This window comes from Phytohabitans sp. LJ34 (assembly GCF_052068095.1).
In the GTDB taxonomy this organism is placed as follows: Bacteria; Actinomycetota; Actinomycetes; order Mycobacteriales; family Micromonosporaceae; genus Phytohabitans.
The window spans coordinates 1-57,533 of record NZ_JBQHDG010000038.1; the positions used below are offsets into that span (position 1 = coordinate 1).

Here is a 57,533-nt window from a genome sequence, read left to right on the forward strand (position 1 = left end):
TGGCCCAACGCGGAGCTCGCGGTCATGGGCGCCTCGGCGGCCGTCAACATCCTCCACCGCAAGAAGCTCGCCGCCGCTCCCATCGAGGAACGCGAGGCGTTGCGCATGCAGCTCGTCGAGGAGCAGACCCGCGTCGCCGGCGGCGTCGGTCGCGCCCTGGAGATCGGCGTGGTCGACGACGTCATCAAGCCGGGCGAGACCCGGCGCCGCGTCGCCGAGGCCCTCGCCGCCGCGCCCGCGGCCCGCGGCGCCCACGGCAACATCCCGCTCTGACCCGCACTCACCCACTACTGGGGCCTGTCTCTCGAGACAGGCCCCAGCGCCTTTTGAAGGATTGAGCTACCGCGACGTCCGTTGTGGTCCGGACCGTTGCTCCCGCGGCCTCACCCGTCCGCTGTTGCTTGCGGTTACTGCTGCGCCTCAGGCGAGGCCTCGTGCTCCGGCCGGGCCGTCCCCGGCTTGTTCCGGACCGCAACGGACATCGCCTAGGGCCTGCCCCGATCTTGGCGGCAGGCCCTAGGTCGCGAGTGTTCAGCGGCGGTTGTAGAGGCGCATCGTCAGGAAGCCGAAGACCACCGTGAAGAGCGCGCCGGAGACGAGCACCCAGGTCATGTCGGTGGTGTCCCAGCCGCCGTCCATCAGCGCCCGCACCGCGCCGACCAGGTGGGAGATCGGGTTGACGTCGACGAACGCCTGGAGCCAGCCTGGCATCGTGCTCGGGTCCACGAAGACGTTGCTCAGGAACGTCAGCGGAAACAGCACCATCATGCTGATGCCCATCACCGACTTCTCGCTGCGCAGCAGCAGGCCGAACATCGTCCAGATCCAGGAGAACGCGAACGAGAACGCGACCAGCACACCGATGCCCGCCGCGACGCCCACCACGCCGCCGTCTGGGCGGAAGCCGAGCACCAGGCCGATGCCGAGGATCACCAGCGAGGCCACCGTGTACCGGAACGCGTCGCCGAGCAGGTAACCGACCATAGTGGACGGTCGCCAGATCGGCAGCGTGCGGAACCTGTCGAAGACGCCCTTGGTGATGTCGGTGTTGACCGCGATGCCGGTGTACATCGTGATCATCACGACGCTCATCACCATGATGCCGGGGAGCAGAAACTGTAGGTACTCGGTGGTCGAGCCGGCCAGCGCACCGCCGAAGAGGTACGTGAACATCAGCGTCATCATGATCGGGAAGGCGGTCACGTCGAAGAGCTGCTCCGGCACGTGCTTGATCTTCAGCATCGCCCGCCAGCCGAACGTGATCGACGCGGAGAGCCAGCTCGGCCGGCGCGGTGCCTCGTCGGGCGCCAGCACAGCCTGGAGCGTCTCCGGTGAAAACGTGTAGACGGCCTCGTGGGTCTCGGTTGTCGTGGCCGTGCTCATGCCTTTGCCTCCCCGTTGGTCAGTGCCATGAAAACCTCGTCCAGGCTGGGCTGGCCGAGGGAGAAGTCGTCCACGGTGATGCCCGCCTCGGCGAGCGCGGTGAGCGCGGCGGCCGCCCGCTCGGCGGTACGGCGGTCGCTGTCGCCGTTGCCGTTGCCCGACACGCGCGCGGTCAGCGCGACCGGGTCGGCCTCCAGCACCACCTGCCCGCCGAGGCAGCGGGACAGCACCCACTCCGCCTCGGTGCGCTGGCCCGGGTCGCGCAGCCGTACGTGCACCGCGCCCGCGCCCACCGACGACTTCAGCTCGCCCGGCGTGCCCTCGGCGATCACCTTGCCGTGGTCGATCACCGCGATCCGGCTGGCGAGGCGGTCGGCCTCGTCCAGGTACTGCGTGGTCAGCAGCACCGTCGTGCCGTGCGAGACGACGGCGCGCACGATGTCCCACACCTGGTTGCGGCTGCGCGGGTCGAGCCCGGTGGTGGGCTCGTCGAGGAAGAGCAGCTTCGGCGTGTTGAGGATGCTGGCCGCGATGTCGAGTCGCCGCCGCATGCCGCCGGAGTAGTTCTTCACCTGCTTGCCGGCCGCCTCGGTCAGCCCGAACGCGTCCAGCAGCTGCCCTCCCCTGCGCCGCGCGGCCCGCTTGTCGTACCCCAGGAGGCGGGCCAGCAGCACGAGGTTCTCCGCCCCGGTCAGGTCCTCGTCGACCGACGCGTACTGGCCGGTCAGGCTCACCCTTCGGCGCACCTCGTCCGGCTCGCGCAGCACGTCGTGGCCGAAGACCCGCGCATCACCCCCGTCCGGCCGCAGCAGCGTGGCGAGCATGCGCACGGCGGTGGTCTTGCCGGCGCCGTTCGGGCCGAGCACGCCGTACACGGTGCCGGCGGGCACCGACAGGTCGATGCCGTCCACCGCGCGGGTCTTGCCGAACACCTTGACCAGTCCCGTGGTCTCGATAGCGAGCGCGTTCACGGTTGTTCCTCCATCTATTCAGGACACGTACGGACGCGCGGCGCGCGCCTCCCGTAAGGCCAGCCCCCACCAGGTGAGCTGGTCGAGCATTGCCACGACCGCGTGGTCGTCCTCGTCGAGCCGGTCGTGCATCAGGTCCAGCCGCACCCCGTCGCGCATGGTGACGGCGTGCAGCTCGGTGAAGACCGGGCGGAGCTGCTCCACGGCGCAGATGCCGTCGGACCGGTGCCCGTACGACACGAAGCCGACCGGCTTGGCCCGCCACTCGTCGTAGGCGTAGTCGATCGCCTGCTTGAGCGAGGCCGGAAAGCTGCGGTTGTACTCGGGCGTCACCACCACGAACGCCTCGGCCAGCCCGACCGCGGCGGCGAACTCGGTCACCTCGGCCGTGGGCGTCTTGGGATACCGCGCCGGCAGGTCGTACTCGACCAGATCGAGCACCCGCAGCACGATGCCGTCGCGCCGCTCCGCCCGCGACACGAACCACCGCCCGATCCGGTCGCCGACCCGGCCCTCCCGGGTGCTCCCGATGATCACAGCGACTCGCAGCGGCTCCACGCCCGGTAGGCGCGAGGCCGCCCGCTAGATCCGATCTAGCGGGCAGGGTCGGTCACGCGCCTAGGCGTCGAGGCGGATGGCGTCGATCGCCACCTCGTGGCCGGTGCTCTCCGGGTTGGCGCCGGTCACCGCGCAGCCGATCGTCGCCGCGCCGGTGTGATCGAAGGTCACCGTGCCGGCGAGCAGCGTCTTGAACCCGCTGGTCGCGGCGTAAGAGTCGATGGGCGCACCGACCGCCACCCCGTCGACGGTGACCTGGCACCGGCCGCGGTTGGGAAAGGCCTTCACCACCAGGCTGAGCCGGTAGGTGCCGGCGCGCGGCACGTGGATCCCCATCCGGATCCAGTCTCCGGGTGCGTCAGGACCGAGCTTGACCAGCCCACCCCCGCTCGCTCCGGCGTCGGTCAGGTAGTAGACGTGATCTCCGGCGGAGATCCTCGGGGTGGTCGTCTCCGCCTCGACCACGAAACCGGGCAGCCGTTGCAGGGTGATCTGGTCCACGCCGAGCGTCCAGCCGCCGCCCGACGTCCCGGTGACCGTGAAGGTGAACTGACTGGCGCCCGCCGTACCGAAGGTGACCAGCCCGAACTCGACATCGCGGAAGCTGTATCCGGTCGAGTACCCGTCGACGGGGTCGCCCTGGTCGACGCCGTCGATCGCGAGCTGCGCTCGCGCCCGGTCCGGGCTGTCCTTCATCCGGGCGCTCACCCGGTACAGGCCGGCCTGCGGCACCGTGACCGTGTAGCGGATGTGGTCACCGGGGCCGTCCGCGGTGAGCTTGCTCAGCCGGCCGCCGCTGGCGACCGTGTCGCTGATGCTCTGTGCCAGGTCGCCGGTCGACGCGACGGTCGGCAGGTCCTCCGCCTCCATCTGCCGCACCAGCGGCGTGAGCACCACCAGCGTCGTCGCGTTGGGCGTGAGCGTGAACGACCCGCTGGCCGAGCCGCCGGCCGGCAGCACGCGCTGCTCGATCCGTTGCAACGCGGCACCGGACGGAGTCGTCGCGTCGACGAGGTAGCGCTCGAGTCGGATCTTCTCACCGGCGAACTCGGCCGGCAGGTTGAGCACGCCGAGCGTGACGTCGTGCGATGCCACACCGGTGGTCCACTGGTAGTTGGTGGCGAGCACCGCGATGCCGGAGGAGTCCCGGGTGGCCAGCGCGTTGACCCCGATCCCGTTGGCGTCGAGCCCGCTGGAGGTGGCCCGGATCCGCCGTTCCTTGAGCATCCGCTGCATCCGCACGACGTTGTAGTACGGCCGCACGCTCCCCGGCGCCCCGTCCACGAACATCGACTTTCGCTCGTTGTTCCCGTGGTTGTAGACCCAGTGCATCGGCATGTCGGTGCCGCCGTCGACGTAGAAGATGCCGAGCGTCGCCATCGCCGCCGACTGCGTGAGCATGTCCTCCGCCTCGGTGCCCGGCCCGTGCCCGCTGGAATCGGTCGCCTTGCCAGGAAAGACGCCGTACTCGCTGACCACGACCGGCGTCTCCGGATCGAGGCCGCGGCTGCCCAGCCAGCCCGCCAGTGTCGCCTTCGCCGTACGCACGTCCGCGGGGTTCGCCCGGCGGCCGTACTCGTGGTAGGAGAGGAAGTCCAGCGCCTTGGCCTCGTCGGTGTCGGCCGCGAACCGGGTGAGGAAGGCGCGCAGGTAGGCGCCGTTGAACTGGTAGGTCACCGGTCCGCCGACAAGGATCGGCAGATCCGGACGCAGCTCCGCGTTGACCTCGTTCACCACGGCATAAGCGATCTTGTACCACTCGTAGTAGTCGTCGACCGCGAGCGGCGGCGCCTCGTGGTCCTGCGGGGTCCAGGTCTTGTCCGGCTCGTTGAAGACCTCGACGTAGCGCAGCATCGGGTATCGCTGCTTGTAGTGCCGGATGCCCGCCTTGAGCACCTCTCGACATGTCTGCGGCGCGGCCAGGTCCATCAGCGCGGCGTCGCACTGGTCGAAGTTGGCGTAGAGCTGGTCGGCGTGCCCGGCGGCGCTGTCGAAGTAGTCGTGGTGCGCCGAGAAGTCGTATGTCCCGTGGACTTCGTCGTAGTACTCGGCCGGCTTCGCCCAGACCCGCACCACCCGGGCCGGCCCGATGTCGTCGATCTGGGCCAGGTCACCGGCGGGCAGCGGGGTGGGGTTCTGATTGTGATACCAGGCCGGGTTGTCGAGCGGGCCGAGGTCACTCGCCGCGTCCACGACGACCGACGCCGCGGCGGCGTGGGCGGCGGGCGCGGTCACCGTGACAAGACCACCGGAAACGAGCAGTGCGACGATCCCCGTCGCGAGGGTCCCCCGTGTCCACCGCATGGTTCGCCATTGTCAGGACGACGACGGTTGATGTCTACACAATCCACTGTGGAATATCTCAGAGGCGCCAGGTCACGCTCGGCTGGGGGTCGTAGCGACAGGTCGCGCCGGTCGAGACGGTGGTGCGCAGATGGGCGGCCAGCTCGGGGTGGCTCTCGTCCAGACGGCGGAGGGTGTCGCGGATGCGGGCGGTGACGGTCTTGCGGGCGCGTTCGGCCTCGTCGCCCAGTCTGCGGGTGCGGCCGCCCAGGCCGGCGGCGGCGCGGAGCTCGTCGATCAGGGCCTTGCGCTCACGGTCTAGCTCGGCCACCCGGGACGGGGAGGCGGCTTTGTCGATCTCGTCGTCGAGCCACACGAGCCGTTGCTTGTAGCGGGACTTGGCCTCCTCGTCGAGCACCGGATCGCCGCCCATGCGGCGGGCCGCGACCACGAGCGCGCCGCCCTCGGGGCTGAGCAGCTCGACGGCCGGTATGTCACGGCCGGGCGCGCCGAGCAGCAGGTGGAGGTCGCGCAGGCCTTTCGCGTCGGGCACGTGCACCTGGTGGCCGGCGAAGCAGAGCACCCACACGGCACCGTCGAGGCGAAACTCGTTGCCCGACGGGGGCGCGCCGGCCAGGCGCATGCCGATCGCCGCGGCCTCGGCGTCGACGCGCCGGCGCAGGGCCGAGGCGGCCTCGGCGTCGGTGGCGGCTAGCGCGTCCGCGAGGCGGCGGCGGGCCTCGATCGCCCACGGGCGGGAGCGGAGGCGGTCGGCCGACTCGGCGGCGGCGGTGAGGTGGCGGACCGCGGCGTCCCAGTGGCCCTCGGCCGCGTCGAGCGCGCCCAGCCAGAGGTCGACCGGGCCGCTGACGTCGCAGCCGTAGAGCGAGACGAGCCACTGGCCGGTGTACGGCAGCAGGTCGGCACGGGCCCGCTCGCGCAACCCCGCGTCGCCCGCGGCGGCGGCCACCTGGGCCTGGGCGCGCAGCCTCAGCGCCTCGTACATACGCGGCGCGCCGGCGGGCAGCACGCGCACCGCTGTCTCCGGGTCGCCGGTGGCCGCGGCCGTGATCGCGGCGAGCAGTGTGCGGTGCGGGCGGCGCTCGTCGAGCAGCTCGTGCGGCGCGGGCAGCTCCTCGTAGCGCCCCTGCGTCTGGTAGAGCGACCAGCGCAGGTGCCCCACCATGTCCGTGAAGTGGTCGTGCTCCTGGTGGTGCTCGCTGTAGGCGGCGACCGCCCGCTCCAGCAGCGTCTCCGCGTCGTCGAAGCGGCCGTTGACCGTGGCGATGATCGTCTGGTCGATGGCCGAGGAGAACGCCGAGCGCGGCTTGCCCTCGCTGCTCGCGATCGCCACAAACTCCTCGTACTGGTCGAGGTAGGCGGGATCGCCGCGCTCCAGCAGGGCCACCCAGCGAAACGACGCCGCGAAGTACGCCCGGCCCTTGTTGTCTTCGCGGCGGGCCAGCCGCATCAGCTCGGCGGTGATGCCGACCCGCTCGTCCGCGGTGCCCGGCCCCCAGATCGCGTCGTGGCGGGCCCAGAGCGCGATCTGGAGGGCCTCGTCATCACCCCGCGCGCGGGCCAGGTCGACCGTGCGGCTGGCGAGGTCGCGGGTGAGCCCCTCGTCGCCGCCTTCCCACTCCTTGCCGGCCAGCATCGGGTATGCCTCGCGGAGCAACGCGGCCCGGCCGGACTCCTCGTGCCAATCGGTGGTGAGCGCCGCGCGGGCCAGCAGCTCCGGGTCGCCGAGCTGGCGGGCGAGCGCGACCACCTCGTCGTAGATCCGGGACGCCTCCTCGCCTTCGCCACCGTGGCGCAGGTCGCTGACCAGATCGAGGCCGACCACGACACGGCGGCGCGGCAGGCTCGCACTCCGCTCGTACGCCCGGCGGAGGTGCCCGACACACTCCTCCATCGCGAAGCGGCTGCCGGCGTCGCGGGCGGCCCGCACGAGCACGTCGACCACCCGCTCGGGCTCCAGCTCGCCGCCGGCCAGCCACGCGTGGCGGGCCAGGTCGCCGGGGACAAGCAGGTCGCGGTCGAGCACCTGGACGACCGTGGCGTGCAGCCGCCGCCGCTCGGCGTCGTCGAGCGCGTCGTAGAGCGTCTCGCGGACGAGATCGTGGGCGAACGCGAACCGCCCCTCGCCGAGCGCCACCACCAGCCGCGCCACCATGGCCTGGTCGATCAGCCGATCGACCTCGGGCACCGGGGCGGACAGGGTGGCGGCGAGCACCTGCCGGTGAAACTCGCGGCCGAGCACCGCCGCGGCGGTGAGCATGCCGGCAACCGCCTCCGGCAGCTGGGACAGGCGGCGGCGCACGGCATCACGCACGCCCGGCGCGATCGCGCTTACCGCTCCGCCGCGCCAGAGGCGGGCGGTCTGCTCCACGAAGAACGGGTTGCCACCCGTGCGCAGGTGCACCTCGGTGACCAGGTCGGCCTCCGGCTCCTGCCCCACCGTGCGGGCGATGAGCGCGCCCACCTCGTCGCGCTCGAGCCCGGTCAGCGTGACGGTGGTGGCCTTGGCCACGAGCGGCGCCATCAGCGGCCGCAGCGGGTGGTCGGTGGCCTCGACCTCCACGTCACGGTAGGTGCCGACGATCAACAGCCGCTCGAACCAGGTGTGCCGCGCGACGAACTCCAGCAGCCGCAGCGACGCCGTGTCTGCCCAGTGCAGGTCGTCGAGGACCACCACGACCGGCCGGTGGTGCGAGACGGCGACGAGCGCGGTGGTGAGCGCGTCGTACAGCTCGAAGCCCTCCAGCGGGTCGCCGCCGGACCGCTCGCCGAGCAGCGCCGCCAGGCCCGCGCCGCCGGCCTCCTCGGCGGCCGCCCACTCCGCCGCGGCGGCCGCCCGGCGCAGCGCCCGCACCGCCTGCACCCACGGCCAGTAGCCGGGGGCACTCTCCGAATCCCAGCAGGCGCCACCGAGCACCAGCGCGCCGCGGGCACGGGCCTCGTCGGCGGCACCGGTCACGAGCGTCGTCTTGCCGATGCCGGCCTCGCCGGTGACCAGCACCAGCCCGCCGTGGCTCTCGGCCGCACGCGCGACCTCCGCGCGCAGCACCCCCGCGGGATGGTCCCGCCCGATGATCTCCCGCCCTCGACCCATGACGCCCTAGACGCTATCCACTGCTACCGACATTCATCGAGTGGACAGCGCATATACCGCCATACGCGCGTTTTCGTACCGCAGCTGGGCGAGCGCGGCAAGCTCCGGTGACTCCGGCGCGACCTCGCGGTCGACGACCAGCCAGCGGACGCCCCGCGCGCGCAGGGTCGCCAGCCCGGCTGCGGTCGGTGCGGAGAACGCGGCGTCGTTGACCGCGAGCAGCGCCGGATCCCAGAACGGCGCCCACGGCCCCAGCGGATCACCCAGCATGCGCGGCGCGAACGTCCAGCCCTCGACGAGCACCTGCCGCTCGGTGTACGCGCTCAGCCAGAACGACCGCGCGTCACACGAGCCGTCCGCCGTCACGCCCTGGCAGTGCACGTTGGTGGCGACCACGTCGTCGGGGTCGCTGTGGTCGTGCACCCAGCGGGCGGCCGCGATCCGGGAGGCGGGCAGCGGGGTCAGCGCGTAGGCGCCGCCGTTGGGGTACCGGTACGCGGCCGCCGCGTCCATCACCAGGCCGGGCGCCCCCGCGACCAGGACGCCCGTCAACAGGACGGCCGGATATCGCCGCCGCGACACAAGACCCAGGATCGCGAACACCAGCGCCAGCGCCAACGCCCAGGAGAGCAGCGGCAGCAGCGGTTCGTACGGCGGGTCCCAGTCGACGCTGACCGCGCCGGTGACAAGCTGGACCGCGCACAGCAGCACCCCGAACCCGACCGCGAACGCCACCCGAGGGCCGACCACCGCCCAGCCCCACGCCGACAGGATCACGCCGAACGCGAAGCCGGCCCGCATGAAGTACTGGTTGCTGCTGCCCGGGTGCGCGGTGACCAGGTAGAGCGCCGGCCCCACGACCGCCCCGCCGAGCAGAAACACCTGCTCCGGCAGCAGCCGCATCCGCTGCCGCCACACCAGCGCGACGATGCCGGCCAGCCGGAGCTGCATGTTGAGCAGGAAGGCCACGAACACGAAACCCCACGACAGGGCGCCGGAGGTGTACGGCTCGAGGCCCGAGGCCGCCGCCACGGACACGCCGTGGTTTTCGAACGCGAACAGGATCGCGGTCGCGAACAGCTGCGCCGCCACCGCGAGCCCGAGCGCGCCGAGCACCGCCCACGGCAGCCGCCGCCGGGTCACGAAGAGCACGAGCGCGGTGATGCCGAGCGCGCCCGCGGCCACCGGGACGGAGCTCGCCTTCGCACCGGTCGAGCCGGCGAGGAAGAGCCCCGCGAGCACGCACGCCCCGCGGGAGGAGTCGCCGCGGACGATCGACGCGAGCACGCCGATCAACGGGATCAGCAGCACCCAGCTGTACGTCATCGACGGGCTGCCCCACACGATGAACGTCGCCTGCGTGCCGAAGAGCTGCCGCACGCCGTTTTCGTAGCCGAACTCGCCGATCGTGAACATCAGCACCGCGGCGCCCACGCCCACGTACGGCCGCTGGCTGACCCGCCACCCCACCACCGCGACGAGCACGACGGCGAGCGCGCACAGCGCCGGCACCGCGAGCCGCAGGAAGACGGTCGGCAGGTCGACGCCGCTGACCAGCGACGCCGCGCCCATGTGCGCGAAGCCGAACCAGTGGTAGTGCAGCGGCTCGCCGGCCACCTGCGGCACGTCGAGCGGCGCCTGGTGCGTGGCCGCGCCGGCGAGCGACATCTGGAACGACAGGTCGATGTACTGCGCCTGCTCCTCCGAGGTGGGCAGGATCGGGTTGCGGCTCAGGAACGACTGCCACAGGTAGGCCGTGAAGCCGGCGATCACACCGGTCACCGCCCACGCCCACCCGGCCGGGACCGGCGTGTAGCCGCGCACCACCCAGTGCCGCCGCAGCGCCGGCACCGCGAGGAACGGCCCGATCACGGCCGCCGGCCACACCCACAGCCACCGCTCGGCGCCCACCGACACGAACACGAACCAGGCCGCGAGCTCCAGCACCAGCCCGACCACCGCACCCACCGCGAGGTCTTCGACAAGCGTGTGCGGCGTGCGGCGCAGCGCCCGGTAGACGAGCGTGCCGGGCAGCACCACGGCCAACGCCGCGTAGGCGGTGTATCGCAACACATCCAGGACCGGCGTCCCAGTCACCAGCAACGCGCCGGCCACCACCGCGAAGGCCACCACCGCCGGGGTCCATCGCCGCACATTCTCTGGTACGAAAGGAGTCCGTTTCGCCTCGCCGGCGCTCTCCGCCGAGCGGCTCTCGGTAGCGGTCACCTCAGACTATCCACGATGGACTCTGCTTCGTCGGTGTCGGCCACGACCGAGTAGGCCGGCCGGCCCTGCACGGCGGTGTAGATGCGGGCCACGTACTCGCCGAGCAGGCCCAGGCACAGCAGCTGCACTGCGCCGAGGAAGAGGACCGCCACGTAGAGGGAGGGCCAGCCGCTGACGGTGGCGCCGTTGAAGTACGCGATCAGCGCGATGACCACCAGGATCCCGCAGAGCACCACGCCGGCCAGCCCCAGCCAGGTGGCCACCCGCAGCGGTGCGGCGGAGAAGCTCGTGACGCTGTCGGCGGCGAGCGCGATCATGCGGGACAGCGGGTACTTGGTGCGCCCGGCGGCCCGCTCCGCCCGCTCGAACGGCACCTCGCCGCTCGGGAAGCCGAGCCAGGGCACCACGAGCCGCAGCACCGGCGCCCGCTCCGGCAGCTCGCGCAGCGCCTCCACCGCGGCCCGGCTGAGCAGCCGGAAGTCGCCGGCGTGGGCGGGCACGTCGTTGCCGACGATGCGGCGCATCAGGCGGTAGTAGACGCCCGCGGTCCACCGTTTGAAGGTGGTGTCCGCCTGGCGGTTGGCGCGTATCCCGTACACGATGTCGAGGTTTTGACCCCGCGCGAGCCGTAGCATCTCGACGATGGTCTCGGGCGGGTCCTGGAGGTCGGCGTCGATGGTCGCGACGTAGCCGCCGCGGGCCCGCATGAGGCCGGCGAGCAGCGCCGGCTGGTGGCCGCTGTTGCGCCGCAGGCGCAGCACGCGCAGCTGGGGCCACTGCCGCCGGGCTGCGAGCAGGGCCACGGGGGTGCGGTCGGTGCTCCCGTCGTCGACGGCCACCACCTCGTAGGGCTCGCCGAGCGCGTCGAGCACCCCGCGCAACCGGGCCACGAGCAGCGGCAGTACGGACTCTTCGTTGTACATCGGGATGACCACGGAGAGTGCCGGCTCGGACGCGACCACGCCCGCACGGTATCAGGACGAACTGGATGCCGCGGGTAGCCACCGACGGGTCAGGCCGCCCGAAAGGACGAGGGGCACGCCCACCATTGCGAGCAGCACCGGCACGGAGAGGACGGCCGACCCGAGCGCGAATCCGGCGTACACGGCGAGCGCCACGATCTCCTGCCCGAACCCCGCCACCGAAAGCACTGTCGCCCGCGCCGGGCCGGCGATCGCGTCCTGGATCCGCGCCTCGGTGAGGATGTCGAAGAGCTCGAGGGCGGCGAAGCCGAGCGCGACCGCGACCATGCCGGCCGGGTGTCCCGCGGTGGCGCCGGCCGCGAGCAGCACCCCGCCGACCGCCACGATCGCCGCCAACCGGGCCGCCGAGAGGTGCGCCCACCGCTCGGCCAGCGCGCTCGCGACCGCCATCGCGGCGACGGGCAGCACGAAGAGCAGCGGTACGAACGCGGTGGCCGCGCCCATCTCGCGGGCGAGGATCGGCAGGTACTCGTCGATCGCGCCCATGCCGGTGACCACCGCGTAGAGCAGGACCGCCCGGCTCACGGTCCGGTTGGCGCGCACCTCGGCGAGACCTGCTCGCAGCGTCTTGGCGTAGCTGCCGCCGGTTTCCTCCACCCGCGACGCCTCGGGGAAGGACAGCGCGACCGGCACGACGGCCAGGCTGACGAGGATGCTGGCCAGGCCGACCAGCGGGTACCCGCCGAGCAGGAACGCCGGCGTGGCGAGCACCATCGCGGCCAGCTCCGCCACGAGAGCGGTGGTTTGCGCCAGCCCGGCCGTGCGCACGTAGCGGTCGGTGGCGTCCGCGGCGGCGAGCTCGTCGTAGACGAGCGCCTCCACGCTGCCGGAGGTCATCGCGGTCGACGCGCCCCACAGCACGAACCCGGCGGCGAAGGCGGCGTACGAGGGGAAGAACGTCCACAGTGCGAAGCCGATGGCCCGGAGGACGGCGGCGATCGCGACAAGCCGGCGGCGCGAGTACGCGTCCGCCAACGCTCCGGACGGTATCTCCAGCGTGAAGCCGACGACCGACCAGATCACGAACAGCGAGGAGATCTGCCCCGTGCCGAGCCCGGCGTCGGCGAAGAGCAGCGCGTAGACCGGGTAGAGGAGCACGCCCTCGGTGCAGGCGCGCAGGGCGCAGAGGCGCCAGGCGGTGCTACGTCATGCGGGATGGCGCGTGGGCTCGACCATGGGGCAACCGTGTCACCCCCTGGTCGAGCCCGTCAACGCACTTACTCGACGACCGATAGATGCACGTGGTTGGTGTGCAGCTCGCTGGGGCCGCAACAGCCGCTGTACGACTTCCAACCACTGCTGGGCAGCCAGATCTGTTTGAACCAGATCACGTAGAGCACGCCCAGCCGGCTCGCGTTCTTGATGAAGAAGTTGGACAGGTTGTTGCCGTACGTCTTCGCCGAACCGGACGCCGTGCCGCCGAAGACGTCGCCCGAGTCGACGCCCCAGTCGCAGGCCCGACCCTTCGGGTGCTCACCCGACCCGCCGCTGCGGTAGCAGGAGACGAAGATCTTGAAGCCGGCTCCCTTGGCCTGCTGCACCGCGTGCCACAGGCGGGGCGTGATGCACCCGTTGCCGGAGGTCGGGTCGGGGCTGATCGAGCAGCCGGACCCACCGGAGAACCCGGACGCGTTGGCGGCGCTGCCACTCCCGCTGGGACCGCTGGCGTTCTCGCCGCCGCCGGCGTTCTTCAACGCGGTCTCCGCCTGCTTCTTGCGGGCGGCCATGATCTGCACCTGCTTCTGCTGCTCGCGGATCTCGTTGTCGATCGCGAGCTTGGCGCGGGTCACCTCGTCTTTGGTGTCGAGCAGGTCGCGGAGCTTCTTGTCTTCGGTGGCGGCCACCGTGTCGAGCGCCGCGGCCCGGTCGACGAAGCCCTCCGGCGAGGTGCTGTTGAGCATCGCGGAGATCGGGCCGAGCCGGCCCCGGCGGTAGGCCGCGTTGGCCACCTCGCCGATCACGGCCGTTTTGGTGACCAGGTCACGCTCCAATTGGGCCAGTTGGGTGGTCAGCTCCCGCTGGCGCTTCTTGGACGTGTCCAGAGTCTTCTGCGCGGCGACGAAGCCCTTGCTCGCCGCGTCGAGCTGCTCGCGCAGGGTAGCGGTGCCGCCCTCGTCGTCGTTGGGTGCGGCGGTCGCCGGCCCCGCTGGTAAGCCGATCAGCGCGAACGCCGCGGTGACAAGCACCGCGACGAGGCCGACCCGGCTGCGGGCATGACCCATCAACCATCCTTCCAGTCAGCCGCCTACCGAGTTAGCTGACGGGTTCGGGACGGAAGTCTCCCTACCGCTGTCGCGGATTCACCCCAGTGGATCGGTGGTTCCCCGGCTCGCCCGAGGGCGACTCGGCGGCGGCCAACACCGGCGCCGGGGGGCGCCGCCGGGCGTTGACCGGAGCCGAGAATAGCGGCTTTCCATTGATGTGCCCACTGTTGTACCGATGGTGACGAATCAAGTACGCCCTGCTCAGGGGCGCTTTCACCACGTCGTGGGGTGGCAGTCGCCGGGTCGCGGCTCGACCTGGAGGGTGGCGTGCCCGATCTCGAAGTCGTCGTGCAGCGCCTCCCGTGCCGCGACCAACACCGGCCCCACCTGCGCGGACTCCTCCAGCGTGAGGTGCGCGGAAGCGACGTCCATGCCCGACGTCAGCGTCCACACATGCAGGTCGTGCACGTCGCACACACCGGGCACGGCGGCGAGGCGCCGCTGCACCGCGGTCACGTCGAGGTGTTCCGGCGCGGCCTGCACCAGGATGCGTACGGCCGCCCGGGCCAGCCGCCACGTGCGCGGGAGGATGAACAGGCCGACGGCCACCGCGATGATCGGGTCGGCGTACGCCCAGCCGGTCAGCCCGATCACGGCCGCGGCGACGATCACACCCACCGAGCCGAGCAGGTCGCCGAGCACCTCCAGGTAGGCGCCGCGCACGTTGATGCTCTCCCGCGCGCCCGAACGCAGCAGCCCGAACGCCACAAGGTTGGCGACGAGGCCGGCGACCGCCACGACGAGCATCGGGCCGGCGGGCACGTCGGGCGGGTCGCCGAAGCGGCGCACGGCCTCGACCAGCACGTAGATCGCCACGCCGAAGAGCAGGACGGCGTTGGCGAGAGCGGCGAGGACCTCCAGGCGATACAGCCCGAATGTGCGCTGTGGGTCGCCGGCCGCCTTGGACGCCCCTCTGCCGGCCCGCGCCGCGTCCGTGGCGCCGTCGCGGGTGGGCGCCGCGGCGGCGGACGCAGCCCAGATCGCCGCGAGCGCCATGCCGATGCCGAGCACGTCGGTGAACATGTGGCCGGCGTCGGAGAGCAGGGCCAGCGAGCCGGTGAGCAGGGCGGCCACCGCCTCGATCACCATGAAGACCGCGAGCAGGGCGAACGCGGCCCAGAGCCGCCCGCGGTGGCGCTCCCCCGCGCGTGCGACGTCCGCTCCGTGATCGTGTCCGGCTCCCATGGGCCAAGAATATATGCTGACATTGCTATGTATGCAAAAATGGCACTGGCAATCAGTGTCATCGGGCGTTCTCATAATTGAGCGTTCAACGTCGAACCGATGGGTAAAGACGTACGTGAATTCTGATGTGGACCGATCACAGGGAGTACCCATCGTGCTGACCAGACGAGCCCTGATCACCTCATCCGCCGCCGCGGCCCTCACCGCGGCCACAGTCACCGTCCCGGGCGCGGCCAGCGCCCACGGCTCCGGCCACCGGCTCTTCCCTGACTCCTTCCCGCTGCCGAACGCGTTCCAGCCCGAGGGCATCGCGATCGGGCGGGCGCCGTTCGCGTACTTCGGCTCGCTCGCCAACGGCGACATCTACCGCGCCAACCTGGCCACCGGCCGCGGGAAGATCATCTCCGCCGGCCCCGGCACCCCGTCGGTAGGCCTCAAGATCGACGACCGTGGGCGGCTCTTCGTCGCCGGCGGTGCGGCTGGCAACGGCCGCGTGGTCGACACGCACAGCGGCCGCATCCTGGCGTCGTGGACGTTCGCGACCGCACCCACCTTCGTCAACGACGTGGTGCTCACCCCCAAGGGCGCGTTCTTCACCGACTCCAACCAGCCGTTCCTCTACAAGGTGCCGCTGAGCCTGCGCGGCGAGCCGGTCAAGCTCCCGCTCACCGGTGACCTCGTCTACCAGACCGGCTTCAACGTCAACGGCATCGCCCGCACGCCCGACGGGCGCGGCCTGCTGGTCGTGCAGTCCAACACCGCCACGCTCTTCCGGGTCGACCCGGACACCGGCGTGACCAGGGCCGTCGACCTCGGCGGCTACGCGCTGACCAACGGCGACGGCCTGCTGACCATCGGCCGCACGCTCTACGTGGTGCAAAACCGCCTCAACCAGGTCGCCGTATTCGCGCTCGACAAGCGTGGCCTCAGCGGCCGGCTCACCGGCACGCGCACCAACCCCAACTTCGACGTGCCCACCACCGTGGCGGCCTTCGGCGACCGGCTCTACCTGCCGAACGCCCGCTTCGGCGTGACCGTGACCCCCGACACCACCTACAGCGCCAACGTCGTCAAGCGCTGAGTGGCTCGGGAGAGGGCGACATAGAGCGTCCGTGCGCCGGCGTCGGTCCTTATCTCTTCGGGTGAGATGAGGACCACGCCGTCGTACTCCATGCCCTTGGCCTGAAGGCTCGTGACCACCTGGAGGCGGTCGGTGGGCAGGCCGGCCAGCCAGCCGGCGACCTCGTCGCGGCGGGGCACCGGCGTGATCACGCCGACCGTCCCCTCCACGTCCGCGAGCAGCCGCTCCGCGGCCTCGCGGGTCGCGCCCGGCAGGGCCGCCGCGGACACCGTCAGCTCCTCCGGTGGTACCCCCGTCGAGCGCACCGCCCGCGGCAGCGCGATGTCCGGCGAGACCTCGCGGATCACCTTGGCCGCCACCGCGAAGATCTCCGCCGAGTTGCGGTAGTTGGTGGTGAGGGTGAACTCGTGCCGGCGCCGCCCGCCCAGCGCCTTGTCGCGGGACCGGGACAGCTCGCCCGGGTCACCGGTCCAGGCGGTCTGCGCGGGATCGCCGACCACGGTCCAGGACGCGAGCCGCCCGCGCCGCCCCAGCATCCGCCACTGCATCGGCGAGACGTCCTGCGACTCGTCGACCACCACGTGCGCGTACTCGCGGTAGTCGTCCGGCCGGCGCACCGCGGCCGCGCGGGCGGCGCGCTGCCGGTCGGCGTACGTGCTCACCTCGCGCACCCCGTCGACCACGTGGAACGGGTCGCGCTGGCGCTTGGCCGGCTGCGGCGGGCGGCCGAGCATCTCGTCGAGCTCGTCGAGCAGCGCCACGTCCGCGACCGTGGGGTCACCCGGGGTGAAGGCGCCGCGGAGCAGCCCCCCCTCCGCGGTGGTGAGGATCCCTCCCGTGTACGCGCGGAGCCGCGCCGGGTCGGCCAGCCAGGCGAGCACGTGCCGGGGCGCCAGCCGGGGCCACCACGCCTTGATGAAGTCGCGGAAGTCGGTGCGCTCGGCCAGCTCGTCTTCGAAGTCGACCTGCGCGGGCAGGCCGCCGATCTTATGGCGCTGGGCCTGCGCCCACAGCGCGTCGAACAGCCCGTCGATGCCGGCCCGGCGCACCTCGTTGCGGCGGGCGCCGCGGGGCAGCGCGCGGGAGCGGATGGCGTCCAGCTCAGGGCGGTTGAGGCGGAGCAGGTCGCCCCGGTACAGCAGGCGCAGCTCGGTCGGCCCGCCCGGCACCGCGTCGCGGACCGCGCGCTCCAGCACCCGGCGCATGCGCAGCGAGCCCTTCACCGAGGCGACCGCGGTCGGGTCGGTACGCGTGGCGGTCACGCCCTCGACGATCGAGCCGAGCGAGTGCAGGGTGGCGGCGTCCTCGCCGAGCGACGGGAGCACCGAGGCGATGTACTCGACGAACACCGACGACGGCCCGACCACGAGGATGCCGCCGCCGGCGAACCGGGAGCGGTCGGAGTAGAGCAGGTAGGCCGCGCGGTGCAGCGCCACGGCGGTCTTGCCGGTGCCGGGGCCGCCCGACACGATCGTCACGCCCGAGGCGGGCGAGCGGATCGCCTGGTCCTGCTCGCGCTGGATGGTGGCGACGATGTCGCGCATGCCTCGGCCGGTGGCGCGGGCGAGCGTGGCCAGCAGCGCGCCGTCGCCGACGACCCGCATGCCCTCCGGGGCGGCCTCCGGGTCGAGCAGGTCGTCTTCGATGTTGGTGACCTTCTCGCCGCTCGACTGGATCATGCGGCGGCGCACCACACCTCGCGGGTCGGCGGCCGTGGCCTGGTAGAACGCCGCCGCGGCCGGCGCCCGCCAGTCGACGACGAGCGGCTCGGCGTCTTCCGCGCGCACCCCCAGGCGCCCCACGTGCAACACCTGACCCTCGCGCATGTCGAGCCGGCCGAAGACGAGACCCTCGTGCTCGGCGTCCAGCGCGTGCCGTCGCCGGGCGGCGTGGAAGACCATCGCGTCCCGCTCCACCAGCGCGCCGAAGTTACCCACCCGGGCGAGGCGGTAGCCCTCCTTCTCGGCCCGGGCCGCGGCCTGCCGCAGCTCCGCCAGCCGGGCGTACACCCGGTCGACGTGGCGCTGCTCGGCGGCGATCTCCTGCTGAAGGGTGGTGGCGGCGTCGGTCAAGTTTTCGGGGCTCCCAGGAGAAGTGCGGCGCCTGGTGTGTCACGAGGCCAGACAACAGTACGCGTCCGGCGCTCGTCACGCCTTCCTGCCGTGATCAATTGCGGCGTGGACGACATCGAGCAGCGCGGCGTTGACCATGTCCGGGCGCTCCAGCATCAGCATGTGGCCGGCGTCCGGGCAGACGGTGAGCGCCGCGCCGGGCAGGGCTTTGGCGATCGACAGCGCGCACACCGGCGGGGTGAGCCGGTCGCGCTCCCCCACCATCACGGCGGTCGGCACGGTCGGCAGCGCGGCGAGCGTCTCCAGGCGGGCCTGCGCGCCCACCGAGGGGCGGAAGCCGCCGATCGAGCTGAGCGAGGCGCGCGCGACGGCCTTGGTCGTGAGCCGCACGTCCGCCGGGTCGCACGGGTGCCCGAAGAGCAGCCAGCGCAGGCTCGGCCGGAGCGCCAGTGTGAACGCCCGGTGCGGCCGCCAGTCACCCAGCCGGGCGAGCACCTGCGCGCTGGTCATCTCCGCCATCCGGACGAGGTGCGCGACCCGCGACGGCAGCCCGTACACCGTGTGGGTGTGTCCCTCGGCGGTGGTGCTCAGGAGGAAGAGGCCGGCGACCCGCGCGGCGAAGTCCTCCGGATGCCGGTGGGCGTACTCCATGATCGTCATGCCGCCGAGCGAGTGGCCGCCGAGGACGACCGGGCCGGTGGGAGCGACCGTACGCAGCACCTCGGCGAGGTCATCGCCGAGCCGGTCGAGCGTGGCGGCGCTGCGGTCGACGCCGCCGGAGCGCCCATGGCCCCGCGCGTCGTACGTCACGACCCGGGCCACCTTGGCGAGCTGCCGCACCTGGCGATGCCATGTCCGGCCGTCGAGCGCCCAGCCGTGCAGCAGCACGACGGTGACCGGGGCGCCGGGCGGGCCGGCGGTGCGCACGTGCAGTCGGGGGCCGTCCGCCAGGCGGATCTCAGCCTGCTCGACCGTTGTCATGGGCTCCTCCGTTAGTACCCACGGGTAACAATCATGCCCCGAAAACACCCGCGTTACACAACAAGAGGCCCCGCCGTAGCGGGACCTCTTGTCAGATCTTGTACTTGGAGGGCGCTGCTCTTGTACTTGGAGGGCGCTCAGGCCTCGAACACGCCGGCGTCGACCAGGCGCTTTTCGGTCTCGTCCCAGCCGTCGCCCGGGGCGGCGGCCGCGAGGGCGGCGAGCTCCGCACGGATCTTGGGGCCGTGGCCGGCGCCGGCCAGCACCCGGATCTCCTCCACGAACGCGTCCGAGTCGGTGCGCAGGTGCAGGGTCTTGCCGTTGGTCAGGTTGCGCACGTAGGCGTGCTTGCCCTTGTTGAGCGGGATCAGGTACTTGTACTCGCCGAGCACGCTCAGGGCGCCACCCGCGCCCTGGCCGGCGCGGACGGATGCGCGCGCGGTCTTGGAGGTGTTGCTCGCCACGGAGACGCTCCTTGTTGCAGGCAGGCTGAAGTCAGACCCGTGAACTTTACCCGATGGCCAGGCCCCACCGCTCGTGCGGTGACCGGCGCTCTGCGTCACAAGCGTGCGGAAATGTCGTGTCGTTTTTCCGATTCTCTAGCGCATCATCCGTCACACCAGTCATCATGTTGGTCAACCGCCCGTTGATCGAGGTCGTAGGGGAAGACGCACCTCGCTTCTCCGGGAGGTCACCGTGCCAACGCGTGGCGTCGTATACGTCCACTCGACCCCGCTCGCCGTGTGTGCACACGTCGAGTGGGCGATCGCGCGCGTCCTCACCGCGCCGGTCAACCTGCACTGGACCGCCCAGCCGGTCGAATCCGGCGCCCGTCGGGCCGAGTGCAGCTGGACCGGACGCCCGGGGACCGGCGCGGAGCTGGCTGCTGCCCTCCGGCAGTGGCCCATGATCCGTTTCGAGATCACCGAGGATCCCAGTCCGGGCATCGACGGTGAACGCTTCATGTACGTGCCCGGCCGCGGCCTCTTCCGCGCCACCATGGGCGCGGCCGGCGACATCCAGCTCGGCGAAGACCGGCTGCGCAGCATCATGGAGGCCGCACGCGCCCCGGAGGCCCTCGCGCACGCGCTCGACCGGGCGCTCGGCACCGCGTGGGACGCCGAGCTCGAGCCCTACCGCTACGCCGGCGACGGCGCCCCGGTCACGCTGCTCACCCGGGTGGGCTGACCATCGTCCATTTGCTCCGCTCGCGCCGGGCTGTTCTGATAGCGGGCGTGCGTCTGCGTACCCGCGCGCTCTTCCTGACCGTGCTCCTCCTCGCGGCCGGCTGCCAGTCCTCCCCTCCGGCGCCGGCTCCGACGCCCGCACCCACGACCGCCAGACCCGCCCCACCGGCCGACGCGAGCCCGGCGCAGCGGGCCGCCGCCCTCGCCGCCACCCTCTCCGACGAGGATCTGGTGGGACAGGTGCTTATGCCGTACGCGTACGGCTCCTCGGCCACCGAGGTCACGCCCGGCAACGCGGCGGGCAACCGGCAGCTGGCCGGCGTCGACACCCCCGCCGAGATGGTCGCGCGCTACCGCCTCGGCGGCCTGATCCTGGTCGGCTTCTCCGCGGACGACCCCACGTCGCAAAACCAGGGCACCACCAATGTGGACGACGTGCGGCAGGTGCGCGGCCTCACCACCGGCCTCCAGGCCGCCCACGCCAAGCTCGCCGCCGGCTCCGCGCCGATGCTGATCGGCACCGACCAGGAGTACGGCGTCGTCACCCGCATCAAGACCGGCGTGACCGCGCTGCCCAGCGCGATGGGCGCGGGCGCGGCCGGCGACCCCCGCCTGACCGAGGCGGCCTGGCGCGCGGCCGGCGACGAGCTCGCCGCGCTGGGCGTCAACGTCGACTTCGCACCGGTGGCCGACGTGCTCGGCAACGCGGGCAGTACCGTGATCGGCTCCCGCTCGTACGGCTCCGACCCGGCCAAGGTGTCCGCCCAGGTCGCCGGCGCCGTACGCGGCCTGCAAGCCAGCGGCGTCGCGGCCACGCTCAAGCACTTTCCGGGCCACGGCCACACCTCCGGCGACTCGCACAACGCCCTCCCCGGCCTCGCGCAGAACCGCGCCAGCCTCGACCGCGGCGACCTGCCGCCGTTCGTCGCCGGTATCGGCGCCGGCGCCAAGCTCGTGATGTCCGGCCACCTCGACGTCAAGGCGGTCGACCCGGGCACGGCCGCGACGTTCTCCCGCAAGGTGCTCACCGACGTGCTGCGCGGCGAGCTCGGCTTCAAGGGCGTCGTCATCACCGACGGCATGAACATGGCGCCCGCCAAGCGCTGGCCCGCCGGCGAGGCCGCGGTGCGCGCGCTCAACGCCGGCAACGACATCCTGCTGATGCCGGACAAGCTGCCCGAGGCCTACAACGGCCTGCTGTCCGGGCTGCGGGTCGGCGACCTGAGCCGCGCCCGCCTGGTCGAGGCGGTCACCCGGGTGCTGACGCTGAAGTTCGAGCTGGCCGGCAAGCCCGCGCCGGACATGTCCACTGTGGGCAGCGCCGCCCACCGCGAGGCCGCCGCCCGCTTGGCCGCGGCCGCGGTCACCCAGCTGCGCGGCACTTGCGGCACCGCACTGCGCGGCCCGGTGCAGGTCACCGCCGCCGGCGGCCGCGACACCGCGCGCGGCTGGCTGATCGAGGCCCTGCGCGCCGCCGGCGTACAGGTGGTCACGAACGGTGGCACGGTGGTCCACCTGGTCGGGTACGGCGACGAGCCCGGCGACCTCCGCAAGGGCGCGGCCGTGACCGTGGCGATGGACACCCCGTACCTACTGTCCAAGTCGGACTCGCCGGTGCTGCTCGCCACGTACTCGTCGAGCCAACCGTCGATGGCCGGCCTCGCGGCGGTGCTGGCCGGCAAGGCCCCGGCGACCGGCCGCTCCCCCGTCGCGGTCGCCGGCCTCCCGCGAAGCTCCTGCGCCGCCCAGGCCGGCTGACCAGGGTCTTGGTTATCGACCTGTGGCCGGGAGGGAGCAGCGTCACTCCCTCCCGGACCTCGGGTCAGCAGCCGATGCGGGTGGTGCTCATCGCTACGTCGTCGAACCAGAGGGTGTCGGCGCCCTCGCCGTAGCTTTCCCAGCCCAGCCGCAGGTCCGTCAGGCTGGGCCGCCAGTTGGCGCGGGACGACCACTGGCCGTCGATGTCGTGTGTGGGCGTGCCGTCCGCGACCAGGCCGGCCACCTCGGCGCCGTCCACCCAGGTGCGGAGGTGACCCTGCGAGCCGTCCACCGTGAACTCGACGCAGGTCCACCGGTTGGTCGCCAGCGGCAGGCTCAGCGCGACTCCGGACGGGCTCTGCTCGGGCAGTGTCGCGTCGTCGGAGGCGCGGTTCCATTGGAGGGCGCCGTTCTGGCCGCCCATGCGCAGGTCGCGGTTGCCGTCGTTGGCGTCGCGCATGGCGAGGAACGTGACGTGCTGCTGCGGCAGGGCCGTCGTGTGCCGCACCCAGAAGCGCGCGAAGCGCACCGCGCCCAGGCCGCTCACCCCGCTCGTCGTGCCCACGAAGACGTGGTTGCAGTAGCCGGTGGCGCCGTTGACGCGTACCGACTTCGCGCCGCTGTGCGCCGTGGTGGTGTCCACTGTGGCTGTTCCGGCGCCCTGGCAGTCCGGATAGGACACGCTCCACACACCTGACGGCGCACCGCCCTCCTGGCTCTCGAAGCCGTCACAGAAGGCCGCGCTGCCACAGCCCGTGGGCGGGGGCGGCGACGTGGGCGGAGCGGAGGTCGGCGGCGCCGAGGTGGGCGGCACGGACGTGGGAGGCACTGAGGTGGGAGGCACAGTCGTGGGCGGCGGCGTGGTGGGGCCGGCGCCGTTGCACGGCTCACCGTTCAGGGTGAAGCCGGTCGGCGCGGCGTTGCTCGCGGAGTACGTGCCCTGCACGCCGAACTCCGTCGAGCCGCCGGCCGGCAGCGACCCGTTCCACGCCGCGTTGCGCGCGGTGACCGCGGCGCCGGCCTGGGTGACGGCCGCGTTCCAGCCGTTCGTGACGCGCTGGTCGCCGCCGTAGGTCCAGGTGACCGTCCACCCGTTGACGGCGGCGTCACCCGCGGTGACCCGCACCGCCGCCGTGAAGCCGCCGGTCCACTGGTTGACCTGGTAGTCGACGAGGCAACCGGCGGCCGCGCCCGCCGGCGGCACCAGGGTGGGGCTCACCGCCACCGCGGCGCCGACCAGCAGCGCGGCCGCCGCGGCGACGGCCGCCCGTGCGTGCACTCTCATGAAGCAACCCTCCATTGATGATGTTCGCTAATCATAGTCATCAATGAGTCGTCGTCCGCTCCAGACCCGCGTAGGTACCGCCCCGACGGGGAAGTAGAGGACCATGAGCAGCCATGTCCTGGTATTCGCCCCGGCGCCGCAGCTCACCGTGACGGTCGAGCAACCGGCCGACACGGTGGAGATCCACGTACACCCCGGCGGTCAGGGCGTGTGGCAAGCCCGCATGATCACCGAGCTGGGTCCGGCCGTGGTGATGTGCGCGACGGTCGGCGGCGAGATCGGCCAGGTGCTGCGGGCGCTGATCGCCGCCGAGGACATCGAGCTGCGCGCGGTCACCCGCGAGGCGACCAGCGGCGGGTACGTGCACGACCGGCGCGACGGCAGCCGCGCGGAGATCGCCGAGGTGGCCGGCGAGCCGCTGAGCCGCCACGAGCTGGACGAGCTGTACAGCCTCACGCTTGCCGCCGCCCTCGACGCGCCGGTGGCCGTGCTCAGCGGGCCGGCCGACCCGTCGGTGCTGCCCGCGGACACCTACCGCCGGCTGGCCGCCGACCTCGGTGGCAACGGCGTCAAGGTGGTGGCCGACCTCTCCGGCGACCACCTGGCGGCGGTACTCGAGGGCGAGCCGTACCTCGTCAAGGTCAGCCACGAAGAGCTGATCGACGACGGGCGGGCCAACGACGACAGCGATCCCGAGCTCCTCGACGCTCTGCGTGGGCTGCACGGCGACGGCGCCCGCGCGGTGCTGGTGAGCCGGGCCGCCAAAGGCGCTCTGGCGCTGATCGACGGCGAGGCGTACGAGGTGGACGCGCCCCGCCTGGAGGTCGCCGACGCGCGCGGCGCGGGCGACTCGATGACCGCCGGTGTGGCAGCCGTCCTGGCACAGGGTGGCGACCTGGCCACGGCGGTACGCACGGGCGCCGCCGCGGGCGCGCTCAACGTGACCCGGCATGGGCTCGGCAGCGGCCGGGCCGACGCGGTGCGCAGCCTTGTCGACCGCGTACGTCTCAAGAGGTTGGAGCGATGAGGGTACTGATCACGAACGACGACGGGATCGAGGCGCCGGGCATCCGCTCCCTGGCCCAGGCACTGGCCGGCGCCGGGCACGACGTGGTGGTCGCCGCGCCGAGCCACGAAGCCAGCGGCATGAGCGCCGCCATGACGGCCGTCGAGGAGGACGGCCGCATCGTGGTGGCCACCCACGCGCTCGACGGGCTGGACGGCGTCGAGGCGTACGGGGTGGCCGGCTCCCCCGCGTTCATCGTGCTGATCGCCGCGCGCGGCGCCTTCGGACCGCCACCCGACCTTGTCTTCTCCGGCATCAACCGGGGCGCCAACGCGGGCCTCGCCGTGCTGCACTCGGGCACGGTCGGCGCCGCCTTCACCGCCGCGGCCAACGGGGCGCGCGCGATGGCCGTCTCGCTGGACGTGCTGACCGCCGGCTCGGCCTCCGCGGCGAGCGGCGGCGCGGCGGGGCTGCAACCGTCCGCCCTCGACGAGGGCCGGCACTGGGGCACCGCCGCGGCCATCGCGGCCGACCTGCTGCCCGCGCTCAAAGACCTCCCCGACGGCGCCGTCCTCAACCTCAACGTCCCGGACCTCCCCCGCGACAAGATCAAGGGGGTACGCCCGGCGCGGCTGGCCCGCTTCGGCCAGGTGCAGATGGCGGTGGCGGAGACCGGCCGCGGATACGTGCGGACGGCGCTCGAGGAGTCCAGCGCCCGCCTGGAGGAAGGCACCGACCTCGCGCTGCTGGCGGACGGCTACGCCACGCTGACGCCGGTCCGCGCGGTGTCCGAAGTAGAGCTGAGCCTCCCCGACCCCACGTAGACCCCTTGGGTTGGGGGTCAGGGCGACGCCGTCGTCGTGTGCCTCGAGCTTGAGTTTGCCCGGGTCCGCGTCAGCTGCGGACCGCCGCTCCCGCCGGAGAGCGCGCGGGTCGGCGGCGAGCTGGCGCTCGCCGAGATCCCCGACCCGCGCTGCCAGGTCCGCGCCGCAAGCCCACGGGAGGCCGGACTCCTTGTCGGAGGGGTGCCTTCGGTCGGTGCGGCTGTCGCCGCACCGGTTGTAACACTGCGTTACCAGCCCTGGGTGCGGACTTCGAGATCTAGGGGAGTTAGGGCTGATATAGCGCACAAACTCCCCTAGATCTCAACCGTCCACGGTGCACATACCCCTCGGCCGTTACTCCTAGCGACGAATCCTGCTGTTCCCACCCTCGCCACCCGCCCAGCAACAGACACCCCGCAGGGGGTGACCGCGACCAACCGCGACGGGCGAGGCCGCGGGAGCAGCGGTCCGGACCACGACGGACATCGCGGTAGCCCAATCTCCGTCCTAACAGGAACTCAGAGCTAGACCGCCCCGACCCCGAAGGTCGCTAGAGAGATTCGCGTCGGGCGCGCCGCAACGACGTCTTCTAGTTTGGCGACGGGGTGGGGAGCATGCCCCACAGCGCGAACGCCGCGTCGCGGCTGCTCGGCCGGTCAGTCGGGCGCTTGCTCATGCACGAGCGGCACATGTCGGCGATCTCGCGGGGCAGCCCGGCCACCGCGAGCACGGGCGTCGGCGCCAGGCGGCGGACGTGCGGCGACTCGAGCTTTCCGGGGTAGGGCGAGCGGCCGGTCACCATCTGGTAGATGAGCACGCCCAGCGCGTAGACGTCGTCGGCCGGCTGGGCCGCGCTGTTGACCGGGTGGGCGGGCACGACGGGCCGGCGGGGGACGGTGGTACGGGTGACCCGCGGGCGGTCGTTTCGCGGGCGGTCCACTGTGGTCGCGAGGCCGAAGTCGATGATCTTCACACCGTCGCGGGTCAGCATGACGTTTTCGACGGTGAGATCGCGGTGCACGAAGCCGCGGCGATGCGTCACCGCCAGCACGTCGGCGACGGTGGCCGCGACGCGCACGGCCTCCGCCCAGGGCAGGGGGCCGCCGGCGAGCCGGTCGGCCAGCGATACGCCGTTGAGAAGCTCCATCACCATGTACGGCGCGGAACCACCATCGGGCAACCGCATGTCGCCGAAGTCGTAGATCCGCGGCACGCTCGGATGCCGCAGCCGCTGCGTGATCAGGGCCTCACGCCGGACGTTGTCTTGCGCGCGGACGTCTTCGGCCAGCGCCGGAGACAGCACCTTGACGGCGAGTGGGCGCGGCGACACCACGTCCACTGCCTCGTATACGACCGACACGCCCCCGCGCCCGATCGGCCGCAAGACGATGTACCGCCCGACGATGGCGGTGCCCATCCGCAGCAGCGTCACGCCAACGGACTATTCCGCACATGCGGGGCGAGTTACAAGGGTCAGTTGCAAGCGACACGACATCGATGAACGTCTCGCACAGAGCGCGATTGGCCCACTACGCGCCGATGGAGAAGACCCCTGTCAGACGCCGGTCGACGGCACCTCTGGCGCCGGCGCCGCACCCGCGAAGTAGGGCTCGGGCGCACCGAAGAGGCCGAGCAGCCCGGTGACCCAGAGCTGGCGGTGCACGAACCGGCTCGGCTCGGTCACCAGCAGCTTGACCCCGCTCACCTCGGCGGTCTGGAACCCGGCGACCATCGCGCTGATGCCTACCGAGTCGATAAAGGTGACCAGTCTCATGTTGAGCTCGATGCGGTTGGGGCGGCTCTTGGCCAGCACCCCCGCAACCGCTTCACGCACCTCGTGCGCCGTGTCGACATCGATCTCTCCGCGCGGAGCAATCTCCACAACACCGTCGGCGGAAACCGACGTCACGATCGACAGGCTCACGCGAACACCTCCACCCGCCCGGAACCCAGGCGCCTCGTCAGTACGCGGGCCGCGACCGAGCGTATTCCTCCGCCGGGTCGGCCGCCAGCCCCCGGTGGCGGCAAAGCCTCGGTCTCCCGAGACAAAGGCACCCAAACCCGGACAGCTAGCACCATTCTTGCCCACAGCCCCACGCACGCAAACTACCCACCAGGGTACCGGTGCGCGCCACTTGAATCGCCGGTCGGCAGGGGTGAATTGAGTTGATCGCCGCAGCGTAGGGCCGCGATGGCCGCTTCGCCGCTCGCGTGTGTCCGTGAGAGACGCCATACCGCCGGTAAACCCCGCGCGCCAGCCTGATCACACCGCGTGCGCATGCAACCGCCGCGATAAGGTACTGCCACTGATGAAAGTTGCAAGTTTCTGTTGACCGGAAACTTGAGGCAGGAAAATACTCCCGGTATGCGGGAGATCACTGGTTGCGCATTTGCCGTCGAGCAACATGAGGCGGTCGCGGAGCCTCGCCTTGCCGTCGTCCGCTTCGGCCCCGTGGTCCCGCCGGCGATGGCGCTCCCGGCGCGGCATACCGACGCGGTCCAGGCCCCCCTCGCACCACTCACCGCCGAGGCCGACCTGAGCACCGGAGCCGGCCGCAGCCTCGCCCGGCTGCTCGCGCTCATGCGCGCCGAGATGGACGACCCCGAGGGCCTGATTTACCAGCCACTCCTGGCCGGGCGGCTGTGGCAGGCCGTGTTGAGCGGGCTGCTGACGGCCACCGCCGACCGGCTCCGCGAAGACCGCGACCAGCGGGAGCGCGCCAGCCGGCCGCGGGCGGTCAAGCGGGCCATCGACGCGATGGAGGCCGAGCCGGACCGCGCCTTCACCGCCACCTCCCTCGCGGCGGCGGCGGGCACGAGCGTGCGCACCCTCCAGGAGGGCTTTCGGCAGCACGTCGGCCTGTCGCCGATGGCCTACCTGCGCCGGCTACGGCTGGCGCGAGCCCACGCCGACCTGCGCGCCGCCGAGCCCGGCGAGGAGACCGTGGCCAGCGTGGCGCACCGGTGGGGCTTCGCGCACCTGGGCCGCTTCGCGGCCGCCTACCGCGCCGAGTACGGCCGGCCGCCGGCCGACACACTGCACCACCGCGCGGCTCCCTAACCGGCGCGCCCGGCCCGGGCACCACCACGCCCGCCCGGGCCGGGCACCGGCCATGCCACGGTCCGGGCGGGGCCGGGGTCTACTCTCCCGGGTCGCCGTGCCGCAGCAGCGCCATGTGACGCACCGATACGCCGTTGAGAGACTCGCCCGCCGCCTGTTCGCCGGCGAGCGCCCGTACGTACGCCGCTACGCGGTCGACGGCCTGGCGACCGTCGCGCAGCGTCAGCGCGAGCGGCGACTCCCAGCCGGGTGCCATGCCCAGCTGGGTCGCGTGCGCCGCGTCATAGCTGGCCAGGAACGCCACCGCCTGGTCCAACGCGTGCGCGGCGCGGCTCAGGTCCCGCCGCACCTCGACCTCATCGATCATGACCGACTCCCCCACTCGAGCCATGTCAGTGCCGGTCGGGTCGCGGGCTGGCAACCCGACCGGCACCCAGGGAAATACATCCGGTGCGAACCTAAGCACGCACAGTCACTCGGTCGAGCCGATACACGCGGGTCCTGTCCACATTGCGCAGCGTTAACAGCGGCGGCCAGGAAGACTTGACTACCTCCAGAGGTATAGGCGTCCTACACCCTCGGTCGGATGCCCGGACCGGGGTCCGCGCCCTATCGTCAAACCGTCATGGGGGTACTGCGAAGCTGGCTGCTGCCCGCGCTGCTGGCCGCCGGCCAGGCGGCGCTGTGGCCGGGCCTCCCGCTGCTGCTCGACCGCCCCGTCGACCGGGTCGAGGTCGCCGCCGCGCTGGCCGCCACCGCACTTGCCTGCGGTGCGCTCGAATGGCGCCGGCGGTCACCGGTCGGCGCGCTGTTCGTGATCATGCCAGCGTTGACGCTGGGTCTCCTCGCCACTCCACGCGACTCGCTCGTGGTGCTGCTGTTCGCCGACGCCATCGCGCTGTACTCGGTCGGTGCGCGCCGCCCGGCCCGGGTCACCTTCGCGGTCACGGTCGCGCTGATGGCCTGGCAGGCGACCATCGGCCTCGTTCTCTACCGAGACTTCCGTGAGTACACCGGCAACGTCGTGATCGGCATCGTCGTCTACCTGCTCGCGGCCGGTCTGGGGCGGAGCCGGCGGCGGTGGCTGGCGGCCCGCCGTGACGCCGCCGACCGCCTGGCGCTGGCCGAGGCAGACCGGCGGCAGGCATCCGTGCAGGAGCGCCAGCGTCTGGCCCGCGAGTTGCACGACGTGAGCGCACACCACCTGACGTCCATCGTGGTCACCGCCACCGCCGCGCAGCGCCTCGCCGAGCGGCGGCCCGAGCTCGCGGCCGAGGCACTGGAGTTCGCCGCCCGCACCGGGCGGGAGACCCAGTCGGCGCTGCACCGTCTGGTCGCGGTGATGCGCGGGGTCGAGCTGGACGCCGAAGTCGGCATCGGGCACCGGATCGAGGAGCTGGCGGCCGGCTTCGCGGCGCTCGGCCAGCCGATCGACACCCGGGTGAGCGCCGACCCGCTGACCGGGCCGGTGGGCGAGGCGGCGTACGGCATCGTGCGTGAGGCACTCACCAACGCGCTGCGCCACGCGCCCGGCGGCGCCGTCGAGATCGCGCTGTGCCGGCGCGACGGCGGGGTCGAGGTGATGGTGGCCAACGGCGCGGGCGCCGGACCGGCCGCCGCGGGCGGACTCGGGTCCGGGCGGGGCATCGAGGGCATGCGGGAGCGCGCGGCGTCCACCGGCGGCACACTCGAGGCCGGCCCGGCGCCGGGCGGCGGGTGGCAGGTGCGGGCGGTCCTGCCCGACTCGCCGGCATCCACGATGGATCGTTCGCTGCGCCGGATGCGGGGGCCGCGCCTGGCCGACATGGCGATCGCGCTGGCCGCGGCGGTGCTGCCGGTGGCACTGCTGCTCGTCCCCGACCCCACGATGCCCCGGGTCGGCGTGTCCGCCGCGGCGCTCGCGACGATGCTGATGGCGGCGCACGCGCTCCCGTTGCTGTGGCGCCGCCGGGCGCCCTGGCGGGTGCTCGGCGCGGTGCTGGCGACCACCGCCCTCTGGCCAGTCGTCGCCGGGCTCGAGCTGCTGCCGGAGACGGCGCTCGCCGCGCTCTTCGCGGGCATCGGCGCCGACCTCGTCGCCGTGTACGCGGTCGCCGCCTACGGCCGCCCTCGCCACCTCACCTGGCTGTCCGGTCCGCTCGCCGCCGGCGTGCAGGGCGCCGTCACCCTGCTCACGCTGGCGCTCGACGGGTCGCTGCTGGGACGGCCGCTAGAGCCGGCGACGATGCCCATCCTGCTCATCCCGACCGCCGTGCCGTACCTGCTGCTCGTCACTCCGGTGTGGACGGCCGGGTTCCTGGCCCGGTTGCGCCGCGAGGGAGTGGTCTCCCGGGAGCGGCGGGCGGTGGCGGCCTCCACGGCGGGTGCGGTCGAGCTCGCGTACGCCGAGCGGCTGCGCATCGCCGCCGGGCTGCGCGCCGCGGTGCTGCGGCACGCCACGCGGGTCACCGAGGCGGCGGAGAGCGGCCGGCTCGACGCGGTGCTGGAGTCGGCGCGGGCCGCGCTGGCCGCCATGCGCGACCTTCTCGGCGACCTGCGGGTGGACCCCGAGCGGGCACCGCAGCCGACCGCGTCCGCGATCGACGCGCTCTGCCGCGACCTGCGCGCGGCCGGGCGGCGGGTCGAGCTGCACTCGCCCGCGCCCGCTCCGGTGCTGCCGCCGGCGGTGGACGTCTCCGCGTACCGCGTGGTGGAGACGGCCCTCGGCGCGGGCGACGCCGGCCCGGCGAAGGTGACCCTCGGCTACGGCCCGGCCGATCTGCGGATCACGGTGACCGGCGTACCCTCGGCGACCGCCGGACCGGTCGCGGCCGGCCTGCGCGCCCGGGTCGCGGCGATCGGGGGACGGATGACGGTGGACCAGACGGGGACGATGGACGTATGGCTGCCGTCCCAGTCCTGACCCGCGTGCTCGTCGTCGACGACCAGCCGGTCGTGCGCGCCGGGTTCGCCGCGATCCTCGACGCCGAGCCCGACCTGTCGGTGGTGGGCATGGCCGCCGACGGCGCGGCCGCGGTGGAGCTCGCCGGCAGCCTGCGGCCGGACGTGGTGGTGATGGACATCCGCATGCCGGGGATGGACGGGCTGACCGCCACCCGCCTGCTCACCGGTGCGCCGGATCCGCCGCGGGTGCTGGTGCTGACCACGTTCGACCTGGACGCCTACGTCTTCGAGGCGCTGCGCGCCGGCGCCTCCGGCTTCCTGCTCAAGGACGCCAACCCCGACGACCTGCTCGCCGCCATCCGCGTGGTCGCGGCTGGCGACGGCATGCTCGCGCCGGCCGTCACCCGTCGCCTGATCGCCGCCTTCGCCGGCGGCACCGTCGCACCACCGGCCGACGCCGTGCCACCGCCCGGCCTCACGCCACGCGAACGCGAGGTGCTCACGCTTGTCGCGAGTGGACTGTCCAATGCGGAGATCGGCGCACAGCTCGGCGTCGCGACCGGCACGGTCAAGACCCACGTCAACGCCCTACTCACCAAGCTGAGCGTGCGCGACCGCGTGCAGGCCACGATCCTGGCGTACGACATCGGCCTGGTGCGGCCGCGGGGCGCGGCACCGCACGGTCCACCCTGACAACCCGCCGCGGCCGATCCCGCTTCACGCTCTCGCCGTCCACCCGACGACACGGGACCTGAGCTACCGCGACGTCCGTCGTGGTCCATGCCGTTGCTCCCGCGGCCTCACCCGTCCGCCGCTGGTCACGCTCCCCCCAGGTCGCAGCGCGCACCCTGACCGCGAAAGGTCTCTAGCGGAGGCCGATCGGTGCGATGCGGGCGCGCACCTCGGTGACGAGCACGCCGATGTGGCCGGCCACCCGTGGCTGGGCGCGCACCGCCTCGTCGAGCCGGGCCCGCCATTTCGCCGCCTCCACGAACGGCCGGTCGGCCTGCGGGCCGTGCAGCAGCCGGAAGGAGTCGTGCAGTGCGTCTCCGGCCGCCGTGCCGAGCAGCCCGGCCACCTCGCGGTGCAGCCAGGGGTAGAGGGCCTCGGAGTCCAAGGCGGCGACGATGGCCGAGGCGCCGTCCCATGCCACACGCTCGGGGTGGACAACCATCGCTACCTCCCGCTGTCGCCGTCGACCGGTGTGCCCCGGTCACAGGGAATACCCGGACTCTACCCAGCGATACAGGACGATCTCCTTGTCCGGTATGACGATTCGCGCCTCGGCCGTTCGTACCGTCGATCGCATGGCCGATCGAAGCGTGCGGGGCACCGGGGTTCTGGCGGCAGCGGCGGTGATCGCGGGCCTCACCGCCGTGACGCTCGTGGCGGTGGGTTTCTGGCTGCGCGGCTGGGTGCTGGCCAGCGACGATCTCAGGTTTGGCGATGTGCGCTGGTGGCTGAGCCTGCTGAGCCAAGTCGGCGGCTATCTCCTGCTGGGCAAGGGCGGCTTCAAAATCGGGCTCGCGGTCGTGCTCGGCGCCTCCGGCATCCTGGTGTGGCTCCGGGAGCGCCGCCGCCGGCGCCCCGACGCCACGCCCCCGCCCCCCGAGCCCGGCCCCGAGGACTAGGCGCGGGCGAGCACGCCGAGCGGGTCGGCCATCAGAGCGGCGAAGCCGAGCTCCGCGGCACCGACCAAAGTGGAGTCGTCGCCCAGCCCGGAGGTGCGCAGCCGCACCCGTTCGCGGGCGACTGGCAGCACGTTGGTGGCGATGCGGTGGCGCACCTGGGGTGCGGCACCGGGGTACACGTCGCGGAGCATGCCGCCGAAAATCACCATGCCGGGATTGAAGAGGTTGATCAGGTTGGCCACGCCGATGCCGAGCCAGTCGCCGACGCGGCGCAGCGCCTCGCGGGCCAGCTCGTCGCCGCGGTCGGCGTCGTCGACCACCGCCCGGAGCGCGTCGCGGCCCCAGAGGTCGGCCGGGCGGCCGGCGGCGTCGAGCAGCGCCCGCTCGCCCACCTCTGCTTCGAGGCAGCCGTGCGAGCCGCACCCGCAGGGCCGCCCGTCGTACGGGTTGACCACCATGTGCCCGAGCTCGCAGCCGTACCCGCCGTCGCCGTCGAGCAGCTTGCCGCCGACGATGATGCCGCCGCCCACGCCGACGTCACCGTGCAGGTAGAGCAGGTTTTCCAGGCCGACGCCGGCGCCCCGCAGCTGCTCGGCCTGCGCGCCGAGGTGTGCCTCGTTGCCCACCGGCACCGGGATGCCGAGCCCCAACCGGCGGCTCAGCTCGGCGCCGAACGCCTGGTCGACCCAGCCCATGTCCGGCCCGAAGCGCACCATGCCGTCGCCGGGCCGGATCATCCCGCAGTACGACGCGCCGAGCCCCACGCACACCGAATCCGGCGGTGCCGCCTCGTGCAGCTGGCGCCCGAACCGCGCGAGCACCTCCACCACGTGGTCGAGGTCGGCGCCGGCGCGTTGGCGCACCGCCTCGCGCCGGTCGAGCACCGCGCCACCCAGCCCGACCCGGGCCGCGACGAGCCGGTCGACGGCGACGTCGAAGGCCAGCACGTACGCCCAGTTGGGCCGCACCCGCACCACGAGGGAGGGCCGGCCGGCGCGGCCACGCCCCGCTGGCCGCTCCTCGCACACGAGGCCGGCCGCGCTCAGCTCCGCGGTGAGCGCCATGATGGTGCTCCGGTTGAGCCCCATGCGCTCGGCGAGCACGGCACGCGACACGGATCCGCCCAGATGCACGTGGCGCAGCAGAGTGCCGACGTTGTGCCGGTGGATCTGCTCCTGCGCCATCCCGATCGCGGGTGTCGCCGGGGCTATCGACATGGTGGAAACCTCGTCCAGGGGACCTTTGTGAGGATCGTAAATGGCTGAGGACCCGCGCCGCCAGGAGGCGGAAAATACCGATTAGTCCGTAGGTACGGCGCGCAAGGGCGCAGTACACTCACGGCGCCGCCTACCCGTCGGGCGGCACGCAGGGGGTTCCGTGATCGGTGCGCCGCGCCGCCCGTGGCAGATCGTTCTGGCCGGTGGGCTGACCCTGGTCCTCGTGGCCTGGCCCCTGCCGCAGGCCGTCGCCGCGCCGACCTGGATCGTCACGCAGCTTGTCACGGTGGGCGTCGCGACGTACGCGCTGACGAGCCGCGAGGCGCTGCACCGCTCGGGTTGGTGGGTGCTGCTGGCCAGCTGCGGCCTCGGGCTGGCGAGCGCCGCGCTGCACGTCGTGCCGAGCGACGACGCCGCGTGGCCGATCGCGCTCGCGGCCCGCTCCGCGCTCTTCGTGCTCGGCCTGATCCTGCTGCTCGGCGTGCGCCGGGCGCAGCCCACCGACCAAAACTTCCTCGACGCCGCGATCGTCGCCGCCGGCCTCGCGATCGTCGCGTGGGCGTTTCTCATCGAGCCCTGGCTCGGCGCGCAGCCGCCGGGCGCCGAGTACACCGGGGTGGTCGTCTGCTTCGGCGCGCTCGACCTGCTGCTGCTCGCGCTCTCCTTGCGCATCGTCTCCAACCCCACCTCGCGCACGCCGACCATGCTGCTGCTCGCCGGTGGGGCCGGCGTGGTGCTCGCCGCCGACCTCGCGTCGATCGTGCGGGTCGGCACGCACGGGCTGGCCGGCTTCCAGCCCGGCGGCCTCGTCTTCACGGCCTGGCAGCTCTGCGGCGTGCTGGTCGCCGCGGCCGCGCTGCACCCGTCGTACGGCCGGGGATACCGCCGGCCCGAGGGCGGCGCGGAGGATGTGCTGCCCCGCGCCAGGTTCGTCACCTTCGTCGTGGTGGCGCTGCTCGCGCCCGTCGTGCCCGTGGTCGGTCTGCTCACCTCCAACCTCGTCCCGTCCGAGGCGGTGCCCGCGCTCGTCGGGGCGGCCGCGCTCACCTGCGGGCTGCTGGTGCTGCTTGTCGTGCGGCTGGGCAACTTCGCCCGGCTGGCGGTGCGCCGCGCCGGCGCGATGAACGTGCAGTCCGCCGCCCTGATGGTGCAGGCGACCGCGCTACAGCAGGCGCTCGGCGAGCAGGAGGCCCTGCAAAAGGAGCTGGCCCACCGCGCGCTGCACGACCCGCTGACCGGGTTGGCCAACCGCGCTCTGCTGGCCGAGCGGCTGGAGCGGGTGCTGGTCGACGCCGGCCGGGGCCCGGGCGGGCTGCTGCTGATCGACCTCGACGGCTTCAAGGACGTCAACGACACGCTCGGCCACCCGGCCGGCGACGAGCTTCTCGTCCGGGTCGCGGAGCGGCTGCGGGTCGCCGCGTCGGGCGCCGACACGGTGTCCCGGCTGGGCGGTGACGAGTTCGCGGTGCTGCTCACCGACACCGGGGCCGACCGCTGCCGGCAGGTCGCCAGCTGCGTCATCGAGGCGGTCCGCGAGGTGTACCCGCTGGCCGAGCGCCAGGTCTGCCTGGCCGCCAGCGGTGGCCTGCTGATCCTCGACCGGGAGCGCACCGAGCCCGCCGAGGCGCTGCGCGACGCCGACCTCGCGCTGTACGCGGCCAAGGAGGCCGGCAAAAACCAGGTGGTCGAGTTCAGCCCGCGGATGCGCGAGGCCCGCCTGTGCCACGCCCAGCTTGCGGCAAACCTGCGGGCCGCGTTGGCCGCCGACGCGCTCACCGTGCTGTACCAGCCGATCGTCGACCTCCACTCTGGACAGCCGGTGGCGATGGAGGCGCTGCTGCGGTGGCGCACGGCGGATGGCCGGGACGTGCCGCCCAGCAAGTTCATCGCGGTGGCGGAGGAGATCGGGCTGGTCGTCGACGTCGGCGCGAAGGTCCTGCGCGACGCCACCGCCCAGGCCAGCCGCTGGCATACGCGCCACGACGTCGCCGTTAGCGTGAACGTTTCCGCCCGGCAGCTCGCCTCCCCCGCCTTCGCGGCCGAGGTGCTCGACGTGCTGGCCGGCCGCTCGCTGCCGCCCGCCGCGCTGATCGTCGAGATCACCGAAACCGTCCTGGTGGAGGCCGCCGGCGCAGCCGGCGAGCTGTCCCAGCGCAGCCTGGCCACCCTCCGCGAGCACGGCGTGCGGATCGCGGTGGACGACTTCGGCACCGGTTACTCGTCGCTGGCCTACCTCCAGCGCCTGCCGATCGACATCCTGAAGATCGACCACACCTTCACCGCGACGCTCGACTCCCCCAGCGAACGCGACGGCCGTTTCGTCGGCGCGATCCTCGGCCTTGGCTCGAGCCTCGGCGTGCCCACGGTGGCCGAGGGCGTGGAGACGCCCCGCCAGGCCGCGCTGCTGCGCGAGCTGGGCTGCCCGCTGGCCCAGGGCTACCACTTCGCCCGCCCCTGCCCACCCGACGGCGTCCTCGACTACCTCTCCACCCCCGTCGCGATGCGTGCCTCGCTCTCCTAAAGCCAAAAATCCAACCCCAGAACAGATTCGAGGTACCGCGACGTCCGCGGTAGTCCCGACCGTCACGCGGGGCCCCCGCCCTCAAGAGGGCAGCCCTGTCACCCTCTGGGCGGGTATACGGGACCCCTGCCGGGACTCACGCCTAAGAGGGCTGCCCTCTTTGGGACAAGGGGGGCTTGGCGCGCGGAGCCGGCAGCGGACGGCCGGGGTTTCGACGAGCCCCTGGCGAGGAGCCGGCCGGGAGCGGTGCCCGCGGGAGCATGCGGTCCGCAGCTGACGCGGACGGGGGCAAATAGTCGTTCAGGTCGTGAGGACGGCTTGCGGCGAGCTCTTGTCGCGGATGGGCGTGGCGGGGGCGAGGGTCGGCGCGGTGATGTCGATGTCGCGGGTCTCCTTGGAGTAGAGGAAGGCGACCAGCGAGATCAGCGCGGTCGCGATGATCCAGCCGGCGACCAGCCACGGCGCGCCGCCGCCGGCCCGCAGCAGGGCCGCTGCCAACAGCGGGGAGAAGCCGGACACCACGGCGCCGACCTCGCGGGAGGCGGCGAATCCGGTGTAGCGGACGCCGGCGCCGAAGAGCTCGGCGTAGAAGATGGGCTGCACGGCGATCATCGGGGCGAAGCCGAGCGCCATCGCGGTGACCATCGCCAGCCAGATCACCACCGGCTGGCCGGTGCCGACCAGCAGGAAGGGTGGCACCGCGAAGAGGGCGGTGAACACCACGCTGAAGAGGTTGAGCGGGCGGCGGCCGATGCGATCGGCGAGCGAGCCGTACACCGGCTGGAGGGCGATCACCACGAGGCTGAACAGGATCACGCCGGTCAGCGCGACGGCCCGGCTCTGCTGCTCCTCCTTTACCAGGTACGTGATCATGAAGGTGCCGTAGACGTAGACGACCGCGGTGTCGCAGACGTGCGCGCCCACGCCGACGAGGAAGCTGCGCGGATAGCGGCGCAACGTGGTCAGGACCGGCGACGGCACGGTCGTGCGGTCGCGCTCCATGGCCAGGAAGACCGGTGACTCGGCGACGCGCAGCCGCACGTACAGCGAGACGAAGATGAGCACGAAGCTGGCCAGGAACGGCAACCGCCAGCCCCACTCCCGCACCGCCTCGTCGCCGAGCATCTGCACCAGCAGGAACGCGACCGTGCCGGTGAGCAGGCCGACCTGCACGCCGGTCTGCACGAACGAGGCGTAGTACGCCCGCCGGCCGCGCGGCGCGTGCTCGGCCAGCAGCGTGGACGCGCCGCCGAACTCCGCGCCGGCGCCCAGCCCCTGGCAGATGCGGGCGGCGACGAGCAGGATGGGCGCGAGCACGCCCGCGCTCTCGTAGGTGGGCAGCAGCCCCACGATCCCGGTCGCGAAGCCCATCAGCAGCGTGGTCATGACGAGCGTCGAGCGCCGCCCGATCCGGTCGCCGAGGCGGCCGAAGAAGAAGCCGCCCAGCGGCCGGAAGATGAACGCCACGCCGAACGTCGCGAACGAGGCCAGCACCCGCACCGTATCGGACGCGTTGGGAAAGAACAGGTCACCGAGGACAAGTGCCGCGGCAAGGCCGTAGATGAAGAAGTCGTACCATTCCAGGGCCGTGCCCACCAGCGATGCCGTAACCACCCGGCGCAGCTCAGGGCCGGCGCGAGTGGCTGGTGCGGGGGTCGGCGGGGTCAAGCGGGTCTCCGGCGGCGTGGGATGACGGTGATACGCAACCGCGGGTTTCTGGGACGGGGGTTTCGCGGCAGGGTACAGCGTGCCAGGTTTGACGCCGCCCGTGTTGGTTTCGGCCGCGTGTTGCCGATCGTGGAAGGACAATGCCGACATGACCCTCGCCGTCACCGGGGCGACCGGACGCCTAGGCCGCCGCGTCGCCGAGCGGCTCGCCGCCGCTGGCGTGCCGCAGCGGCTGATCGTCCGCGACCCCGACCGCGCGCCAAGCCTGCCGGGCGCCGAGGCGGTCCGCGCCGAGTACGCCGACGGCGAGGCCGCCCGCCGCGCCCTCGACGGCGTCACCACGCTCTTCATGGTCTCCGGCGCCGAGGAGCCGGGCCGGGTGGAGACGCACCGCACGTTCATCGACGCGGCGGCCGCGGCGGGCGTCACGCACCTTGTGTACACGTCGTTCTTCGGTGCCGCGCCGGACGCGACGTTCACGCTCGCCCGCGACCACTGGGCCACCGAGGAGCACATCGCCGCCAGCGGGCTGCGCGCCACGATCCTGCGCGACAACCTGTACATCGACTTCTTCCCGCTGATGGTCGGCGACGACGGCGTGCTGCGCGGACCGGCCGGCGAGGGGCGGGTGGCCGCCGTCACCCAGGACGACATCGCCGACGTGGCGGTGGCCGTGCTGCGCGAGCCGGAAAAGCACGCGAACGCGCGGTACGACCTCACCGGCCCGGCCGCCCTCACGATGCGCGAGGTGGCATCGACTATCACCGAGGTCACCGGCCGCCAGGTCAGCTACCAGGACGAATCGCTCAACGAGGCGTACGCGTCGCGTGCGGCGTACGGCGCACCGGCCTGGCAGGTCGACGCTTGGGTGAGCACCTACACGGCGATCGCCGCCGGCGAGCTCGACGGCGTCACCGAGGCGGTCGCCACGGTGGCCGGTCACCCGGCGACCAGCCTCGCCGACCATCTATCCGCCCTGCGTACGACCTGACCTGCGACTAGCGGACGTGCCCTCGCTCGCTAGGATCCGCATACGGAATCTGCGGGGAGGATGTGGGGATGCAGCCAGGCAATCCGTACCACCTGATCGAGGCGGTTGGCTCGTGTCAGGTGGGCAGTGTCTGGTCGGCCATCGACCCACAGGGCCGGTCGCTGATGGTGGCGCTGCTCGACCCCAACGTCGCCACCGACCAGCGCTGGCGGGAGGCGTTCCAGGAGGCGGCAAACGCGCTGGTACAAGCCGGCGAGCCGGGCTACCTGTACGCCGACTTCGCGTCCGGGGCGCCCTGGGTGGCGTACTCGGCGGAAAACGGCATCGGTGCCGAGCGGGTCTTCCTGGCGCTGGGCATGGACTTCCAGCCGGTGCCGCCGGATGGGCTCGGCCCGATGGACTACACCCCGTTCGAGCCGGCGACGCACGAGACGCCGGCCGCGCCGGAGACGCCGAGCACTCCTGAGGCGCCGCCCACGCAGGTGATTCCGGCCACTCCGGCGGCCCAGGCGCCGCCTGCCTCGGTGGCTGCGCCGGTCACGCCTCCCCAGCAGCAGCCGCTGCCGCCCGACGTCCTCGCGTCCACCGAGGCACCACCGACGACGGTCTTCCCGCAGGCGCACCCCGCACCGCCGGCGCACCCCGGACCGCAGGCGCACCCTGGACCGGCCCCGCAGCCCACACCGCCGGCGCACCCTGGACCGCTGGCGCACCCTGGACCGGCCGCGCAGCCCGCACCGCCGGTGCAGGCCCCACCGCCCGCGCAGCCCGCACCGCCGGCGCAGCCCGGACCGCCGGCCGCCGAGTCCGCGCCGCCGGCCCCGCCCGTGCACCAGGCCGCGGCTCAGCAGCCCGCGCCGGCCCACGTCGACGCCGAGACCACTCAGCCCACCCAGCGGATGGAGCCGCCACCACCACCGCCGATCGCGCCGTGGGGCGGCGGGCATCCGGTGTCCCCGCCCCCGCAGCAGGCCGCCCCCGCGCCGCCACCATTGGTCTCCGGTCCCCCATACCCGACCTCCGGCGCGCCGCACCCCACCTCCGGCGCGCCGCACCCCACCTCCGGCGCGCCGCACCCGACATCCGGCGCTCCACATCCGACGTCGGGCGGGCCGCTCCCTACGTCCGGCCCGCCGCAGCCGATCTCCGGCTCGCCGATGTCGCCGGCGTACGGGCAGCCGCTCTCGCCCGCCTACGGCGCACCGGCCTACGGGCCGCGCCCGCCGCAGGGCCCCGCGCCCTACGATCCCTACGCGCCGGTGGCGCCGCCGCCACGGCGCTCCCGCACCGGGTTGTGGATCGGCATCGCCGTAGCCGTGCTGGTGCTGATCGCCGGGGGTGGCGGCGTCTACGCCTGGAGCGCCTCGGGCGGCGAGCCCAATCCGCCCACGCAGACCAACACCGCCACCGAGGCGCCGCTGCCCACCGCCACCCCGCTCAGCCCGGGTGTCGAGCCACCCGAAGACGGCAACTGGAGCGCGAACTGGCCGAGGTTCGCCGACCCACCAGACAAGGTCCGCGAGCTGATCCTGGAAGGGGTCGGGTTCAAGTTTCTCGTGCCGCGCGACTGGGATTGCCAGCTCGCCGGGAGCGGCGACGGCTTCGTCAAGTACAACTGCGGCCCCGGACCGGGCGGCGCGGAGATCGGCGGCGAGTTCGTCGTGCGCGATTGTCCGTCGCCCTGCGACGACGCGCGCCGGATCGCCATGCGCAAGGCCGAGGAGGCGTGGGGGCTCCAGTGGAAGCGGGGTTCGCGCACGTCCGCGTACGCCGAGACCAATGAGATCGACGGCCAGCCACGCTACGGGCTCGTGATCGTGGCGTACTGGCGCAGCACACCCGACGAGGCGATCGACCGGCAGCTCGTGTTTCGGATGACGGCGCCGGTCAAACAGGCCGACGTGATCCGGAAAATCTCCCGCTCGATGCGCACCAGCGCGCTCTTCTGACCGTCGACTGACTCCGGCCGCTGGCGGGCTGGAGTCAGCCCGGCAGACCGGACGGAGGCGGGGACGACGGCGCGGGGTCGCTCACCGGCGTGCCGATCAGCGCGGCGGCCCTGGCGTGCCGCCGGCGAGCCCGCGGGATGCCGGCGACGAACTCGGGGAACATGGCGAAGAACGTACGCGCCGATCGCAGCTCCTGCGCGTGCGCCCGAGACCACCGCAGCGAGTTGTTGGCCCGGGCCCAGTGGTGGATCCACCGGACGTCGCCGAGCAGCGCCACCCGCTCCCCCTCGCGCCAGGCGCGCAGGCACAGCTCGATGTCTTCGTAGTAGAGGAAGAACCGCTCGTCCCAGCCGCCGAGGCTCGCGAAGGTCTCCCGCCGGGCGGCGAGGGCGGCGCCGGTCACCCAGGGCACCCACACCGCCTCACCGGGCGCCGCCGTGACCCGGTAGCCGGCGTGGATGCGGGACCACGGCCACACCCTGCGGTTGCCGAGCCGCGCCGTGAAGTAGGGAAAGCCGCGCCCGTTCGGCTGCGCCTCGCCGGTGGTGCTGAGCAGCTGCGGCGCCACAAGCCCGCCGTGGGCGTCGAGGTGGAGCTGGAGCCGGTCGAGCCCATCCGGCTCGACCTCCAGGTCCGGGTTGGCGAACAGGACGTAGTCGGCGACCGACTCGCGCATCCCCGCGTTGTTGGCCGTGCTGAAACCGACGTTGTCCGGCAGCCGCACCACCCGCGCGCCCAACTCTCGCGCCACGGCGGCCGAGTCGTCCTCGGAGTCGTTGTCGACCACGATCCAGTCGTACGGCTTGGGCCCGCTCCAGCACCGCCGCAGCATCTCGGCGGAGTTGTAGGTCACGGTCACCAGGCTCCACGAATGGCCTGTCATGAGGCCCTCCCCGTTCGTAGATAGCCGGTCAAAGACGCGATGCCGAAACGCTCACCGCGCCACTCCCGGCGTGCCGCCGGGGACTCCCACAGACCCCGCGCGACGCCGCGCAGGAACGGGCGCAGCAGGCCCTGCCGCGCCCGACGAGCCGCCAGCGCGCAGTGCGCCAGCGCGATGAACGGGATCGCCAGCAGCGCCAGCGGCCACGAGAACGTGCGCGCGGCGACAAGAATCCTGTTGCGCGCCAACAGGAACGCCCGGAAGCCGAGCAGCTTGCCGTCGCCCTCGACGCTGTGCCCGCCGGCGTGTCGCAGCGCGAGGTCGAGCGGGCGGGTGCGCCGGCCCGCCGCGTAGAGGCGGTAGGCAAGGTCGGCGTCCTCGCCCCAGGCGAAGAGGTGCTCGTGAAAGCCGCCGAACTCCTCGAAGACCGCGGTGGGAAACACCGCGCCACCGCCCGAGGGACCGATCGGCCGCCGCCGCGTGCCGGCCGGCCGGTCGTTGAACAGCGAGATCGGGTGCACCTCGATACCCGTGTACTCGCCGCCGCGCATGGCCAGCCCGACCGCGATCGGGTCGGCGGGCGCCGCCGCGATGGCCGCGCGGATCCGGGTGAGCGAGTCGTCGCGCAGCCACACGTCCGGGTTGAGCAGGAGCACGTGGCTTGTGCCGGCGGCGGCGACCGCGCGGTTACAACCGGCGGCGAAGCCCGGGTTGGCCGGCTCGGGCAGGTACGTGTACCGATCCTCGTCGAGGCAGTCGGCGATGACCTTGGCGCACCCGTCCTCGGGCCAGTTGTCGGCGAACACGAACCGCACCGGCAGGCCCGCCGCGCTGCGCGCCCAGGTCGGCAGCGTCTCGGCCAGCATCGGCGCGGACCGGTAGAGGACCGTCACGACGGTCAACGCTTCGGTCACGTCACGGTCCTCCTTCCCAGCCGGTACAGCACCCACAGGCCCGGGACGAGCGCCAGCCAGGTGGCGTAGATGAACGGGTACAGCTCGTAGACGCCGAACGCCGCGAAGTACACGATGAAGCCGCGGGCGAGCTGATGCGCCGGGCTGGCGCCGAACTCCAGCCGCCGCTCGGCCAGCCCGACGGCGAGCCCGAGCACGACCAGAAACACGGCCGCGCCGATCGGGCCCCAGTCGAGCAGCGGGATCGCGACGAACGTCGCCGTGTTCATGTAGTAGGGCTGGCTCAGCTGTGAGGTCGTGCCGTAGAGGTCGACACGGCCGACCAGCGCCTCGGCCCTGGAGCCGAGAAACATCACGGAGTACGCGCCGTGCTCCGGCCGGATGCTGTCGCGCTGCGCCCACAGCCGGCCGAACGTCTCCGTGGACGAGCTGAGCGACAGGTCGAGCGAGCCGACGCTCGACGAGATCGGGTTGTCGCCGTACCGGGAGCGGAACTCGTCTTCGAACGAACCGGTGCCGGCGAGCGTGCGCTGCCCGCCGAGGAACACGACCGCGCCGACGAGCGCCACGGCCGCGAGCAGGATGGCGACCGGCCTCCGCCCGGTAAGCAGCCGCGGCCGCCGCACGCCGGCGCGGCGCACCGACAGCACCGCGATGATCGCCGGTACGAGGCCGACGAGCACGGAGTTTTTGCTCGCCCCGAGGGCGGCGCCGGCGGTGAACACCACGGTGGCGGCCAGGTACAGCACGAGCGGCCAGCCGCGCGAGGTGAGCGCCCGCAGCAGGGAGACGGCCATGCCGAGCGTCCAGGCCTCGGAGATCAGGCCGACCGGGACGCTCGCCCGCTCGCGCAGCACCTGCCGGGCGACGTCGGGGTTGTCGGCGAACAGCGGCGGCGTGATCCCGCGGAACCGCAGCCACGCGGCGACCACCGCGACGGCGAAGACCACCAGCAGGTACACCCGGAGCCGGCCCTCTGACGGCCAGGTGAGCGCCGGTCGCTCGCCCGCACGCGGGACGCCAAGCCGCTCGGCGAGGCGCCGCCCGCCCGCCCAGGCGACGAGGAAACCGCCCGCGTAGACGGCGAGCGCCGGGATGGCGGCGGGACCGGCCCACGAGTCGTACGGCCCGTCGAGCGTGAGCACCGCGACGAAGACGGCGACCCAGGCGGCGGCACAGAGCGCGAGTCCCCACATCCGGGCGCGGGCGGCGGATACGGCGGCCACGAGGAACGCGAACGTGGCGGCGAGCGCGGTGTCCTGGGTCAGCAGGATCAGGAAGGCGCCCGCCGCGAAGGCGAGTGCGGCCGACCAGTCGCGCCGCTCACCGGGTGCCATCAGCGACCGACCGGTAGAGCCTGAGCCACCGCTCAACACATTGACCAAAGGAGTACTCCTGGGCGTACCAGCGGGCCAGCTCGCGCCGCGCGGCGACAACAGTGGCGCCGGCGCCCTCGGTGGCCTTCACGACCGCGGTCGCCACGCCGGCGGGCGTGAGGTCGGCCCGGTGGGCCAGGACACCGTCGCCGTGCCGGGTGAGGTCGGCCAGGCCGCCGGCGCCCGAATGCACGACCGGGACGCCCAGCGACATCGCCTCGAGGGCGCTGCGCCCGAACGACTCCACTCTGGACGGCACGACGAGGCAGTGCAGCCCGCGCAGGAACGAGGCCGCGTCGACCCGGCCGACCGCCCGCACATTGGGCAGCGGCGGCACCGGCGTCGATCCGGCTCCCGCGACGAGGAACTCCGCCTCGGGCAGCGCGGCGGCGATCCCGGGGATCAGGTCGGCGCCCTTTTCCGGCTCCAGCCGGCCGAGGAAGCCGACCCGGATCCGCCCCGCCGGCATGCCGGCCGAGTCGTCCACCGCGGGCCAGGCCGCCGGCAGCGGGTTGGGGATGACCCGCACGTCCCGGACGCGACCGCGGGTGCGCAGCTCCTCCGCCTCGAAGTCGGAGACGGCGACCGTGGTGTGCGGGCGGACCCGGCGCATCGCGAGGTCGAGCATGATGTTGGTCTGTAGCGTGGCCCTCGCCCGCGCCGACGGCGCCGCGTCGCGGTACTGCCAGAGGCTGTTGTGCAACGCGACGACCAGCCCGGTGCGGCGCAGGTCGCCGCGGAGCGCGGCGCGGGTGTGCATCGCGGCGGAGAGCAGGTGGGCGCTCACCACGTCGGGCCGCAGCCGGCTGGCGAGCCGGCGGATCTCGCCGACGTAACCGAAGTCGATGCGGCGGCTCGCGCCAAGCTCCATCCAGGACACTCCGGCCGCGCGCAGCCCCGCGGCGACCTCGTCGTCGGGCGTACACGCGATGACCTCTACGCCGTGCTCCGCCAGCGCCGGCAGCATCTCGACGAGGAAGCGCTCCGCACCGCCGAGCTGCCGGCGTCCGTAGCCGCCGGTGGTGCAGACGACCATCAGCTTCATGGCGCGCGCATCCCCTCGAGAGCGCCGCGGGCGACCGCCCGGCGCACCTCGCCACGGCTGGCCGCGGCCCGGACGAGCGCGCCGAGCGCGTAGGCGCCGCCGGCGATCCGGCCCCGCCAGCCGGCGAGCTCACGGCTGGCCCGGACGAACTCGCGGGTCTGCCGGCGGGCGATCTCCGCACCACTCCAGCGGCGCTTGGCGCTGGCGTCGTCTTCGTGGGTGACGACCGCCTCCGGCACGTACGCCAGGCGCAGCCCACGCCGGCGGACGGCCCAACACAGCCGCAAGTCTTCGGAGTAGAAGAACGACGACTCGTCCACGCCGCCGATGTCGTCCAGAGTGGACCGTCTGATCGCGACGAACGGCCCGGAGAGCCAGTCTCCCCGCTCCGGTGTCGCGACGATCCGCAGCCCGCGCAGGAGCAGGCTCAGGCCGGTGGCGTGGGCGAGGCCGACGGGGATGGTGAGGAAGCGGCCGGCAGCGGTCTGGTCGCTGCCGTCCGCGCCGCGTACACCCGGAAAAGCCGCGCCGACGGCCGGATCGGCGGCGCGGGCGGCGAGCAGCTCGACCGCGCCGGGGTGTACGACGATGTCGTTGTTGGACAGGACGACGACCGAGCGCGTGGTGTGCCGCACGCCGAGGTTCATGCCCTTGGCGTAGCCGAGGTTCACCGGCGACCGCACGTACGCCGCGCCGGTCTCGGCGCACATCGCGCGCAGCTTGTCACCGATCGCCTCGGCGCTGCCGTTGTCGACGACGACCACCTCGACACCGTCGGGCAGCGACCGCACGCACCCTTGTGTGCGCTCGAAATCCTCCCAGGTCAGTACGACAACGGAGACGTCCATCGCCCGATCACCCGCCAGCCGTCAGGGCGGGGGTGCGGACCAGGCTGAGCCGGGTGCGCACCGCGTAGACGGCGTAGGCCGACGACGAGGCCAGCGCGGCACCGAACGCGCCGAGCACCGGGATCAGCAAGAAGTACAGCGCGACCGCGACGCACATGACGGTGAGCGCCACCGCGGTGGTCGCCTGCTCGCCACGCACCTTCAGCAGCAGCGCGCTCCAGGTCTTGCCGGCCGCCACCGCGATCGCACCGGGCAGCAGCAGGAGGCCGTAGAGCCAGCCGTTCGCGTACTCCGACCGGATCAGGCCGACCACGCCGAGCCCGGCGACGGCGGCGAGCGCGACCGGCAGCGCGGCCCGCACGATCAGCCCGGTGGGCTCCGGTGTGGCGTCGTCACGCTCCCGGTCGACGAGGATCCGCTGGGCGCGTACGACGGCGCCCGCCTGCGCGAACTCGAGCGCCGCCACGGCCAGCGCGTAAACGCCCAGCGGGCCGCTGCCGGCGAAGCGGGCGATCAGGATCTGGTCCAGCCGGTACGTCAACATCTGCGCGCACACTCCTATGTGGAGCTTGCCCATCGCGCGCAGGTCGGCTCGGAGATCCTGACCGGTGGCGATCGCACCGGTCGGCGCCCGGTAGCGCCAGGCCATGCCGAGCACGGTGAGGCACATGACCACGCCGGTGAACGCCTGCACCGCGAGCCACGCCACGCTCCACACCCGGCCGTCGAGGCGGTCGGCCGCGTACAGCCCGACGTAGGCGAGCACGAGAATGGCGCCGCCGAGCGCGCGCGTGCCGTACACGAAAAGGAACCTGTCGACCCGCAGGGCGAGCGACGAGAACGCGTTGAAGACGGTCAGCGCGCACGCGGCGCCGACGCCGACGGCGTAGCTGCCGATGCCGGCCAGCGCGGTGAGCGCCGCGGCGGCGCCCGCGGCGAGCGCGAGGCAGCCGGCCAGGAACGCCAGCATCCACCACGCGCCGCGCTCGAAAATCCAGCCGGCCGGGCGGGAAAGGAGGAATGTGTCGACCGAGAAGCTGCCGATCGCCGCACCGAGCGTGGCGCTGGCGACGCTTGCGGCGAGCTCGCCGCGCTCGGTCGCCGGCAGGGCCACCGAGACGAGGGCCGCGCAACCGGTGAAACCGAGGGCGGCCATGTAGACCCGCTCGGGCGTGACAAGACGCCGGTGCAGCGCTGTCACGGCTCCCCACCCCCGCGGCATTTATCGACCATTGTGTGCGCGCGACTCGTCAAGCGGCCTATGGTCGCGGGACCTTCCTACCTGATGCCGGCCCAACGCCGCAAGTCAATCTGTTACCGGCGGATTGCCGCTCGCTCGCCTTATGTATCCCCGTGTTCCACTTGGGAGGTAATCTCTGCGGGACCTCTTGCGACCGAATCGTTGTGGAGCACAATGTCAGCCACCCTCTATGTCCGCGCGATTCGCGGCAATTGGCTGCTTATCACCGCATTAGTGATATGTGGCGGATTTGGGCTTGGCCTGCTCGCACACAGTAAGGATGCGGTCTACGCGTCGGAGGCGAAGCTGCTGATCTCCTTCACACCGCCGCCCGAGCGCCCCTCGCCACTGGCCAGCCGGCTCATGCAGCGGCGGGTGAAGACGTACACGACCATGCTGGCCACGCCGCGCCTGACCCAGCCGGTGATCGACTCACTGCGGCTGGACACCACGCCGGAGCGGCTCGGCGAGCGGGTGCGAGCGTCGTCGCCACTCAACACGCACGAGATCAACATCACGGTCACCGACTCCAGCCCCACCCGGGCCGCCGCCATCGCCACCGCCCTCGCGGCCGAGCTCGGCAAGGTCGCCCAGCGGGAAAAGCCCACCACCGACCTGCCGGTCAGCACGAGCGTCTCCGTCGAGAGCGCCGCGACGACGCCCGGCGAGCCACGCGCCGTGCGCTGGCCGCTGCACGCGCTCGCCGGCGCGCTGGCCGGCTTCGCGATCGGGCTCGGGCTGGCCGTCCTGCGTGGCCGGAGTAACGACAACGCCGGCAGCAGGGTGCCGGTAGGCCAGTAGTCGTCTATGTTTCGAAACATGACTCAGGACGTCGCGCTGTTGCTGGCCCGGGCCAGCTTCGGGCCGACGGCCGCCGAGCTTGCGGTGGCGCGCAAGGCGGGCTACACGGCCACGCTGTCCACGTTGCTCGATCCACAGCGGCCCGACATCGGCGCGACCAGCGCACCCGAGCCGCGACTCGGCCTGGATCCGTACGCGGACCTGCGCAACCCGACGGATCAGCAGCGGGCCAAGGCCTACGCCTTGCGGGATCGGCAGATCGAGGTCATCACCCGCTGGTGGCTCGACCGGATGACCGTCGCCGACCACCAGGGCCTGGAAAAGCTCGTCTTCTTCTGGCACGGCCACTGGGCCACATCGGTCGACAAGGTCCGCAGCTCCCAGCTGATGCTCCTGCAAAACCGCACCATCCGGCAGGCCCGCGACTTCGCGGAGATGACCCGCAAGATGGTGCTGGATCCCGCCCTCGTGTACTGGCTCGACGGCCACCTCAACACCAAGAAGTCGCCGAACGAAAACCTCGCCCGCGAGCTGATGGAGCTCTTCCTGCTGGGCATCGGGCAGTACACCGAGAAGGACGTGAAGGAAGCCGGGCGGGCGCTCACCGGCTACCGGGTCAGCCTCGGCTCGGAGGCCTGCATCATGCAGCCCGAGCACTACGACGGCGGCCGCAAGACGATCCTCGGCGTGACCGGCGCGATCGACGCCGTCGGCCTGGCCAACCTGTTGCTGCGCCGCAAAGAGTGCCCGCGCTTCATCGCCTCCCGTATGTGGTACAGGTACGCGTCGTCCAGCCAGCCGATCCCGGAAGCCACCCGGGAGGCGATGGCGGCCGTGTTTCCGGCGCACCGGGCGATGCTGCGGGTGCTCCTCGAAGACGAGGCCTTCGGAGCGACCGCGAAGACGATGGTCAAGCAGCCGGTGGAGTGGCTCGTGGGCGCGATGCGACAGCTCGGTCTGCGGCTCGGCGGCCTGCCGCCGGAGACCCTCACCACGATCCTCACCGGCCTGCGCGCGATGGGCCAGGTGCCGTTCGCACCACCGAGCGTCGGTGGCTGGGCGGCGGGTGGGGCATGGCTCACCTCGGCCGCCGGTCGGGTCCGTCTCGTCCTGGCCGGCACGCTCGCCAAGCTGGCCGCGGTCGACAAGCTCACGCCCGAGGAGGTGGCGTACATCCTCTGCGTCGACGGGTGGACCGACCGGACGTACACGGTGCTGCGCGAGGTGAAGGACCCGCGCCACATGCTGACCCTCGGCATGGCGAGCCCGGAATACCTGGTGACCTGAATGGACGCAGTGACCCGCCGCAAGTTTCTGCTCGCCTCCGGCGTGGCCGGTGTGGGCGCGCTGATGGCCGGCACCACCGCCGTCGGGATCGCCGAGCTGCTCCAGAAAGGCGCCGAAGCGGGCCCCGGCAAGGCCGACCAGAAGCTCGTCCTGGTCACCCTCTACGGCGGCAACGACGGCCTCAACACCGTCATCCCGTACGCGGACGGCGCGTACTACCGGGCGCGGCCCGATATCGCCTACGCGCCCGAGCGGGTCCTGCGGCTCGACGACGCGTTGGGGCTCAACCCTAAGCTGGCCGGGTTCAAGCGGCTCTGGGACGAAAAGCACCTCGCGATCGTGCGCGGGGTCGGCTATCCGCGCCCCGACCGCAGCCACTTCCGCTCGATGGACATCTGGCAGACCGGCTCGCCGCTCACGCCGGTACACACCGGGTGGGTGGGGCGCTGGCTCGACGGCACGCGGGCGGCACCGGAGGCCGCGGTGAGCTTCGAGCCCGTGCTGCCGGTGCTGCTCGCCGGCGAGACCCGGGCCGGCGCGTGCGTCAGCATCGGCGGGCTCGCGCTCCCGGAGGGCATCGACCTCCAGATGGTCGCCGGGCTCGGCCACCAGCAGCCCGGCGAGCCGGCCCATCAGGCGCACGCCGCGACGTCGTACACCGACCTGCTGGACGTGGAGCACATGGTGCGCGAGGTGGAGCACGCCGCCGGCACGACCGACAAGGGCGCCGCCGCGCCGGACGTGCCGGCCACCGGCACCGGTGGGGCCAGCGTCCTGTCCACGCAGCTCGCGCTCGTCGCGCGGTGCGTCGAGGCGGGCGTGCCGACCCGGGTGTACTCGGTGAGCCTCGGCGGCTTCGACACGCACGCCAAGGAGATCGCCGGTCACGAGCTGCTGCTCGCCCAGCTCGACGCCGCACTGACGTCCTTTGTGGACCGGATGGCGAAGACCGAGGCCGGGCGGCAGGTCACGGTGGTGGTCTACAGCGAGTTCGGCCGCCGGGTGCACGGCAACGCGTCGGAGGGCACCGACCACGGCACCGCCGGTCCGGTCTTCGTGCTCGGTCACCGGGTCGCCGGCGGCTTCTACGGCGAGCAGCCGAGCCTCACCAACCTCGACGACGGCGACCTCAAGTCCACGATGGACTTCCGCCAGGTCTTCGGCACGGTGATCGGCTCGGTGCTCCAGGCCGATCCGGCGAAGTACATCGACGGCTTCGAGGGCGACGTGTTGCCCTTCGTGGCCGCGGGCTAGCGCTTGCGTTCGCCGCTTACTTCGCCGCGTTGAGCAGGTCCGGGACGGAGTCGCGGCGGACCGCGTCGTAGAGCGCCTTCGCCTTCTGCGGGTCGTCGAGCACCACGCTCTCCGAGCCGACCCGCCCGGAACCCTTGTTGGGGCTGGTGAGGAACGTCAGGCTGCCGCTGCGCAGGTGGCGGAGCTCGGTCGCGGTGTCGAAGACGCTCATCGTCTCGTCGACCGAAACCGCGTCCGCGGTGGCCCGGAGGAACGAGTTGAGCCGGCCCGGGTTGGTTAGCAGCCCGCCGGAAGCCGCCTTGTCCAGCACCGCCTTGATGAGCTGCTGCTGGTGGCGCATCCGGGCGAAGTCGCCGTCGCGGAACGCGTACCGCTCGCGGGCGTAGTCGAGCGCGGCGGCACCGTCGAGCGTCTGCGGACCCTTGGTGAACTTGCGGTGTGGCTTGTGGATGGACGTGAAGCTCTGCTCGACGTCGATCTCCACACCGTCGAGCGCGTCGATGATCTCCTGGAACCCGGCGAAGTCGATGATCGCCACGTGGTCGACCCGCACGCCCGTGTACTTCTCCACGGTCTGCACGGTCAGCGGGATGCCACCCCAGGCGAAGGCCGAATTGATCTTCGCGTCACGCCCGCCGTGCTGGCCGTCCTTCGACTTCGGCACGCTCACCCACAGGTCGCGCGGGATGGAGATCATCTGCGCGCTGCCCCGCCCCTTCGGCAGGTGGGCCAGGATGATCGTGTCGCTGCGCGTGCCGGTCGTGTTTTCCGGATCCCGCGAGTCGCTGCCCAAGATCAGGATGTTTTTGGCGTCGTCGGCCACCTTCTGCGGACGCGACTCCGCCGGCACGTCCTTGAAGGCGTCGACCCGATCGATGCTGCCCTCCACCGACCGGTAGTAGAGGCCGCCGGCGATCAGCCCACCACCGGCCAGCAGCGCCAGCACCAGCAGCGTGATGAGGACGATCGTTCGCCCCCGGCGCGACTTCTTCTTCGGCGGCTGTGGATCCTCCGGGATCTCGATGACCTCGGTGGAGTCGTGATCGGCGAACATCGGGCCCCGTGACATGCGCCCGATGGTACTGATTCACACAATCGGATGGCGCCCTCGGGACGCGGAGTTTACAAAGCGCGAGCCCGCTCCAGCAGCAGCTCTCGCTCGCGGAGGTTGCGCGCCAGCCCCGCCGCCCGCGCCAGCTCGACACCCGCCTCCTCCTTGCGTCCCAGCTTTACCAGTAGGTCGGCCCGCACGCTGGGTAGCAGGTGGTAGTCCTTGAGTGTCGGCTCAGCCATCAGCTCGTCGACGAGCTTGAGCCCCTCCTCCGGCCCGTACGCCATCGACACCGCCACCGCGCGGTTGAGCTCTACGACCGGTGACGGCGCGACCACGGCGAGCTGCTCGTAGAGGGCGGCCATCCGCACGAAGTCGGTCTCCTCGGCGGTACGCGCCCGGGCGTGCACGGCCGCGATCGCCGCTTGCAGCGCGTACGGACCCCGCGCACCGCCCAGCTTTTCGGCGCGGTCCAAGGCGGCGAGTCCACGGCGGATGAGCAGCTGGTCCCAGCGGCCGCGGTTTTGCTCCATCAGCAGCACCGGCTGGCCCGATGGACCGACCCGGGCCGCGGACCGCGATGCCTGGATCTCCATCAGTGCCACAAGGCCGTGCACCTCCGGCTCGCGCGGCACCAGCCCGGCGACGATCCGCCCGAGCCGCAACGCGTCTTCGCACAACGCCGGCCGCATCCAGTCGTCGCCAACGGTGGCGGTGTAGCCCTCGTTGAAGATGAGATAGATCACCTCGAGGACGGACGCCAGCCGGGCCGGCAGCTCCGCACCGCTCGGCACCTCGAACGGCACGCGCTTTTCGGCCAGCGTCCGCTTGGCCCGCACGATCCGCTGGGCGACGGTGGACTCGGATACCAGGTATGCCCGCGCGATCTCCTCGGTGGTCAGGCCACCCAGGACCTTCAGCGTCAGCGCGACGCGGGCCTCCGTCGAGAGCACCGGGTGGCAGGCCGTGAACACAAGGCGCAGCATGTCGTCGCCGATGTCTTCGACCGCCGCGTCGAAGTCGGGCGTGTGCTCCGTCTCCAGGTCACGCCCCAGCTCCTCCACCTTGCGGTCGAACCGCTCCCGGCGGCGGAAGTGGTCGATCGCCCGGCGCTTGGAGATGGCCATGAGCCAGGCACCGGGGTTGTCCGGCACACCCGACTCAGGCCACTGCTCCAGCGCGGCGACGAGGGCATCCTGCGCCAGCTCCTCGGCGAGCCCGACATCGTGGGTCATCCGCGCGAGACCGGCGATGAGGCGGGCGGCCTCGATCCGCCACACCGCCTCGACCGTCCGTTTGACGTCAGCTCCAGCCACGCCCCGATCAAACCACGACCACGGCGGTCAGTCCTGCTCGTCGTGCAGCTCCGCCACCTGGGCAGCGGTCATAGCACTCTGGTACACGTACATGTCGTCGAGCCCGCCGAACCAGAGCTCACCGATGCCGGCACCGGACCGCGCGGCGCCCACTGTCAGCGCACCGTTCGCCGGCGCGGCGGAGGAGTACGCCGTGGTGGCCGCGAGCTCGCCGTTCACGTACAGGCGCAGCTGCCCCGCGGGCGCGTCGTAGACACCGACGAGGTGCGTCCAGACCGTGGTGTCCGCCGCCGTCGCGACGGCCTGGGCGCCCGAAGCCGCGAACGTCCAGTGCTGCTCCCTGACGCCAAGCGTGAACGCCGACCCGGTCGCACCTTGCTGGGACAGCGCAGTCATGTCGTCGCCGGTCACCCGGCTCGGACGCACCCACAACGACACCGTGTACGACTGGTCGGTGCGCAGCACCGGCGCGTCCGCCCACTGGTCCGGCTCGCCGGGCGCGGCGACGTTGCGCTGGGTCACGGCGTACTCGACAGTGGCGAGGCCGTGGAACGGGTCGCCCGCCTCGGCGAAGTGCACGCCGTCCAGCAGAAGGGCGCCGTTGCGCTGGCTGTAGTCGACGTCCGACCCCTGCCGGAAGCGCAGCCAGCGTTCCCACGCATCCGTGGGCGGCGCCATGCACCAGAGCGGGTCGATCGAGTCGTCGTAGCAGGAGCCGCCGTTTCCGAACTCCCAGTGCCCGACGCTCGCCGGTGCGAGCAGGCCCGGCTCGAACGCCGCCGGGTCACCGGTGAGGTCCTCCTGGCGGAGCACCCGGTCGTACACGAACATGCTCGCGACCTCGCCGGCGAACCCGCCCCCGTCCGCGTCGCCGTACCGGTCGCGCCCGACCACGAACGGGCCTGTCGCGTCCCAGCCGTCGCCGTACGCCGCGAGCCAAGCCGCCGACGGGGTGGCCGTGGCGACGAGCGCGCCGTCGAGGTAGAGCCGGACCTCGTGGGCGGCCGCGTTCCAGACGCCCGCGACGTGCCGCCAGTGCGGGCCGGTCGACGCCGCCGGGGCCCACGCGTCCACCGTCGCGGCGTCCACGCGGTCGGCGTCGGCCACCCGCATGCCCCATCGCGCCGTGGCGCAGTCGAACGTCAGGAAGAAGGCGCTGGTGTGCGCGCCGTCGACGGAGGCCACCGTCTGACGCCCGGCGCAGGGCAGCGACGGTGTACGCACCCAGGCGGCCACCGAGTAGCTCCGCGAGGTGCTGACGACGGGTGCGCCGGCGGAGGCGTACGACGTGGCGCTTCCAGCGAAGCCGGCGGTCCGCGCGCCGATCAGCCGGGCGTCCGCGACCCAGGTGAGGTCATGCGGCGTGAGCGGGGTGTCCGCCCTCGCCGCGTTCAGGTCGGCGAGCGCGTTTTCCTCGGTCATGCCCAGATAAGCCTCCAGGCCCCACCCGGCCACCGCCACCGAAGGCTCGGGCACCGGGACCTCGACCGAGACGATGGGCCCGTGGTTGCCGGTCGCGTCGATCGCCCGCGCGAACAGGATGTTTGTGCCGTATCGCGACGCGTTCAGCGTCACCGTGGCGGTCCGGCCAGTCCCGGCGCCCGTCGCGGGCACCTCGGTGACGGGCGGGTCGGTCCAGCCATAGCTGAATGTGACGACGTCCGGGGCCGGCGAGTCGAGGCGGAACGTGCCCGGCTCGCCGAGGCCCGCGGGCGGCGTCACCACGGTCACGGTCGCCGTGGGGACCACGGTGTCGACCGTGAACACGCACCACGGCGACCAGGGGCTCGTCTGGCTCCGCGGCGCCGGGTCGGTGCCCTTGACCCGAAACGCGTACCGCTTCGCGTTCGCGAGGCCGGACAGCGGCGAGGTCGTGGCCCGGCTGTTCGCCGAGGCCGTGGTCTGCGGCGGCGCGGGCAGGCGTGGGGTCCACGGGCCCCAGACGCCGGACGCCGGCACCTCCAGCCACTCCCACGTGCCGGTGATGGACTCGTGCGAGTCGACGTCCGGGAAGACGGCGGACAGCGTCGGCGTCACCGTGCCGATGCTGATGCCGGCGTTCGTGCAGGCGACGCCCGAGACCTGCAAGCCGGTCGGCGCGCCCGGCCGGGCGTCCCGCACGGCTCCGGCACCCGCCGCGGAGGCGGCGGCCGGCACCGTCAACGCCAGCGGCACCGCGACCACAATCGTCCACAATCGACCAACGCGCACCGGGACCCCCGCAGAGTCTGCTCGTGGGAAAAGTGTGCGCACGATAACCGCGTGGGGTGGCGTGTAGTCAAGCTCGATTGGCAAATCCGTCAAGGATTTACGGAGCCATCACGGTAGCGTTCGCGGTTATGGGCGATGGGTCCGCGTTCGCGGAGATGGTGGAGCGACACCGGCGGGAGCTGCGGGTGCACTGCTACCGGATGCTCGGCTCGTACGACGAGGCGGAAGACCTGGTGCAGGAGACCTTCCTGCGGGCGTGGAAGGGGCGGGACGGCTTCGCCGGCCGGTCGTCGCCGCGGGCCTGGCTCTACCGCATCGCCACCAACGCCTGCCTCGACACGCTGCGCGGCCGCGCCCGCCGGGTGCTCCCGCAGGACCTCGCGCCGGCGTCCGACCCGACCGCCGACCTGCCGCCGCGCACGGACATCCCGTGGCTGCAACCCTTTCCGGACGGCGCGGCGCCGGTCGAGACCGAGCCGGACTCCGTCGCGGTCACGCGGGAGACGATGGAGCTGGCGTTCCTGGCCGCGATCCAGCACCTGCCGCCGCGGCAGCGGGCCACCCTGATCCTGCGCGACGTGCTCGGCTGGTCGGCCAAGGAGGCCGCGTCGGCGCTGGACGCCAGCGTCGCCTCGACCAACAGCGCGCTCCAGCGGGCCCGGGCCACGCTGCGCGAGCACCTGCCGGAGCACCGGCTGGAGTGGACGCAACCGCTCGGCCCGACCGAAGAGGAAATGGCGGTCGTCCGCCGCTACGTGGAGGCGGTCGAGCGGGCCGACCTCGTCGCGCTCGCCGACCTGCTGGCCGAGGACATCCGCGCGGTCATGCCGCCGTGGCCGATGTGGTTCGCCGGCCGGGACGCGGTGCTGGCCACCCTCAGGGCGAGCTGGGACCCCGCGGGGCCTTACTACGTGGGCCGCTTCCGCATGGTGCCGACGGCGGCCAACGGGATGCCGGCCGTGGCGGGATACGTGCGCGCGCCTGGCGACGACACCTTCCGGGCGTTCGCGATCGGTGTGATCCGGGTCGAGGGAGGGCTTGTCGCCGAGCTCAGCGCCTTCCACGACACCGGCCTGTTCAAGGCTTTCGGGCTACCGATGACTTTTCCGGCCGCCGACGTCTCAACGGGTGTAACCGACACCTGACGGGAAAGAGGCAGCTCATGGCAAAGATGCTCTACGCGGCGACGATGTCGCTGGACGGGTTCATCGCCGGGCACGGCGGCGACATGTCCTGGCTCAAGCCGTACTTCGGGCCCGACCCCGAGATGGACGGCCTGGTACACCGGATCGGCGCGTTGCTCGTCGGCCGGCGCACGTTCGAGGGGGACGACCCCAACAAGGGCACCGAGCACGAGGGGGCCTTCGGCGGCGCGTGGGACGGCCCGACGTTCGTGCTGACCCACCGGGTCCCGCCCGAGCCGGTGCCCGGCGTGACGTTCGTGGACGACCTCGGGAGCGCGGTCGCGGCGGCCAAGGAGGCGGCCGGCGACAAGTACGTCAACATCCTCGGCGCCAACGTCGCCCGCGAGTGCCTCGACGCCGGCCTGCTCGACGAGGTGCTGGTCAGCGTCGCGCCGGTGATGCTCGGCGACGGCACGCGGCTGTTCGAGCGGCCCGGCGGCGACAACGTGCGCCTGGAGCGGATCAGCCTGACCCAGGGTCCTCTCTCCACCAACATCTGGACCCGCGTCCTGCCTCGATGACGGCCTGATCCCAGGGCGGTTGCGATCACGCAACCGCCCTTTTTAGGTGCATACCGCGCGTGTCCGTCAGCTATTAGACACGGCCAAGTCTCAAGTTTGCAGCGTTCCATCAGAACCTTGCAGAAATATGTCGCGTTAGCTACGGTGACTCCACTTGCGCTCGTGCAGTTCCCGAAGGGAAGGACAATGTCCGCACCGCTGTTTCGAAGGGTCGTCGCCATAGCGGCCGCGGCCGGTGTCGCGGGGCTGAGCCTCACGGCGTGTTCCACCAAGAGCGACGACGACGGGTCGTCCTCGTCCGGCGGAAAAGTCACCATCACGGTCGACTGCCAGCCGGTCGCGTCACAGAAAGAGCTGCTGGCCAACTGGAACGCCGACGTCGACGCGTTCCAGAAGGCAAACCCGAATATCGAGATCAAGAGCGTTTCGGTCGGCACCCAGTGCAACAACCCGCCGGACTTCACCGCCCGCCTACAGGGCGGCACGACCACTGACGTCTTCTACGGATACATGACCGAC

At 72.4% G+C, this 57,533-nt stretch carries 48 protein-coding genes and 1 riboswitch (1 of these 49 running past the window's edge); of the genes, 19 read left to right on the plus strand and 29 right to left on the minus strand.

Translation table 11 applies throughout. From position 1 onward, the window contains the following. Positions 1-273: carboxyl transferase domain-containing protein (locus ACTMTJ_RS42735; protein WP_441224497.1), on the plus strand; the 273-nt coding region annotated here is incomplete at its 5' end. A 258-nt stretch (positions 274-531) separates the two neighbouring features. Here the strand turns inward: ACTMTJ_RS42735 and ACTMTJ_RS42740 are convergent. The 10 genes from ACTMTJ_RS42740 to ACTMTJ_RS42785 all read right to left on the minus strand — a co-directional run bounded on the left by ACTMTJ_RS42740 (position 532) and on the right by ACTMTJ_RS42785 (position 14,968). After that, positions 532-1,383 carry an ABC transporter permease gene (locus ACTMTJ_RS42740; RefSeq protein WP_441224498.1) on the minus strand — a complete coding sequence of 284 codons (852 nt, stop codon included), beginning with the start codon at positions 1,381-1,383 and terminating at the stop codon, positions 532-534. Further along, positions 1,380-2,354 carry an ATP-binding cassette domain-containing protein gene (locus ACTMTJ_RS42745; RefSeq protein WP_441224499.1) on the minus strand — a complete coding sequence of 325 codons (975 nt, stop codon included), beginning with the start codon at positions 2,352-2,354 and terminating at the stop codon, positions 1,380-1,382. The genes ACTMTJ_RS42740 and ACTMTJ_RS42745 overlap by 4 nt, the downstream gene beginning before the upstream one ends. Before the next feature lie 18 nt (positions 2,355-2,372). Then, positions 2,373-2,891, minus strand: coding sequence for an NADPH-dependent FMN reductase (locus ACTMTJ_RS42750; RefSeq protein WP_441224501.1), 519 nt, complete (start codon positions 2,889-2,891; stop codon positions 2,373-2,375). A gap of 81 nt (positions 2,892-2,972) precedes the next feature. Continuing rightward, on the minus strand, positions 2,973-5,216 hold the full coding sequence (locus ACTMTJ_RS42755) for a hypothetical protein (protein WP_441224503.1): 2,244 nt from the start codon (positions 5,214-5,216) through the stop codon (positions 2,973-2,975). A 58-nt stretch (positions 5,217-5,274) separates the two neighbouring features. After that, positions 5,275-8,310, minus strand: a complete 3,036-nt coding sequence (locus tag ACTMTJ_RS42760; RefSeq protein WP_441224504.1) for an ATP-binding protein — start codon at positions 8,308-8,310, stop codon at positions 5,275-5,277. Between the two features lie 33 nt (positions 8,311-8,343). Continuing rightward, a complete protein-coding gene (locus ACTMTJ_RS42765; protein ID WP_441224505.1) occupies positions 8,344-10,464 on the minus strand; it encodes a hypothetical protein in 2,121 nt (706 codons plus the stop codon). Between the two features lie 68 nt (positions 10,465-10,532). Then, on the minus strand, positions 10,533-11,498 hold the full coding sequence (locus ACTMTJ_RS42770) for a glycosyltransferase family 2 protein (protein WP_441224507.1): 966 nt from the start codon (positions 11,496-11,498) through the stop codon (positions 10,533-10,535). Between the two features lie 12 nt (positions 11,499-11,510). Continuing rightward, complete coding sequence (locus tag ACTMTJ_RS42775; protein WP_441224508.1) at positions 11,511-12,617, minus strand: MFS transporter; 1,107 nt, start codon at positions 12,615-12,617, stop codon at positions 11,511-11,513. 119 nt (positions 12,618-12,736) lie between these two features. Continuing rightward, a complete protein-coding gene (locus ACTMTJ_RS42780; RefSeq protein WP_441224509.1) occupies positions 12,737-13,741 on the minus strand; it encodes a coiled-coil domain-containing protein in 1,005 nt (334 codons plus the stop codon). Between the two features lie 4 nt (positions 13,742-13,745). Beyond that, positions 13,746-13,879: riboswitch (cyclic di-AMP (ydaO/yuaA leader) on the minus strand. 117 nt (positions 13,880-13,996) lie between these two features. Then, positions 13,997-14,968: a cation diffusion facilitator family transporter gene (locus ACTMTJ_RS42785; protein ID WP_441224511.1), complete on the minus strand. Its 972-nt coding sequence runs from the start codon at positions 14,966-14,968 to the stop codon at positions 13,997-13,999. 154 nt (positions 14,969-15,122) lie between these two features. Here ACTMTJ_RS42785 and ACTMTJ_RS42790 point away from each other — a divergent pair, with 154 nt between their 5' ends. Further along, positions 15,123-16,049 (plus strand): SMP-30/gluconolactonase/LRE family protein, encoded by a 927-nt coding sequence (locus tag ACTMTJ_RS42790; RefSeq protein WP_441224513.1) that lies wholly within the window; start codon positions 15,123-15,125, stop codon positions 16,047-16,049. On the opposite strand, the gene ACTMTJ_RS42795 is transcribed toward ACTMTJ_RS42790, so the two are convergent. The 3 genes from ACTMTJ_RS42795 to ACTMTJ_RS42805 all read right to left on the minus strand — a co-directional run bounded on the left by ACTMTJ_RS42795 (position 16,022) and on the right by ACTMTJ_RS42805 (position 19,566). After that, entirely contained in the window at positions 16,022-18,121 is a 2,100-nt protein-coding gene (locus tag ACTMTJ_RS42795) for a HelD family protein (protein ID WP_441224514.1), read from the minus strand. The genes ACTMTJ_RS42790 and ACTMTJ_RS42795 overlap by 28 nt on opposite strands. A 75-nt stretch (positions 18,122-18,196) precedes the next feature. Continuing rightward, positions 18,197-19,102, minus strand: a complete 906-nt coding sequence (locus ACTMTJ_RS42800; RefSeq protein ID WP_441224516.1) for an alpha/beta fold hydrolase — start codon at positions 19,100-19,102, stop codon at positions 18,197-18,199. Positions 19,103-19,239: 137 nt separating this feature from the next. After that, the gene (locus tag ACTMTJ_RS42805) at positions 19,240-19,566 is read right to left on the minus strand and encodes a hypothetical protein (protein ID WP_441224518.1); all 327 of its coding nucleotides are present in this window, start codon (positions 19,564-19,566) and stop codon (positions 19,240-19,242) included. 232 nt (positions 19,567-19,798) lie between these two features. On the opposite strand from ACTMTJ_RS42805, the gene ACTMTJ_RS42810 reads away from it, so the two are divergent. Next, positions 19,799-20,290 carry a DUF3145 domain-containing protein gene (locus tag ACTMTJ_RS42810; RefSeq protein ID WP_441224520.1) on the plus strand — a complete coding sequence of 164 codons (492 nt, stop codon included), beginning with the start codon at positions 19,799-19,801 and terminating at the stop codon, positions 20,288-20,290. A gap of 47 nt (positions 20,291-20,337) precedes the next feature. After that, positions 20,338-22,047: a glycoside hydrolase family 3 protein gene (locus tag ACTMTJ_RS42815; RefSeq protein WP_441224522.1), complete on the plus strand. Its 1,710-nt coding sequence runs from the start codon at positions 20,338-20,340 to the stop codon at positions 22,045-22,047. 64 nt (positions 22,048-22,111) lie between these two features. Here ACTMTJ_RS42815 and ACTMTJ_RS42820 read toward each other — a convergent pair whose 3' ends face one another. Further along, positions 22,112-23,332, minus strand: a complete 1,221-nt coding sequence (locus tag ACTMTJ_RS42820) for a cellulose binding domain-containing protein (RefSeq protein WP_441224524.1) — start codon at positions 23,330-23,332, stop codon at positions 22,112-22,114. 103 nt (positions 23,333-23,435) lie between these two features. Between ACTMTJ_RS42820 and ACTMTJ_RS42825 the strand changes: the two genes are divergently transcribed. Both ACTMTJ_RS42825 and surE read left to right on the plus strand, forming a co-directional pair. After that, positions 23,436-24,359, plus strand: coding sequence for a 1-phosphofructokinase family hexose kinase (locus ACTMTJ_RS42825; protein ID WP_441224525.1), 924 nt, complete (start codon positions 23,436-23,438; stop codon positions 24,357-24,359). Further along, on the plus strand, positions 24,356-25,162 hold the full coding sequence (gene surE / locus ACTMTJ_RS42830) for a 5'/3'-nucleotidase SurE (RefSeq protein WP_441224527.1): 807 nt from the start codon (positions 24,356-24,358) through the stop codon (positions 25,160-25,162). The genes ACTMTJ_RS42825 and surE overlap by 4 nt, the downstream gene beginning before the upstream one ends. Positions 25,163-25,751: 589 nt before the next feature. Here the strand turns inward: surE and ACTMTJ_RS42835 are convergent. Further along, positions 25,752-26,594 carry a serine/threonine-protein kinase gene (locus tag ACTMTJ_RS42835; RefSeq protein WP_441224529.1) on the minus strand — a complete coding sequence of 281 codons (843 nt, stop codon included), beginning with the start codon at positions 26,592-26,594 and terminating at the stop codon, positions 25,752-25,754. Between the two features lie 123 nt (positions 26,595-26,717). Beyond that, positions 26,718-27,086, minus strand: a complete 369-nt coding sequence (locus tag ACTMTJ_RS42840) for an STAS domain-containing protein (protein WP_441224530.1) — start codon at positions 27,084-27,086, stop codon at positions 26,718-26,720. 441 nt (positions 27,087-27,527) lie between these two features. Here ACTMTJ_RS42840 and ACTMTJ_RS42845 point away from each other — a divergent pair, with 441 nt between their 5' ends. After that, positions 27,528-28,223, plus strand: coding sequence for a helix-turn-helix transcriptional regulator (locus ACTMTJ_RS42845; RefSeq protein ID WP_441224532.1), 696 nt, complete (start codon positions 27,528-27,530; stop codon positions 28,221-28,223). Positions 28,224-28,302: 79 nt separating this feature from the next. Here the strand turns inward: ACTMTJ_RS42845 and ACTMTJ_RS42850 are convergent, their stop codons facing one another. Then, positions 28,303-28,590 carry a hypothetical protein gene (locus tag ACTMTJ_RS42850; RefSeq protein ID WP_441224533.1) on the minus strand — a complete coding sequence of 96 codons (288 nt, stop codon included), beginning with the start codon at positions 28,588-28,590 and terminating at the stop codon, positions 28,303-28,305. A gap of 258 nt (positions 28,591-28,848) precedes the next feature. Between ACTMTJ_RS42850 and ACTMTJ_RS42855 the strand changes: the two genes are divergently transcribed. Beyond that, positions 28,849-31,125, plus strand: a complete 2,277-nt coding sequence (locus ACTMTJ_RS42855; RefSeq protein WP_441224534.1) for a sensor histidine kinase — start codon at positions 28,849-28,851, stop codon at positions 31,123-31,125. Then, positions 31,104-31,799, plus strand: a complete 696-nt coding sequence (locus tag ACTMTJ_RS42860) for a response regulator (protein WP_441224535.1) — start codon at positions 31,104-31,106, stop codon at positions 31,797-31,799. Before ACTMTJ_RS42855 ends, ACTMTJ_RS42860 begins: the two co-directional genes overlap by 22 nt. Before the next feature lie 172 nt (positions 31,800-31,971). Here the strand turns inward: ACTMTJ_RS42860 and ACTMTJ_RS42865 are convergent, their stop codons facing one another. Beyond that, positions 31,972-32,280, minus strand: coding sequence for a hypothetical protein (locus ACTMTJ_RS42865; protein ID WP_441224537.1), 309 nt, complete (start codon positions 32,278-32,280; stop codon positions 31,972-31,974). Positions 32,281-32,413: 133 nt separating this feature from the next. Between ACTMTJ_RS42865 and ACTMTJ_RS42870 the strand changes: the two genes are divergently transcribed. Beyond that, positions 32,414-32,737 (plus strand): hypothetical protein, encoded by a 324-nt coding sequence (locus ACTMTJ_RS42870; protein ID WP_441224538.1) that lies wholly within the window; start codon positions 32,414-32,416, stop codon positions 32,735-32,737. Here ACTMTJ_RS42870 and ACTMTJ_RS42875 read toward each other — a convergent pair. Then, entirely contained in the window at positions 32,734-33,954 is a 1,221-nt protein-coding gene (locus ACTMTJ_RS42875) for an ROK family transcriptional regulator (RefSeq protein WP_441224540.1), read from the minus strand. The two genes, ACTMTJ_RS42870 and ACTMTJ_RS42875, sit on opposite strands and share 4 nt — an antisense overlap. Positions 33,955-34,114: 160 nt before the next feature. Between ACTMTJ_RS42875 and ACTMTJ_RS42880 the strand changes: the two genes are divergently transcribed. After that, positions 34,115-36,475, plus strand: a complete 2,361-nt coding sequence (locus tag ACTMTJ_RS42880) for a putative bifunctional diguanylate cyclase/phosphodiesterase (protein WP_441224542.1) — start codon at positions 34,115-34,117, stop codon at positions 36,473-36,475. Between the two features lie 300 nt (positions 36,476-36,775). On the opposite strand, the gene ACTMTJ_RS42885 is transcribed toward ACTMTJ_RS42880, so the two are convergent. Continuing rightward, on the minus strand, positions 36,776-38,089 hold the full coding sequence (locus ACTMTJ_RS42885) for an MFS transporter (protein WP_441224544.1): 1,314 nt from the start codon (positions 38,087-38,089) through the stop codon (positions 36,776-36,778). A gap of 202 nt (positions 38,090-38,291) precedes the next feature. On the opposite strand from ACTMTJ_RS42885, the gene ACTMTJ_RS42890 reads away from it, so the two are divergent. Both ACTMTJ_RS42890 and ACTMTJ_RS42895 read left to right on the plus strand, forming a co-directional pair. Further along, a complete protein-coding gene (locus tag ACTMTJ_RS42890) occupies positions 38,292-39,134 on the plus strand; it encodes an SDR family oxidoreductase (protein ID WP_441224546.1) in 843 nt (280 codons plus the stop codon). A 68-nt stretch (positions 39,135-39,202) separates the two neighbouring features. Continuing rightward, positions 39,203-41,083, plus strand: coding sequence for a hypothetical protein (locus ACTMTJ_RS42895; RefSeq protein ID WP_441224547.1), 1,881 nt, complete (start codon positions 39,203-39,205; stop codon positions 41,081-41,083). A 34-nt stretch (positions 41,084-41,117) separates the two neighbouring features. On the opposite strand, the gene ACTMTJ_RS42900 is transcribed toward ACTMTJ_RS42895, so the two are convergent. Genes ACTMTJ_RS42900 through ACTMTJ_RS42925 form a run of 6 tightly spaced genes read right to left on the minus strand, consistent with a single transcriptional unit; the run spans position 41,118 to position 47,350 of the window. Then, on the minus strand, positions 41,118-41,966 hold the full coding sequence (locus ACTMTJ_RS42900; RefSeq protein ID WP_441224549.1) for a glycosyltransferase family 2 protein: 849 nt from the start codon (positions 41,964-41,966) through the stop codon (positions 41,118-41,120). After that, complete coding sequence (locus ACTMTJ_RS42905) at positions 41,963-42,880, minus strand: glycosyltransferase family 2 protein (RefSeq protein ID WP_441224551.1); 918 nt, start codon at positions 42,878-42,880, stop codon at positions 41,963-41,965. Before ACTMTJ_RS42905 ends, ACTMTJ_RS42900 begins: the two co-directional genes overlap by 4 nt. Continuing rightward, positions 42,877-44,217 carry a hypothetical protein gene (locus ACTMTJ_RS42910; protein ID WP_441224552.1) on the minus strand — a complete coding sequence of 447 codons (1,341 nt, stop codon included), beginning with the start codon at positions 44,215-44,217 and terminating at the stop codon, positions 42,877-42,879. Before ACTMTJ_RS42910 ends, ACTMTJ_RS42905 begins: the two co-directional genes overlap by 4 nt. Further along, positions 44,204-45,301: a glycosyltransferase family 4 protein gene (locus ACTMTJ_RS42915; RefSeq protein WP_441224554.1), complete on the minus strand. Its 1,098-nt coding sequence runs from the start codon at positions 45,299-45,301 to the stop codon at positions 44,204-44,206. Before ACTMTJ_RS42915 ends, ACTMTJ_RS42910 begins: the two co-directional genes overlap by 14 nt. Beyond that, positions 45,298-46,149 carry a glycosyltransferase family 2 protein gene (locus tag ACTMTJ_RS42920; protein WP_441224555.1) on the minus strand — a complete coding sequence of 284 codons (852 nt, stop codon included), beginning with the start codon at positions 46,147-46,149 and terminating at the stop codon, positions 45,298-45,300. Before ACTMTJ_RS42920 ends, ACTMTJ_RS42915 begins: the two co-directional genes overlap by 4 nt. A 7-nt stretch (positions 46,150-46,156) precedes the next feature. Next, entirely contained in the window at positions 46,157-47,350 is a 1,194-nt protein-coding gene (locus tag ACTMTJ_RS42925; RefSeq protein ID WP_441224557.1) for a lipopolysaccharide biosynthesis protein, read from the minus strand. A gap of 414 nt (positions 47,351-47,764) precedes the next feature. On the opposite strand from ACTMTJ_RS42925, the gene ACTMTJ_RS42930 reads away from it, so the two are divergent. Genes ACTMTJ_RS42930 through ACTMTJ_RS42940 form a run of 3 tightly spaced genes read left to right on the plus strand, consistent with a single transcriptional unit; the run spans position 47,765 to position 50,731 of the window. Beyond that, positions 47,765-48,190, plus strand: coding sequence for a hypothetical protein (locus ACTMTJ_RS42930; RefSeq protein WP_441224558.1), 426 nt, complete (start codon positions 47,765-47,767; stop codon positions 48,188-48,190). Positions 48,191-48,208: 18 nt separating this feature from the next. Beyond that, positions 48,209-49,477 carry a DUF1800 domain-containing protein gene (locus tag ACTMTJ_RS42935; protein ID WP_441224560.1) on the plus strand — a complete coding sequence of 423 codons (1,269 nt, stop codon included), beginning with the start codon at positions 48,209-48,211 and terminating at the stop codon, positions 49,475-49,477. Beyond that, positions 49,478-50,731, plus strand: a complete 1,254-nt coding sequence (locus tag ACTMTJ_RS42940) for a DUF1501 domain-containing protein (protein WP_441224562.1) — start codon at positions 49,478-49,480, stop codon at positions 50,729-50,731. Positions 50,732-50,747: 16 nt separating this feature from the next. Here the strand turns inward: ACTMTJ_RS42940 and ACTMTJ_RS42945 are convergent, their stop codons facing one another. Genes ACTMTJ_RS42945 through ACTMTJ_RS42955 form a run of 3 tightly spaced genes read right to left on the minus strand, consistent with a single transcriptional unit; the run spans position 50,748 to position 55,273 of the window. After that, complete coding sequence (locus tag ACTMTJ_RS42945; RefSeq protein ID WP_441224564.1) at positions 50,748-51,800, minus strand: LCP family protein; 1,053 nt, start codon at positions 51,798-51,800, stop codon at positions 50,748-50,750. A gap of 53 nt (positions 51,801-51,853) precedes the next feature. Next, entirely contained in the window at positions 51,854-53,098 is a 1,245-nt protein-coding gene (locus ACTMTJ_RS42950) for an RNA polymerase sigma factor (protein WP_441224565.1), read from the minus strand. A 27-nt stretch (positions 53,099-53,125) separates the two neighbouring features. Beyond that, positions 53,126-55,273 carry a LamG-like jellyroll fold domain-containing protein gene (locus ACTMTJ_RS42955; RefSeq protein ID WP_441224566.1) on the minus strand — a complete coding sequence of 716 codons (2,148 nt, stop codon included), beginning with the start codon at positions 55,271-55,273 and terminating at the stop codon, positions 53,126-53,128. 164 nt (positions 55,274-55,437) lie between these two features. Here ACTMTJ_RS42955 and ACTMTJ_RS42960 point away from each other — a divergent pair, with 164 nt between their 5' ends. The 3 genes from ACTMTJ_RS42960 to ACTMTJ_RS42970 form a co-directional block, all read left to right on the plus strand. After that, on the plus strand, positions 55,438-56,454 hold the full coding sequence (locus ACTMTJ_RS42960) for a sigma-70 family RNA polymerase sigma factor (RefSeq protein WP_441224567.1): 1,017 nt from the start codon (positions 55,438-55,440) through the stop codon (positions 56,452-56,454). Between the two features lie 17 nt (positions 56,455-56,471). Next, positions 56,472-57,014: a dihydrofolate reductase family protein gene (locus tag ACTMTJ_RS42965; protein WP_441224569.1), complete on the plus strand. Its 543-nt coding sequence runs from the start codon at positions 56,472-56,474 to the stop codon at positions 57,012-57,014. A gap of 186 nt (positions 57,015-57,200) precedes the next feature. Next, positions 57,201-57,533: the 5' end (the start) of an ABC transporter substrate-binding protein gene (locus tag ACTMTJ_RS42970; RefSeq protein ID WP_441224571.1), read on the plus strand. The gene runs 1,062 nt beyond the window's last position; the window shows 333 of its 1,395 coding nt (coding positions 1-333); its start codon is at positions 57,201-57,203; its stop codon lies off the right edge, out of view.

Excerpts from the sequence above, each read along its gene's own strand:
- ACTMTJ_RS42740 (WP_441224498.1), bottom strand. The coding sequence starts at position 1,383 with ATGAGCACGGCCACGACAACCGAGACCCACGAGGCCGTCTACACGTTT.
- ACTMTJ_RS42755 (WP_441224503.1), bottom strand. The coding sequence starts at position 5,216 with ATGCGGTGGACACGGGGGACCCTCGCGACGGGGATCGTCGCACTGCTC.
- ACTMTJ_RS42760 (WP_441224504.1), bottom strand. The coding sequence starts at position 8,310 with ATGGGTCGAGGGCGGGAGATCATCGGGCGGGACCATCCCGCGGGGGTG.
- ACTMTJ_RS42780 (WP_441224509.1), bottom strand. The coding sequence starts at position 13,741 with ATGGGTCATGCCCGCAGCCGGGTCGGCCTCGTCGCGGTGCTTGTCACC.
- ACTMTJ_RS42785 (WP_441224511.1), bottom strand. The coding sequence starts at position 14,968 with ATGGGAGCCGGACACGATCACGGAGCGGACGTCGCACGCGCGGGGGAG.
- ACTMTJ_RS42800 (WP_441224516.1), bottom strand. The coding sequence starts at position 19,102 with ATGACAACGGTCGAGCAGGCTGAGATCCGCCTGGCGGACGGCCCCCGA.
- ACTMTJ_RS42820 (WP_441224524.1), bottom strand. The coding sequence starts at position 23,332 with ATGAGAGTGCACGCACGGGCGGCCGTCGCCGCGGCGGCCGCGCTGCTG.
- ACTMTJ_RS42825 (WP_441224525.1), top strand. The coding sequence starts at position 23,436 with ATGAGCAGCCATGTCCTGGTATTCGCCCCGGCGCCGCAGCTCACCGTG.
- surE (WP_441224527.1), top strand. The coding sequence starts at position 24,356 with ATGAGGGTACTGATCACGAACGACGACGGGATCGAGGCGCCGGGCATC.
- ACTMTJ_RS42845 (WP_441224532.1), top strand. The coding sequence starts at position 27,528 with ATGCGGGAGATCACTGGTTGCGCATTTGCCGTCGAGCAACATGAGGCG.
- ACTMTJ_RS42850 (WP_441224533.1), bottom strand. The coding sequence starts at position 28,590 with ATGATCGATGAGGTCGAGGTGCGGCGGGACCTGAGCCGCGCCGCGCAC.
- ACTMTJ_RS42855 (WP_441224534.1), top strand. The coding sequence starts at position 28,849 with ATGGGGGTACTGCGAAGCTGGCTGCTGCCCGCGCTGCTGGCCGCCGGC.
- ACTMTJ_RS42860 (WP_441224535.1), top strand. The coding sequence starts at position 31,104 with ATGGCTGCCGTCCCAGTCCTGACCCGCGTGCTCGTCGTCGACGACCAG.
- ACTMTJ_RS42865 (WP_441224537.1), bottom strand. The coding sequence starts at position 32,280 with ATGGTTGTCCACCCCGAGCGTGTGGCATGGGACGGCGCCTCGGCCATC.
- ACTMTJ_RS42870 (WP_441224538.1), top strand. The coding sequence starts at position 32,414 with ATGGCCGATCGAAGCGTGCGGGGCACCGGGGTTCTGGCGGCAGCGGCG.
- ACTMTJ_RS42875 (WP_441224540.1), bottom strand. The coding sequence starts at position 33,954 with ATGTCGATAGCCCCGGCGACACCCGCGATCGGGATGGCGCAGGAGCAG.
- ACTMTJ_RS42890 (WP_441224546.1), top strand. The coding sequence starts at position 38,292 with ATGACCCTCGCCGTCACCGGGGCGACCGGACGCCTAGGCCGCCGCGTC.
- ACTMTJ_RS42895 (WP_441224547.1), top strand. The coding sequence starts at position 39,203 with ATGCAGCCAGGCAATCCGTACCACCTGATCGAGGCGGTTGGCTCGTGT.
- ACTMTJ_RS42900 (WP_441224549.1), bottom strand. The coding sequence starts at position 41,966 with ATGACAGGCCATTCGTGGAGCCTGGTGACCGTGACCTACAACTCCGCC.
- ACTMTJ_RS42910 (WP_441224552.1), bottom strand. The coding sequence starts at position 44,217 with ATGGCACCCGGTGAGCGGCGCGACTGGTCGGCCGCACTCGCCTTCGCG.
- ACTMTJ_RS42915 (WP_441224554.1), bottom strand. The coding sequence starts at position 45,301 with ATGAAGCTGATGGTCGTCTGCACCACCGGCGGCTACGGACGCCGGCAG.
- ACTMTJ_RS42920 (WP_441224555.1), bottom strand. The coding sequence starts at position 46,149 with ATGGACGTCTCCGTTGTCGTACTGACCTGGGAGGATTTCGAGCGCACA.
- ACTMTJ_RS42935 (WP_441224560.1), top strand. The coding sequence starts at position 48,209 with ATGACTCAGGACGTCGCGCTGTTGCTGGCCCGGGCCAGCTTCGGGCCG.
- ACTMTJ_RS42940 (WP_441224562.1), top strand. The coding sequence starts at position 49,478 with ATGGACGCAGTGACCCGCCGCAAGTTTCTGCTCGCCTCCGGCGTGGCC.
- ACTMTJ_RS42945 (WP_441224564.1), bottom strand. The coding sequence starts at position 51,800 with ATGTCACGGGGCCCGATGTTCGCCGATCACGACTCCACCGAGGTCATC.
- ACTMTJ_RS42960 (WP_441224567.1), top strand. The coding sequence starts at position 55,438 with ATGGGCGATGGGTCCGCGTTCGCGGAGATGGTGGAGCGACACCGGCGG.
- ACTMTJ_RS42965 (WP_441224569.1), top strand. The coding sequence starts at position 56,472 with ATGGCAAAGATGCTCTACGCGGCGACGATGTCGCTGGACGGGTTCATC.